Here is a 55,449-nt window from a genome sequence, read left to right as displayed (position 1 = left end):
AGTCGACCGACAGCACGTGGGCGACGCTGCCGCCGGTGGCCAGCGGCAGCACCGACTTTCCGGCCAGCGCGAACTGCGGCAGCACGTCCAGGAAGGCCTTGAGCAGGCCGGAGTAGGACGCCTTGAAGACCGGCGTGGCGACGATGACGGCGTCGGCCTGCTCGATGAGCGCGGCGGCCTCGCGCAGCGCCGCGTCGCCGAAGTCGCCGGCCAGCAGCGCCCGCGGATCGATGTCGCGCACGCGGATGTGGCGGGCCTGCCGGCCGCGCGGACCCAGTTGCGCCAGCACGTGGTCGACGAACAGCGCGGTCTTGGAAGTGGGCGAGGGGCTGGCCGAGATGGCCACGATTCTTGCGTCGATCATGATGGTCTTACCTTGCTTTGCGGTCCTGTCCGGCCGTGGTTTCGTGCCAGAACAGCAGGCGGCGTTGGGCCCAGTTCACCACCAGCGTCGCCATGGCGCCCATGAAGGCCAGGGTGAGGATGCACGCGAACATGATGGGCAGGTCGAAATTCAGCGAGGCGGCCTGGATCAGGCTGCCCAGCCCTTTCTGCGACGCCACGAACTCGCCCACCACCGCGCCCAGCAGCGACAGCACCAGGGCGATCTGCAAGCCCGCGAAGATGGAGGGCAGGGCCGAGGGCAGCTTGATGTCGCGGAAGATCTGGAAGCGGCTGGCGGAAAAGGCGGTGTACAGGTCGATGAGTTCCTGGCGGGCGCTGCGCAGCCCCGTGACCACGTTGACGAACATCGGGAAGAAGCAGATGAGCGCGACCAGCACCACCTTGGACATCAGGCCGAAGCCGAACCAGACGATGAGCAGGGGCGCCAGCGCGACCTTGGGCATGGATTGCAGCGCGACGACGTAGGGGTAGACCATGCGTTCGAGCAGGCGGAATTCCGCCACCAGCCCGCCCACGACCAGCGCCACGCTGCATCCGAGCACGAAGCCGCCGATGGTCTCCGCGGTGGTGGTCAGCAGGTGCGGCCACAGCAGTCCGGTGGAGTAGCCATGCCAGAGCGCGCGGAAGACGTCCAGCGGCGGCGGCAGGAGATAGGCCGGCATGCCCAGCCAGCGTACCGAAATGTCCCAGAAGCCCAGGATGAGCACGAGCGTGACCAGGGGCAGCAGGACGTTGGAGAATCGATTTCCCATGGGTGTGTGTTCCCGTCAATGATTCGCGACGGGGCTTTCCGTGCGATTGGCAGCCGTGGTGAAGTGGCTCTTGAGATGCGCGCACAGTTCGCCGAATCGCGGGTTGGAGGCGATGTTGGACTGGCGCGGGCGGGGCAGGTCGATGACGACATCGTCGATGACCTTGGCGGGGCGTTCGGACAGGACGATGACGCGGTCGGCCAGGAAGACGGCTTCGTGGATCGAGTGGGTGATGAACAGCACGGCCTTGTCCGTTTCCATCCAGATGCTTTGCAGCTCCTCGGACATCTGCTCGCGCGTCATGGCGTCGAGCGCGGCGAACGGCTCGTCCATCAGCAGCAGGCGGGGGTTGTGCACCAGGCCGCGCGCGATGCCCACGCGCTGCTGCATGCCCCCGGAAAGCTCGCGCGGATAGTGGTCGGCGAACTTCTCCAGCCCGACCAGCCTGAGCAGGTCCAGCGCGATGCCGCGGTGCTCGTTCTCGTTCAGGCGCAGCGCGCGGATCGGCACCAGCACGTTCTCGACGACGGTTTTCCACGGCAGCAGCACCGGCTGCTGGAACACGATGCCGACGTCGCGGCGCGGGCCTTCGATCCGGCTGCCGTCCAGCAGCGCCTGTCCGCCGCTGGGCCGCAGCAGGCCCGACACGATCTTGAGCAGGGTGGACTTGCCGCAGCCCGAGGGGCCGAGCACCGCGACGAATTCCTTGCGGCCCACGCTCATCGTCATGTTGTCGACGGCGAGCAGGCTGCCGCGGCGCGTTTCGTAAGTGACCGACAGCGCGTCGATCTGGAGTTGGGGGACCGACGGCCCCCCGGATTGTTCAGTCATGGGCTTGCTTCCTGGCGTACGGCGTTCTCAATGCTCCCGGGCCTGCCTGGCCACGGCGTCGGCGTCGAACTTGTTGTATTCGGCGACCAGCTTGTTCGAATAAAGCGTGTCCAGCGGGATGTCGGTCTTGGTGACTTCGTTGCCCAGCTTCAGCGCCTCGATGAGCATCGTCCAGTCTTCCTGCGAGAAGGCGCCGTACTGGCGCGGCTGGCCGTCGCGGAAGTAATTGAGGTTGGCCATGCGCACCTTCAGCACTTCCTTCTCGCGCTCGAGGGTGGCCTGTTCCTGGTCGGGGCGCGGCTTCATCGCGGGGTAGTCGTCCCAATAGGCGCGGATGCAGCTCTCCAGGTTGGCCTGGCAGGCCACGGTGCCCTTGGTCAGGGCGCGGCCGAAGCGCGCGATCAGGTCCGGGTTCTCGTCATACAGCTTGCGGGTGACGGAGATGCCGTGGCTGGACAGGCCCTGGTAGGCGGCGGGCAGCGGCACGCGGCGGATCGGAATGCCGTTCTGCTCGACGCGCACGTGGGCGGTGTCGAACAGGTTGAGCACCTGCACCTGGCGCGTCTTGAGGGCGTCGAACGCGGCCGCGCCGGTGCCCACGGCCAGGAACTTGACGTCGCCGGCCGGCACGCCCTGGCTGGCGAGGATGGCGCGCGACATGAAAATGTTGCCCGAGGTCAGCCCCAGCACGCCGATGGTCGCGTCCTTCATGTCGGCGAAGGACTGGATGGGCGAGTCCTTCAGCACCGCGAATTCCCAGATCGAGTTGCGCAGGTAGTTATAGGGAAACAGGATCGGATAATCGGGCTTGCCGGGCTGGCGCGCGACCACCAGGGTTTCGAGGCTGGAGTAGGCGCCCTGGATGTTGCCGGCCAGCAGCTGGGGCACGATGACCCCGGAGCCGGTCAGCACCTGCACCGTCAGGTCGATGCGCTCGTCCTGCCAGTAGCCCAGCTTCTTGGCGTAGGACAGCGGCGCCACGCCCGAGTTGATGGCCGACGGCCAGGCGAACACGAATTTGTCGGCCGCGCTGGCGGCTGTCGGCGCGGCGCCGGCCAGTGCCGCGGCCACGCCGGCGGCGATGAATAGTTTCGATGCTTTCATTTCTTCCCCTTGGCCGTATGCCGGCGTGAAATCAGCTCTGGTTCCAGGTCGAGCTGGGTGTCGAGTACGCGTGTTCGGGCCAGCTCTGCACGACCGGCAGCACTTCCTTGCCGATCAGCTCCAGGGCCTTCTTGTTGGTTTCGTGGCCCATGCCGTCGATGCGCCAGATCAGGTCGTCGATGCCCATTTCGTGCAGCCGGCGGCAGCGTTCGATCAGGTCGTCGGGCGTGCCGGCCATGATGTAGGGCGCGTTGTCGATGAGGTATTGCAGGTTGTCCATGTTGGCGCGGATGCGCTCGATCTGGGCGAAGTACTCATAGCCTTCGGAGCGCTTGGCCAGCTTGGTCATCCAGTCCATGATGACTTCCACGAAGCGCAGGGTGTTTTCCTCGGTCTGCCGCAGCGCCGTGGCGCGATCGGCGTGGCAGTTCACGCCGACCGAGAACAGGGCCTGGCGCTTGGTGATGGAGCCGGCCACGCATTGCGCGTTCTCGGCGCCCTTGCGATAGGCGTCGATGCAGGCCTGCGCGTATTCCCAGCCCAGGATGCTCAGGCCGCTCATGGCGCCCACGCCCATCCGGCCGGCTTCCTCGTGCGATTCGAGGCTGGTGGCCGACAGGTGCACCGGCACCGGGCGCCGGCCCACCGGCCACGGCGACATGCGGCGCGGCGGGATGTTGTAGTAGGGGCTCTGGTGTTCCAGCTTTTCCTGGGTGAAGCCCTTGCCGATGATGGCCAGGAACTCGTCGCGGTACTCGCGCGTCAGCTTGGCGTCCACGCCGAAGGCGTCGAGCGTGTACGGGTTGTTCGAGCGCGCACCGCCCAGTTCGGCCCGCCCGCCCGACAGCAGGTCCAGCGTGGCCATCTGTTCGACGATGCGGATAGGGTGGTTGTAGGGCAGCAGATTGACCGAGGCGATGCGCAGGCGCATCTTCGTGGTGCGCGCGGCCACGTAGGGCAGCACGATCTCCGGCGCCGAGGTGATGGCCTCGCCGCTGGCGAAGTGCTGTTCCGACATGGCGTAGCCGTCGAACCCGCAGGCTTCCGCATGGACGGCCTCGTCCACGACTTCCTTCATGCGCTGGGCCCACGTGGTGCCCGCCGGGCAGATGGCCTCATGGAAAAGAATGACCTTCATGGCAACTCCTGCTATAAATAATGCAGCTTGTGTTGAGTGTTCCTAATATAGGAACATCGTTCCGAATAAGATGAGCGCATCATCGCCGCTGCGCGTGCCAGCGTCAATATAGGGTTTCCCATTACTCCGCCCTGGGCGGCGGAAGGGGCTTGTATGCTGGTGATGCGCCTCGTAATTTGAAAGGCGGAACGATTGTTTCTATAATCGGAACGATTTTGCGGAACATAAGATGGAGGAAGCCACAGTGGCGGCAGACGGGAGCAAAACCCGCAAGGAGGAAGGCGGGGCCGAGTCGGGCGGAAGCCAGGTGATGACCAAGGGCCTGCGGGTGCTGAGCCACGTCGCGCACTGCGGCGGAGAGATCGGCGTGCGCGAACTGGCCCGCGACGTGGGGCTGCCCGTGGCGGTGGTGCACCGGCTGGTGAGTTCGCTCTCCGAGCTGAACTACCTGGAGAAGAACCCCGAGTCCGGCAAGTACCGGATCGGCTACGAAGCCTTCGAAGTGGGGCGCACCTATCTGCGCTCGGCGCGCATCGAGACCTGCGCCCCGCCGGTGCTGCGCAACGTGGTCGACGCCCACCGGCTCAATGCGTTCCTGGGCGTGATGCGCGACCTGAGCGTGATCTACCTGATCACGATCCAGGACTATGGCCACTACGACATCCGCATCGCGCCCGGCTCCGAGGTGCCGCTGGCGACCACCGCGATGGGCAAGGTGCTGCTGGCCGACCTGGCCGACGACGAGATCCTGGAGAAGCTGGGGCAATACGCCGAGAAGCGCTTTTCGGCCTTCGATATCTCCAGGCGCGACACGGTCATCGAGGAGATCGTGCAGATCCGCCAGCAGGGCTATGCCGTTTCCGAGGACGGCTCGTTTCGCGGCACGGTGTCGGTGGCGGCGCCGGTCTACAACTTCACCGGCCGGGTCATCGCCGCGGTCAGCGTCGGCCGGCCCACGCAGATCAGCAGCGGCCCGACCGTCGAGTCGATGATCGAATGCGCGGTCGAGGCCGCCGGCAGGATCTCCGCCTGCCTGGGCGCGCAGATCGCCAGCCAGCGGCGCGGCGGCTGAGGCGCGCGGCTTTTCGGGTAACCTGCGATGGCGCGCCGCCCGGCGCGCTTGCACGCAGGAAGGGCCGTGGCTATCGATGTCAATTATTCGTCCTGGGACACGTCGCGCAAATTCGGCGCGGGCTGGCTGCTGCGCACCGACCTGGGACGGGTACGCGCGTACGCCGAAGGCCAGGCGCTCTACCGGCAGGGCGACGTGCACGACAGTTTCTTCCTGGTGCGCTCGGGTTTCCTGCACACGGTCGTGCACGGCGCCAACGGCGGCGTCCTGCTGCTGGAGATCTTCGGGCCGGAGGCGATCTTCGGCGAGGCCTCGGCCTTCGTCGACGAGCCGCGCTATGTCACGGCCAGGGCGGTCACGCCCGCGGTCGTGACCGAGTACCGCGTCTCCGAGCTGCTGCCGGTGCTGGCCAGCGAGCCTGGTCTGGCGGTGTCGCTGATCCAGTTGCTGGGCATCAAGCATCGCATTCTCATCGGCAAATTGCTGCGCGCGACCTCGGCCAGTCCGCGCGAGCGGCTCGAGGGCCTGCTGGGCCGCATCGCGGCGGGCTCGGAGGAGACCCGCTCGCTGCGCCTGACGCACGAGCAGCTGGCCAGCATGACCGGCCTGAGCCGGGTGACGGTGACCCGCGCCCTGAAGGCCATGGCCGAGGAGGGGCTGGTCGCCACGCGCGGCAAGGGCGTGGAGATCCGCGACGCCGGGCGCCTGCGCGAGCGGCTGGGGCCGTTCTGAGCCCGGCGTGAAAATCCCCCCGGTTTTGTAGCGCGCGATACAACGCGCCGCCTGCTTTGTTCCTACAGTGATGGTTTTCACGGGGAAGCGGGCGGCATGCTGCTGGACAATGTAATCGCCTTGGTGACGGGCGCCGCGCAGGGCAATGGCGCGGCGATCGCGCGCGGGCTGGCGGCGCAGGGCGCGGCGGTGGCCGTGTGCGATATCGACCTGGCCGGCGCGCGCCGCACGGCCGAGGCCTTGCGCGCCGAGGGCGCGCGCGCCGCCGCCTACGAACTGGATGTCCGCGACCCGGCGCGCTGCGCCGCGGTGGCGCGCCAGGTCGGCGCAGACATGGGGGCGCTCGGCGTGCTGGTGAACAACGCGGGGGTACGCCCCAGGCATGCGTTCGACGGCGGCGAGCGCGACGCGCTGTGGCGCCAGGCCATGGACGTGAACGTCGATGGCGTGCGCAACATGACGCTGGCCTGCCTGGAGAGCCTGGCGGCCACCCGCGGCGCGGTGGTAAATATCACCTCGATCGCGGCCAGCCGGGCATCGGCGCAGTCCATCGCCTATTCGACGTCCAAGGCGGCCGCGCAGATGCTGACCAAGGTGCTGGCGCTGGAGCTGGCGCCATGCGGCATCCGCGTCAACGCGGTGGCGCCCGGCGTGATCGAAACCGCCATGACGCAACCCAGCCGGGACGACCCCGAGCGGCGCGGCGCGCTGATGGCGCGCATTCCGATGCGCCGCTTCGGCAGCCCGCAGGACCTGGTCGGGCCCGTCACATTCCTGGCTTCGCCGATGTCGGCCTATGTCACCGGCGCGGTGCTGGCGGTCGACGGCGGATTCCTGGCTGTATGAACACCGGCGTGCGCGCCGATATCGAAGCCCGTCCGGGAAGGCGGGCAAGCACTGGAGGAGACCTGTAATGAAATCGCTGTTCCGTTCCCTGTCCGCCGCGACGCTGGCGCTGGCCGTGGTGGCGCCGCAGGCGCTGGCGCAGGACGCCTACCCGACGCGGCCGATCCGCATCGTGGTGCCGTATCCGGCCGGCAGCGCGCTGGAATCGGTGGCGCGCACGGTGTCGCAGACCTATAACGACAACCTGGGCCAGCCGGCCGTCATCATGAACAAGCCCGGCGGCTCGGGCATCATCGGCACCCAGGAAGTGGCGCGCGCGCAGCCCGACGGCTATACGCTGCTGCTGGGCACCAACCAGACGCATGGCGCGAACTCGGCGCTCTATCCCAACCTGCCGTACGACGCGCTGGGCGATTTCACGCCCATCGCCGGGCTGGCGCGCATGCAGCACGTGCTGGTGGTGCGCAAGAACCTGGGCGTGGACAGCGTGCGCGGCCTGATCGAGCTGGCCAACAAGCCCGGCGCGAACCTGAACGTGGGCTCCAGCGGCAATGGCTCGGCCTCGCACCTGGTGGCCGAGATGTTCATGCGCAGCGCGGACGTGAAGATGGCCCACATTCCATACAAGGGCTCGGGCGAGGTCGCGCAGGGCCTGCTGGGCGGGTTCGTGGATGTGTCGTTCGCCACCTTGCCCAGCGTCCTGCCCTTCATCAAGGACGGCTCGATCGTGGCGCTGGCCGTGGCCTCGAAGGACCGCGCGCCGCAGCTCGACAGCCTGCCCACGCTGGCGCAGGAAGGCGTGCGCGATGTCGAGGCCGACGCCTGGACGGCGCTGTTCGCGCCGGCCGGCACGCCGCCGGCGGTGCTGGCCAAGGTTTCGGCGGTCACGATCGACGCGTTCAAGGACCCCGGCGTGGTCGAGAAGATCGGCGCCACCGGCTTCGTGCCGGAGGTCACCGACGGCGCGGCGTTCAAGGCCTTCCTGGCGCAGGACATGCAGCGCTGGGCGGACGTGATCAAGGCGGCCAACGTCAAGCTGGACTGAGGCGGCAGATGGCGGCGCGGCCAGACGCCCTATGTCGCGACCCAGATGCTTTTCAGGCGGGTGTATTCCTGCAGCGCTTCGCGGCCGCTGGAGCGGCCGTAGCCGCTGAGCCCGATCCCGCCGAACGGAGAGCGGATGTCGGTGGATTTGTATGTGTTGATCCACAGCGTGCCGGCGTTGACGGCGGCGGCGACGCGATGGGCCCGCTTCACGTCATGGGTCCATACGGCGCCGGCCAGGCCGAACTCGGTATCGTTCGCGAGGTCGATGGCCTCTTGCTCGGTGTCGAACGGCAGGCAGGCCATGACGGGCCCGAACACTTCCTGGCGGGCCAGCGCGCCATCGCGCGCCACGCCCGTGAAAATGGTGGGCGGCACATACAGGCCGCGCTGCGGCACGGCGTTGCCCGCCTGGCGGCACCGGGCGCCATCGCGCCTGCCCTGTTCGATCATGCGGTTGACGTGGTCGAATTGACGGCGATTGTGGATGGGCCCGATCGCGGTGCTGTCGAGTTCGGGCAAACCCATTACCAGGGTCGACGCGGCGTCCAGCAGGCGCTCGACGACCTGCTGCTCCAGTGAGCGGTGCACGATCAGCCGCGACGGCGCGACGCAGGTCTGCCCGGCGCCGATGAACATGCCTTTGACGGTCGCTTCGCAAAGCTGGTCGAGGTCGGCGTCGGGAAAGACAATGTTGGCCGACTTCCCGCCCAGTTCCAGCACACAGGGCTTGACGATGCGGGCGGCGGCGCCCGCGACCTTGGCGCCGGTTTCCGGCGAGCCGACGAAGCCTATCTTGCGTACCAGGGGATGCTCGATGGCGGCGTTGCCCATGGTGTGTCCCAACCCGGCAAGCACCGCCACCAGGCCGGTCGGCAGGCCGGCCGATTCCGCGATCCTCACCAGCGCTATCGCGCTCAGGGGCGTGAGTTCGGAGGGCTTGAGCAGGACGGCGTTGCCGGTCGCCAGACTGGGCGCCAGGTGCCAGGCGGCCATGAAAAGCGGCGAGTTCCACGGCACGATGTGCAGCAGCACGCCGATGGGTTCGCGCACGGTGTAGTTGAGGTACTGGTTGGGGACGGGAATCACATCGCCGTAGAACTTGTCGCACCAGCCCGCGTAGTACTGGAACATGTCGGCGACCCGGTCGACCTGGGCGCGGCAGTCCCTGATGGGGCGCGCGGCGGTCACGGCTTCCAGTTCGGCCAGGCGCGCCAGGTTTTCCCGGATCGCCGCCGACACGGCAAGCAGCACGGCGGCGCGTCCGTCCGCCGGCATGGCCGCCCAACGGACTTGCGCCGCCGCGGCGCTTTCGGCCGCGCGCCGGACCAACTCGTCCGAGCCGTCCAGGTAACGGAACAGCGGTTCGCCGGTCGATGCGTCCAGGACCTCGATCGCCGCGCCGTCGCCCGGCACGATGTCGCCGCCGATGAGCGAGCCGACCCGCCCATTGCAGTGGATCGACGGCCACGGACCGCCATCGATGACGTGTTGCAGGCGTGCGCCGATTGTCATCGCCGTTACTCCATCGTGATGTTGGCGTTGCGGATGACGGCGCCCCACATCGCGGCGTCGTGCGCCGTATGGGCCTTCATGTCCTCACTGCTGCCGCCGACGGTGGCCGCCCCGATTTTCTTGAAGCCGTCCTGTACCAGCGGGGCTTGAAGCGCGATGTTGATTTCCCGGTTGAGCCGTTCGATGACATCGTCGGGGGTGCCTTTCGGCACGATGATGCCGCCCCAGCCCGATACGTCGAAATCCGGCACGCCGCTTTCGATCATGGTCGGGGTGTCCGGAAACTCGGGCAGCCGTTGCGGCGAGGTGACGGCGATCGCCTTCAGCTTGCCCGCCTGCACCAGCGGGGCCGATGATGTCGTGTTGTCGAACATCACGTCGACGCGGCCGGCGATCAGTTCGCTGAGCCCACCCGCGCTGCCCGTGAAGGGGACATGGGTCATCTCGACTCCGGTGCGCTGCTTGAACATTTCGGCGGAAAGATGGCCGGTGGTCCCGTTGCCGGACGAGGCGAAGAAAGCGCCGTCGGGCTTGTTCTTCAGGTAGGCAACCAGCTCGCTGACCGAGTTCGCGGGGTTGCCGGCCGGGACGAGCAGGAAGTTATAGGTCTTGATGAACTCGGTCACGTAGTCGAAGTCCTGCTCCACGTCGTACGGCAGCTTCTTGTAGAGAAACTGGTTGATCGCCAGCATGGTCGTGGGGGCATAGCCTATGGTGTAGCCGTCGGGCTTGGCCCGCGCGATGGCCATCGCGCCTATGCTGCCCGATGCGCCCGGCTTGTTTTCGATGACGACGCTCTGTCCGAGCTGCACGCCCAGTTGCTGGCCGAGCAGGCGCGAGACGACGTCCGGAGAGCCGCCCGCGGCGGTGGGAACGATGAAGGTGATCGGACGTTCGGGCCAGGCGGCCTGGGCGGGCGCGGCCAGCGGGACAAGCAGGCAGGCGGCAAGCGCCATGGCGGTGCCGGAGAGGGCTTTCGTTGGGCGCAAGGTGCGCAAGACGGTATGGAACATGATTTCCCCAGGTTGGTGTCGTTATGCAAAGGGCGCCGCTTCGAGCGGGCGCCCCGTTCGTTGGTCCGGCTTGCCGGCCCGCCAAGGCGTCAGCTGTAGAGGATGTCGAACAGCCGCGAGTTATCCAGGTCTTTCTCCGCGGATTGGTCGAAGGCCGTCTGGATGATCCGGTGGGCCAGTGTGCCGACTTCGGCATCGACGCCCATCTGCCTGGCCAGCCCGACGGCGATGCCGACGTCCTTGGCCATCAGCGCCAGGGAGAACCCGGTGTGATAGGTGCCGGACAGCACGGCCTGTTCGACCTTGTTGGCGGTCGAGCTGTTGCGGCCGCTGGATTGGTTGAAGATCCGGTTCATGGTCGCGACGTCGAGCCCGAAGCGCTTGCCGGTATGGATCGCCTCGATCACCGCCAGCCAGCCGATTGCCGAAATGTAGTTGTTCAGGGCCTTGACGGTATGGCCCGCGCCGATCGGCCCTACGTGCGCGATGGAGGTGCCCATGGCCTGCAGGATGTCCATGGCCGCGGCGACGGTGTCCGCCTCGCCGCCCACCATGATGGCCAGCTCGCCGGTACGCGCCTTGACGAAGCCGCCCGAGACGGGCGCATCGATCATCCGTACGCCCGCTTCGCCCAGGCGCGCGGCGAGCGCGCGGGTCGTGGCGGGGTCGCCGGAGGTCATGTCGATGAGCGTCGCGCCGGGCTTGATGCGGGCGGCGACGCCGCCGCTGCCGTTGTCCCCGTCGAGCACGCGCGTCACCACCGTGGAATCCGGCAGGACCGTCACGACGAAGTCGGCGCCCGCGACGCAGGACGCGATCGGCGCGACGCCGGTGTTGAATTCCTCGGCGAACCGGGCGAGCACGGCGGGATTCGCGTCGTACGGACGGACGTCATGGCCGGCCCGGACCAGCTGGGCGGCCATCGGGTAGCCCATGGCGCCCAGGCCGATGACGGCGATCGATTTGCGCGCCGCGGGGCTGGCGGGCGCGCAAGCGGCGGCGGCGGCATCCGCTTCGTCGAAGACGGACTGCATCTGCCGGAACGCGTCGCCGGCGGCGGGGATGCCGCAATACACGGCGCTCTGGAGGACGACCTCGGCGATTTCCTTGCGCGGCACGCCGTTCGTCAGCGCGCCCTTGATGTGGATCCTCAGTTCGGGCGCCCGGTTCAGCGCAATCATCATGGCAATGTTGGCGATGCTGCGGGTGCGGCGATCCAGCTCGTCACGGCCCCAGACGCGGCCCCAGCAGTATTCGGTTGCCAGGGCCTGGAATGGCGCGGTGTATTCGGTGGCATCGCGCAGGGAGCGCTCCACGTTGTCCGCGCCCACGACTTCCTTGCGTATCGCCAAACCCTTGTCGTATATGTCGTTGGTCATTGCTGTTCCCGGTATGCAGCCTTGGCGAAGCGGCCAGGGCCATGGGCGCTAGTCTAGGAAGGGGGCACGCGCCGGGGAATTGCCGCGCGCGGTATTTTGCGTTGCCCTGTGGGCAACGCCTGCTCAGGCCGTGGCCTGGAAGGCCGTCATGGCGCCGGCCAGGTGAGCGGCCAGGCGTTGCGCGCTCAGCGGCAGGGAGCGGCCCATCCTGGTGACCAGATGGGCCTCGGCGCTGGAGAGCACCGGATGATCCACGGGCAGGGCCACGAGTTCTCCCGCGATCAGCTCCTGGGCGATCGAGAAGGCGGGCGCGAACGTGATGGCCTCCTGGCTGCGGAGGTAGTGGTACATCACCGAAGACGAGTTGGTCGTCAGGGACACGTTCAGGGCCACATGTTCGACGCGCGCCGCCATGTCCAGCAATTGCATGGTGCCGAAAGAAATCGGTTTCATCGCGATATTGAAATCCGCCACGTCGCCCAGTTTCAGCGGCCGGCCGAGCCGTTGCAACGGATGGCCCGCGCGCACGATGGCGCACAATGGCTGTACGGCATGCGCCCGAGACAGAACCCGGTTCTCCGGCGTGGGGTTGTAAACCAGGCCGATGTGGGCGTCGTCCTCGCAGACCCTGCGCATCACTTCGTTCGTTCCGGCCGTTTCGATGTTGAGCGTGATGTGCGGATAGCGGGCGCGGAACGCCTGGATCGGCGGCCCCATCAGGTCGCTGACGAAGCCGGCGCCAAGCGAGATGGATACGTGGCCGCGCAGCATGCCGCGGGTCTCGCGCAGCTTCTCCGCCAGGTCGTCGCTCATGGACCGATGCGAGCGGTAGAAGTCCATGAGCAGGGCGCCGATCTCGGTCGCCTGGACGCCCTTGCTGCTGCGCTCGATCAGCGTGGCCGCCACGTCCTTCTCCAGCAAGGCGATCTGCCGGCTGACCACCGATGGGTTGACGTTCAGCTTGTCGGCGGCCGCGCGTACCGAGCCGGTGGAAACCGCCTCATACAGGTAGAACAGGCGATGCAGGTTCAGCTCTTCGTTCATGATCCCGGCGCTGGTTGCGTGATGGCGGGGACGATTGTAAGAGCTGGCAGGCAGCCGGGCCAACGCGGCGCGCGCTGCCACGTCGGCCTGTCGCAGCTTGAGGCCGTGGCGCATTTGGGCGATGCGTTCTCCCAATTGCCGCGTTTCGGTCTGGCGCTTGCCAGGCAGGAGCGGGGTTTCGTCGCGCTTCATGACCGCAATCGCAGTCCTAAGACGCAGTAACGACTGATATTGCGGTCATTCTCCGTTTTTGTGGCGCTCGCGCGCCTTACCCCAGTTCTTCGGTCACCCGGTCGGCCTCGCGCTTGAGCGCGGCGGCGATGGTCTTGCGGCGGTCCGGGCCCATGCGGCCGTAGTGGGCGGCGATGCTGAGCGCGGCGACCGGCTGGCGGGCCAGGTAGATCGCCACGCCGATGCCGTACATGCCCTTGAGCAGGTAGCCCGGGTTGAGCGCGTAGCCGCGCTGGCGCGTGTCGGCCACCTGGGCGCGCAGCTTGTCCACGTCCAGGCTGGGATACGGCTGCAGGCGCGGCTGGATGCGGCGCAGCACGTTCTCGACCTCGCCGTCGCCGAACGCGGCCAGCAATGCCAGGCTGCCCGATCCCACGCCCAGCGGGCGGCGGGTGCCGATGTTCTGGGTCAGCACCTTGACCGGGAAGGAGCCTTCCTTGCGGTCTATGCAGACGGCGTCCAGCCCGCTGCGTATGGTGAGCATGACCGTGTCGCCGGTGCTTTGCGCCAGCCGTTCCAGCGCAGGCCGGGTGACGGCCTGGATGTCGAGGCGGTTGGAGGCGCGCTCGCCCATGGACAGGAATTCCAGGCCCAGGTAGTAGACGCGGCTGCCGGCGGCCTGCTCGACGAAGCCTTCGGCGCTGAGGGTCTTGAGGAAGCGGTGCAGCGTGCCCTTGCTCAGCCCGCTCTGGGCCTGCAGGTCGGAAAAGCGCATGCCGCTCGACGACGAGCTGTAGGAGAGGATGCGCAGAATCTCCAGGGCGCGCCTGACGCTTTGCACGGTGTCGCCGCCGCCGGCCCGCGCGGTGCCGTTGTCCTCCATTGCTGCCTCCTGCCTGTGTGTTGCGGCGCCGCGCCGCCCGGGCGCGCCGCCATTTTTCTGGCTGTTGGTACTAGTGTTCCGTATCGCGGAACTTTTTAGGCGTATCCGCGATTTTGCCGCGTTTCGTTTCTAGAGTCCAAACCCGGTCCCGGCGGCGTCGCCGCGTTCGGGGAGGAGGCAAGGACATGATCGATATCGCGAAGTCATACCAATGCAGTCCCGCGCTGTGGCGCGACAGGGTGGATCCGGCGTTCCTGGGCGAGCTGCGGCGCGTGGTGGCCGGAACCGTGCTGCCCGAGGCCGAGGCTATCGACCGGCAGGACGTGTACCCGGTGCGGATCATCAAGGCCATGGCGCGCCACGGCTATACCAGCCTGACGCTGCCGCGCCAGTGGGGCGGCCAGGCGGCCTCGTACGGGCACTGCGCGGCGGTGTTCGAGGAGGCTTCGTACGGCAGCGCGGCGGTGGGAATCAGCCTGATCACGATTCTGCAGGCGCAGACGCTGATCAACCAGTTCGGCGCCGAGTCGCTCAAGGCGGCGGTGCTGCCGGAGTTCGCGCAGGGCCTGATCACCGCCTACGCGCTGACCGAGGCGAACCACGGCAGCGATATCCGCAGCCTGGACACCAAGGCGCGGCGCGGCCCCGGCGGATGGACGCTGCACGGTCGCAAGTCGTTCATCACCTCGGGCTCGGCCGCCGAGGCCTATATCGTGCTGGCCGAGACGGACCATGGCGTGTCCACGTTCTTCGTGCGCCGCGACATGCCGGGCGTGTCGACGTTCGACGGCCCGACGTCCGGGACGTTCGGCCTGCGCAACGGCCCCCACGTGGACCTGATCCTGGACGGCGTGGTGGTGCCGGACGACCACCTGATCGGGGTCGAGGGCAAGGGCGTGCGCCAGGCGGTGACCACGCTGGATTTTTCGCGCACCATGGCCGGCGCCATCAGCCTGGGCATTGCCCGCGCCGCGTTCGACAACGCGCTGGCCTATGCGGCCGGGCGCGAGGCGTTCGACCAGAAGGTGCTGGGCTTCCAGGGCATCCAGTGGTATTTCGCCGACCTGGCGACCCATATCGACGCCGCCCGCCTGCTGGTGTACGAGGCCTGCGTGGCGCTGGACGAGCACCGCGAGATCGCGCGCTATGCCAGCGAAGCCAAGCTGGCCGCCAGCCAGGTGGCCACGCGCGCGGCCGAGCAGGCGATCCAGATCTGCGGCGCCTATGGCGTGACCGAGCACGCGCCGTTCGGCCGCTATCTGCGCGACGCCAAGGCCTACGAGATCGCCGGCGGTTCGTCCGAGATCCTCAAGAACACCATCGGCAAGCAATTGCTTGCCTTCGCCGCCAACCACCTGTCCGGAACCAAGACGTGATCACCGACCGCCTGTATGGCCTGGCCGACAGCCAGCCCGACGCCATTGCGCTCATTTTCGAAACCCGCCAGTACCGCTACCGCGAGCTGGCCGACATGGTCAGCGCCATGGCGGCGCGCCTGCACCAGGCCGGCGTGCGGCCGGGCGACCATATCGCGCTGATGTGCGGCAACCGCCCGGCCTTCCTGGCCTGCTGGTTCGCGCTGGGCGAGCTGGGCGCGGTATGCGTGCCGCTGAACACCGGGCTGGTGGGCGAGGGTTTCTGCTACTCGCTGGCCAAGAGCGAGTCGCGCCTGCTGATCATCGAGCCCGAGCTGCTGGCGCCGCGCCGCGACACGCTGGCGGCCATGGAGGGCGCGCCGCCGGTGCTGGAGATCGACGCCGCGATGGACCTGCCGCCGGCCGGGCGGCCGGCGCGCTGGGCCGGACCGTCGCGCGCCGCGGGCGACCTGAACAGCATCCTGTTCACGTCGGGCACGACCGGCCTGCCCAAGGGCGTGACGCTGCCGCACGGCGCCTATGTGGCGGCCAGCGACGACATGGTGCAGTCGCTGGCGCTGACCCGCGCCGACCGCATCCTGGTTTTCCTGCCGCTGTTTCACGCCAATCCGCAGATGTACGCGGTGGCCTCGGTGCTGGGCTGCGGCGCGACGCTGGTGCTGTTGCGCAATTTCTCGGCCAGCCGCTTTTTCGACGAGGCGGTGGCGCATGGCGCGACCGGCTTTACCTATGTGGGTACGGTGCTGTCGATCCTGGACAAGCACTATCCCGAGCCGCGCCGCGATCACGCCCTGCGCTGGTGCGTGGGCGGCGGCGCGCCGGCCCGCGTCTGGGAGGCGGTGGAGTCGCGCTTCGGCATATCGGTGCGCGAGCTGTACGGCATGACGGAAACCGGCGGCTGGGTGTCGATGAACACGCCGCCGCGCGCGCGCTTCGGCTCGGTGGGGCACGCGCGCACGGGCATCGAGCTGGCCGTGGTGGACGAGGCCGGCGCGCCGGTGCCCACCGGCGCCAAGGGCGAGATCGTGGCGCGCTCCGAACGCCCGCACGTGTTCTTCTCGGAGTACTGGCGCAATCCCGAGGCCACGGCCGGCACGCTCAAGCAGGGCTGGCTGCACACGGGCGACCGCGGCTACCTGGACGAGGACGGCTTCCTGTACTTCGACGGCCGCCAGAAGGAACTGATCCGGCGCGGCGGCGAGATGATCGCGCCCACCGAGGTCGAGCAGCAGCTGCTCAAGCATGAGCAGGTGCGCGATTGCGCGGTGGTCGGCGTGCCCGACGACATCATGGGCGAGGAAGTGCATGCGTACGTGGTGCTGCAGGGCGAACCGGACGCCGGCGCCCTGCAGGCCTTCCTCAAGGCGCGCCTGCCGGCCTATATGGCGCCGCGCTACTTCTCGTTCGTGCCCGCCATTCCCAAGACCGAAACCCAGAAAATCAAGCGCCATCTGCTGGCCGACCTGCCGGCGCAGGTCGTGGACCTGGCCGTGGCGCGCCGCTGACCCTTTGCACCGATAACCAGGAGAGACAACCCATGACCCGACGATGGAAACAACGGCCCCCCGGCTCGAACTGGGGCGATTTCGGCGATGACGACCAGCTGGGCCGGCTCAACCTGCTGACCCCCGAGAAGGTGCGCGAGGCCGTGGCCGAGGTGCGGGAGGGAATCGTGTTCAGCCTCAGCCTGCCGCTGGACCTGCCGGGCGGCAACGTGCTGAACCCGGCGCGCCATCCGCCGCGCCTGATGCCGACGCGGCGCGACGACAAGCCCATGTACCTGCACGCCTTCCAGCACGACCACAACACCACCGACGTGGCGTGCGACGACATGGTGGCCATGAGCCTGCAGTACTCGACGCAATGGGACGCGCTGTCGCACATCGGCTCGCATTTCGATGCCGACGGCGACGGCGTGGCCGAGGTGGTGTTCTACAACGGCTATACCGGCAAGGAGAATTTCTCGCACCAGCGCGAGGACCGCGACAGCCTGTCGCGCGCGCATCGCCTGGGGATCGAGCACATGGCGGCCAAGGGCGTGCAGGGGCGCGGCGTGCTGCTCGACCTGCGGCGCCATTTCGGCGACGAACGCAAGCGCGTCGGCTACGACGATCTGATGCGCGTGATCGAGCAGGACCGCGTGGAGGTGCGCAAGGGCGACATGCTGTGCCTGCACACCGGTTTTGCCGACGTGGTGCTGGGCATGGGCGGCAAGCCCGACGCCCAGCGGCTGGCGCGTTCGTGCGCCGTGCTCGATGGCTCGGACAGCCGCCTGCTGGACTGGATCGACGACAGCGGCATTGCCGCGCTGATCGCCGACAACTATGCGGTCGAGGACCGGCCCTACGACTTCAAGGGCGATGGCTGCCATGCGCTGCTGCCGTTGCATGAGCGCTGCCTGTTCAAGCTGGGCCTGCACCTGGGCGAACTGTGGCATCTCAGCCCGCTGGCCGAATGGCTGGAGCGGCACGAGCGCCATGCCTTCCTGCTGACCGCGCCGCCGCTGCACCTGCCCGGCGCGGTGGGCTCGCCGCTGAACCCGATCGCCACCGTATAGGAGCCCGCCATGCCACTGGAAATCCAGGACGCCGATGGCGTTCCGTACGTAGGCCTGGGCCTGCACTTCGACGAGTTCCCGCTGGGCCGCCAGTTCCGCACCGTGGGGCGCACCGTCACCGAGGCGGACCTGGTCAATTTCGTCAACGCCACCGGCTTTACCGAGGTGTTGTTCACCGATACCGAGTTCGTCCAGGCGCAGTCGGACATGCGCGGACGGGTGGTGCCGGGGGCGCTGGTGTTTTCCATGGTCGAGGGCCTGCTGATGCAGGCCTGCATGCAGCACACCGGCTTCGCCTTCCTGGAGATGGAACTGAAGGTCGAGGGGCCGACGTACGTGGGCGACACGCTGCACGTGCGCTGCGAGGTCATCGAGGCGCGGCCCAGCAAGAGCCGCGCCGATCGCGGCCTGGTGCGCACGCGCAACTTCGTGGTCAACCAGCGCGGCGAGGTGGTGATGGTGTACACCCCGATGCGTTTCGTCAGGCGGCAGTAGCATGGCCCGGCGCAAGCTGCCGGGCATCGTATAACAACGACGATTTCTACAAGGAGAGAGACATGAAAAAACCAATCGGAATCCTGCGCGCCACGCTGCTGTGCGGCGTTGCCGCGCTGGCCGCGGGCGGCAACGCGTTCGCCCAGGACAACTGGCCGTCCAAGCCGATCCGGCTGCTGGTGGGCTTTGCCCCGGGCGGGCCGACCGACAACGTGGCGCGCATCCTGGCCGAGAAAATGGGCGCGGAGCTGGGCCAGCCGGTGATCGTCGAGAACAAGGCCGGGGCGGCGGGCAACATCGCCGCCACCGCGCTGACGCAGGCCACCGCCGACGGCTACACGCTGCTCTACAACACCTCGTCCATCGTCATCGCGCCCTGGGTCTACCGGTCGCCCGGCTTCGACCCCTTGAAGGATTTCGCGCCGGCCGGCCTGACGGCGGCGGTGCCGCTGGTGCTGGCGGCCAACATGCAGGTGCCGGCCCAGTCGCCCAAGGCGCTGGTCGAGCTGGTCCAGGCCGGGCCCGACAAGTACAACTATGCGTCCTCGGGCGTGGGGGCCATCGAGCACCTGACCGCCGCGCAACTGTTGAGCACGCTGGGCCTGAAGGCGACCCACGTGGCCTACAAGGGCACGGCGCCGGCCCAGGTGGACCTGATCTCCGGGGCCACGCAGTTCACCACGACCACGCTGAACACGGTGATCTCGCCGGTGCAGGCCGGCAAGCTGCGCGCGCTGGCGATCACCAGCCGCGAACGCTGGTCGGGCATGCCCGACGTGCCGACCGTGGCGGAAACCCTGATCCCGGGTTTCGAGAGCCTGGCCTGGCAGGGCATCGTGGCGCCGGCCGGCACGCCCGAGCCGGTGCTGGCGAAGCTCAACAAGGCCATCAATGACGCCCTGGCCTCGCCCGACGTGCGCCAGAAGCTGGACCAGCAGGGCACCATCGTGCTGGGCGGCTCGGTCGACAAGTACCGCGCCTATATCAAGTCGGAATACGACCGCTGGGGCAAGGTCGTGGAGCAGGCCGGCGCGCGCATCGACTAGCCGGCGGCCGGGCTGCCCGCGCGGGCGGCCCGGCCTGCGCATGCTTTAACGCCGGCTTCGGCTGGCGACGGCGTCGGCGATCGCCCGGGCGGCGTCCTTGTGATCGTCGGCGGTCTGCACCATGCCCTGCATGGAGGCCGTCATCTCCAGCGTATCGTGCAGCGTCGCATGCGCGCCGAACTGCATCAGGCGCTTGGTCATGCGGGCGATGCGCGGGGGATGGCGCGCGATGCGGCGGGCCAGGGCGTAGGCTTCGTCGAGCAGGGTGGCGTGCGGCACCACCCGGGATACCAGCCCGATGCGTTCGGCCTCGCGCGCGTCGATGAAGTCGCAGGTCAGGGCCATTTCCATGGCGCGCGACAGACCCACCGCGCGCGGCAGGAACCAGGCGCCGCCGTCGCCAGGCAACAGCCCCACCCGCAGGAACGATTCGGCGAATACCGCCTGGTCCGACGCAATCCGGATGTCGCACATCAGGGCGACGTCGCAGCCGCCGCCGACCGCGTGGCCGTTGACCGCCGCGATGGTGGGCATGGGCAGCCCATGGATGGCCCGCGGAATGGCGTGCACGCGCTCCAGGTTCAGGTCGCGCGCGGCCAGCGGATCCTCGGGGGCGAAGACGCCGCGGCGCTCCAGCATGTCGTGCACGTTGCCGCCGGCCGAGAAGGCCTTGCCGGCGCCGGTGACGATCAGCACGCGCAGTTGCGGCGTGGCGCAGATAACCGGATGGATGGCGGCCAGGGCGTCCATCATCGCCAGGCTCATGGCGTTCTGGGTGGCGGGGTCGTCCAGGGTCAGCAGGCCTATGCCCGCCTCGTCGACCGAGAACCTGGCGTAGCAAGGGGAATCGGGGGCGGGCGTCGTCATTGGCGGGCTCATGCGGTGGCGTGGGTGGCGGCCTGGCGGCGCGCGGTCGCGGCCGCCAGGGCCTGGGCCTGGCCGGACTGTTCCAGCGCCCGCAGGTACAGGCGCCAGTTGTGCGGGTTGTGCGGCGCGCGGAACGAGCGGCGCGCCAGGTACGCGATGGTGTCCGGATGGGTGGGGGCGGCGCGGAACAGCGCTTCGGCCGTCAGGTATTCGTACACGTCGCGCTGATCGTGGCTGCCGCCGGCCGCGTGCGCCGTGTCGGCGCACGCAAGCAGCGCCTCGGCGCTTTCCCGGTAGCGGCCCTGGCGAAACGCCAGCAGGGCGCGGGCGATCGGCACCACTGCCTCGCGGTAGGCCTGGGCGTTGTCGGTGTCGTTTCGGCTGTAGCGCTCCAGCCGCTCGACCAGGACTTCGGCCTGTTGCCGGTGCTCGGGATTCCCGCTGCTGCACAGCGCCATCGCGTAGTGCACGTCGGCGAACCCCATGACCTGGTCGTCGATGCGCGCGGCGCTTTTCCCCGCCACCGCGTCCCAGCGCTGGCCGACATCGACGCCGCTGAGTTCCAGCCGCATCAGCAGCGAGGCTTCGTTGCAGATATCCAGGTATTCCACCGAATCGGCGGCGAACACGGTGCGGTCGTACCAGTCCAGCGCGGCCTGCGCGTCGCCCTGCTCCAGATGGATCAGCGCGCGGTGCCAGTGGATGTGGTGGCGGAAATTGTTGGCTTGGCTCCAGTGCCGCTCGTGGCGGGCGATCCACGCCAGCGCGTCGGCCTTGCGCTCGGTCGGCTCGATCGCGTGCGCGACGGCATGCACGGCCCACGGATCGTGCGGCGTCAGTTCGAGCGCGCGCCTGCCGCTGGCCTCGCCCTGGGCCAGGTCGCCGGCCTCGACCTCGCCGAAGGCCAGCATGCTGAGCATGTAGGGATACAGCGCATCGTCCTCCGACCAGAAATCGATGGCCTGCGCGATGCCGTCGCGGATGCGGGCGGAGCGGCCCAGGTAGAACCAGCCGAAATGCGCCATCTTGACCGCCAGGATGTCGCGCGGATGCGCGCGGGCGATCCGCTCCCAGTGCTCGGTCGCCGCGCGCAGCGAGTCGCGCGACCAGCACGCCAGGGCGTCGAGGTGCCGCTGTTCGCGTTCGGTGAGCGCGGCGCGCCCGGGCTGCAGGCCGGCCGCCAGCTGCGCGGCCTTGTCGGCCAGCGGGCGCAGCCCCATCAGCAGGTAGAAGTAGCCGCGCAGGACCAGCGCCATCGGCATTTGCGCGTCGTGCGCCAGGGTGGATTTGAGCGCGCCGCCGATATCGCCGTGGAATTGCAGGTAGCGCTTGACGGTTTCGTCGAAGGCCTCGACCGCCTGCGCGTTGGCGGCCGTGAATTCCAGCCCTTCGCGGTTTCGCTGCCGTGTCATTGCGTGCTCCCGGAGTCGTAGAACGCCTGGATTCCCGTGATGGCCCGCCCGACGATCAGGGCGTGGATGTCGTGCGTGCCCTCGTAGGTGTTGACGGCCTCGAGATTGATCATGTGCCGGATGATGTGATATTCGTCGGACACCCCGTTGGCGCCCAGCATGTCGCGCGCCACGCGGCTGATTTCCAGGGCCTTGCCGCAATTGTTGCGCTTGATGATGGAGATGGCCTCGGTCGAGACGCGGCCCTGGTCCATCAGGCGCGCGACCTGCAGGCTGGCCTGCAGGCCGATGGCGATTTCGGTCTCCATGTCGGCGAGTTTTTTCTGGACCAGCTGGTTCGAGGCCAGCGGCCGGCCGAACTGCGTGCGTGCCAGCACGTATTCGCGCGCCTGGTGCAGGCAGGCCTCGGCCGCGCCCAGCGCGCCCCACGAGATGCCCAGGCGCGCCTTGTTCAGGCACGAGAAGGGGCCGCGCAACCCCTTGACGTGCGGCAGCATGCGGTCGTGCGGCACGAAGACTTCGTCCATGGCGATGGTGCCGGTGATCGAGGCGCGCAGGGAAAACTTGCCGTCTATGCGCTCGGTCGACAGGCCCTGCATGCCGCGATCGAGGATGAAGCCGCGGATATCGCCGGCGTCGTCCTTGGCCCAGATCAGGAACACATCGGCGATCGGCGAGTTGGTGATCCAGCTCTTGGCGCCGGACAGGCGGTATCCGCCCTCGACGCTGCGCGCGCGGGTGGCCATGCTGCCGGGGTCGGAGCCATGGTCGGGCTCGGTCAGGCCGAAGCACCCCACCAGTTCGCCCGAGGCCAGGCCGGGCAGGTAGGTTTGCCGCTGGTCTTCCGAGCCGAACGTATGGATGGGGTACATGACCAGGCTCGATTGCACGCTGACCGACGAGCGGTAGGCGCTGTCGACGCGCTCCATTTCGCGCCCGATCAGGCCATAGCTGACGTGGTTGACGCCCGCGCAGCCGTACCCCTCGAGCGTGGCGCCCAGGAAGCCCAGCTGCCCGAGTTCGAGGAAAATATTGCGGTCGAAGGTCTCGGTGCGGTGCGCGTGCACGATGCGGGGCAGCAGTTGCTCCTGGCCGTAGGCGTGCGCGGTCGCCTGGATCATGCGCTCGTCTTCGGTCAGCTGCTCATGGAGCAGGAAGGGGTCTTCCCAGACGAAGGGCTGGTAGTGCTGCTTGGTGTCGGGCGATGAGGTCTGCGTGTCCATGGTGTCCGTCTCGGGCGTATCGGTGTCGTTGCGGCGCCAGCCGGCGTCAGGTTCCGGAGAACCTGGGCTTGCGCTTGTCCTGGAAGGCCTGCAGCCCTTCCTTGATGTCGTTGCTCAGGCCATAGCTTTCCCAGGCCACCACTTCGAGCCGCAGCGCCGTGTCCAGGGGCTGTTCGTAGCCATCGTTGACCAGCTGCTTGATCAGGCGCACGCCCAGCGGCGAATTCTTGGTGATCTGGGACAGCATGGCCTGTACGGCCTCGGTCAACTGCTCGTCCGGGACCACCTGGTTCACCAGGCCGTATTCGGCCAGTTCCCGGGCGGGCAGCAGATTGCCGGTGAACAGCAGGCGCTTGGCCAGGGCCATGGGGATCTTGCGCGGCAGGCGGATCGCCCCGCCGCCGCCCGGGATGATGCCGAAGTTGGCGTGCCCGTCGCCGATCTTGGCCGACTCGGCGGCAATGACCAGGTCGCAGGAAATGATCAGTTCCATGCCGCCGGCCACCGCCACGCCGTTGACGGCCGCAATCGTCGGGTGCGGGAAGTTCTCGACGCGGCGGTACATGTTCTGGCAGAGGTTCAGGTAGGCGCGGAACTTGTTCATGTCGCCGCTGCCCACGGTTTCCTTGAAGTACTTCAGGTCTCCGCCGGCGCAGAACGCGCGGCCCTGGCCGGTGAACACCAGCGCGTGGACATCGGCCCGCGCTTCGAGCAGCTGCAGCGCCTGGTCGATTTCGATGACGGTTTCGCGCGCCAGCGCGTTCATGGCGTCGGGGCGGTTGATGGTGATCCACGCGACATGGTCGCGGACTTCCACCAGGATGGTCTTGGGCGTGAATTCGGACATGGGTTTCTCCTTCCTGTCTTATCGGTACACTTCGAACAGCCCGGCGGCGCCCATGCCGCCGCCCACGCACATGCTGACCACCACCAGGCGCGCGCCGCGGCGGCGGCCCTCGATCAGCGCGTGGCCGACCATGCGCGCGCCGCTCATTCCGTACGGGTGCCCGACCGAGATCGCCCCGCCGTTGACGTTGAGCAGTTCGTTGGGAATGCCGAGCTGGTCGCGGCAGTACACGGTCTGGCTGGCGAAGGCTTCGTTGAGCTCCCAGAGGTCGATGTCCTCCATGCGCAGGCCGAAGCGCTTGAACAGCGTCTGGACCGCCAGGATGGGGCCGATGCCCATCTCGTCCGGTTCGCAGCCGGTGGCCACGAAGCCGCGGAACGCGCCCAGCGGTTCCAGATTGCGCCGTTCCGCCTCCTTGGCCTCCATGAGGATGCAGGCCGACGAGCCGTCCGAGAGCTGCGAGGCGTTGCCGGCGGTGATGGAAGTGTCCGGCTCCATCACCGGCTGCAGCGTGGCCAGGCCTTCGCGCGTGGTGTCGGGGCGATTGCCCTCGTCGCGCAGCAAGGTCACTTCTTCTTCGTAGGTCTCGCCGGTTGCCTTGTTCTTGCTCAGCTTGACGCTCGTCATCGGGACGATCTCGTCGTCGAACAGGCCGTTGCGCTGCGCCGCGGCCGTGCGCATCTGGCTCTGGAAGGCGTAGTCGTCCTGCGCGTCGCGGCTGACGCCGTAGCGCTGCGCCACCACTTCGGCCGTGCGCAGCATGGCGTCGTAGGTGTGCGGTTTGTGGGCCTCGATCCAGGGGCTTTTCTTGACGCCGTTATGGTGCTCGTCCTGGACGATGCTGATGCATTCCAGGCCGCCGGCGGCCATGATGGGCACGCGGTCCACGATGATGCGCTGGGCGGCGATGGCGATGGCCTGCAGGCCCGACGCGCACAGGCGGTTGACGGTGGTGCCGCCGGTTTCGATCGGCAGGCCGCCGCATATGGCGATCTGGCGGCCGATGTTGTAGCCGGTGGCGCCCTGGGGCATGCCGCAGCCGATGATGAGGTCCTCGATCTCGGCCGGGGCGACCTTGGACCGGGCGATGGCGTGCCGCAGCGAATGTCCGCCCAATTCGGCGCCGTGCGTCTGGTTGAAGGCGCCGCGGTAGGCCTTGCCTATCGGGGTGCGCGCGGTTGAAACGATTACGGCTTCTCTCATCGCTGTCTCCTTGTTTTGCCTGGGATGTGAGGATGGAGACGACTATATCGACGGCCGAAATCAGGCGGCAACCGACTATTTCGCAGGGGTGGCTCAGTTTTTCTCAGCCTGGATTCCCATGGCTGAGTTTTTGTAGGCCATCGGGAAAAAAAGTCGTTTGCCGGCCGGGCCGGCGCTCACCGAACATGTGTGCGCCGGCCAAGCTGCCATCGCGAGATCTTCCGACGGGAAGCCCGCAATCCATAAAACAGTGACAGGAGACAACCATGATCCGCTCGTTACTTGTCGGGCTGCTGCTTACGCTCGGACCCGCGGCCGCGCAGGCCGCCGAAAGCCCGGACCGCTATCCGTCCAAACCCATCACCATCATCGTGCCGTTCTCGGCCGGCGGCCCGGCCGACAATGTCACGCGCTATATCGCCAACCAGCTGGGCAAGACCTGGAACCAGCAGGTCGTGGTGGAGAACCGCACCGGCGCGGGCGGGATGATAGGCGCCGAGGCGGTGGCCCGCTCGGCGCCGGACGGCTACCACCTGGTGCTGCTGGTGACCGGCCACACCATCATGCCCGGCATGCAGGCGAGCATGCCCTACCGCATGCCGCAGGACTTCACCGGCATCACCGTGGTCAACCGCGCGCCCAAGCTGGTGGTCGTGCACCCGTCGGTTCCGGTGGCCTCGTTCGCCGAACTGATCGAGAAGGTCAAGCAGGATCCGGGCAAGTACGGCAGCTACGGGACGTCGGGCGTGGGCTCGATGGCGCACCTTTCCATGGAGCTGGTCAACAAGCTGGCCGGCACCAAGTTCGTGCACATTCCCTACAAGGGCGGCGGCGCCACGCAGGCGGACCTGGTGGCTGGGCGGCTGCCCATCGGGGTGCTGGACTTGGGATCGGTGCTGCCGCACGTACAGGCCGGCAGCCTGAAGGTGCTGGCGGTCACCAGCGATACCCGTTCGCCGCTGTTTCCCGATGTGCCCACCATCGCCGAGGTGATTCCGAACTTCCAGGCCACCGAGTGGTTCGGCATCGCCGGGCCGAAGGGCGTGCCGCCGGCGATCGCCGACAAGCTGCAGGCCGCCATCAAGGCCGCGCTCGGCACCCCTGAGGCCCGCACGCGCTACATAGAAGGGCTGGGCTGGGAGCTGCCGGCGTCCACCCCCAAGGAGATGGACGAAGTCCTGGCCTCCCAGACCGTGAAATGGGGCGCCCTGGTCAAGGAACTCGGATTGAAGGCGCAATGAGATGGACGTCGTGGCAATGAAATCCGTGACACAGCTTACGGTCAACGGCGATCACCTGCAGGGCGCCATCGGCGCGCTCTTCAAGGCCAGGGCCGTCGCCGTGGTCGGCATCTCCGCCGACCACGCGAAGCTGGGCAATGTCATCCTGCGCAACGTCGTCAAGAATGGCTTTGCCGGCAATATCTACGGCGTGTGCCGGGCTCCGGTGGAGCCCGGCGTCTTCGAATCCGGCTACGAGCGCGTGCGGTTCGTGCAGGCGTTCTCGGAGATCGACGAGCCGGTCGATGTGGCGCTGTTCGCCGTGCCGGCCGACATGGTCGTGACGGCGCTGGCCTCCGTGCCGCTGGGCAGGCTGCGCCTGGCCGTCATCCTGGCGTCGGGCTTTACCGAGACCGGCGAGCGCGGGGCGTCGCTGGAGACCGCGCTGCGCCAGTATTGCCTGGAAACCCAGTTGCCGGTCGTCGGCCCCAACTGCCAGGGCGTGGTGGTGCCGGGCGTCAAGCTGCAGATGACCTTCAGCCCGATGTACAACCAGATGCTGGAGGGCAAGGTCGCGATCGTGTCGCAGTCCGGCGCGATGGCGGGCTACATGGCCAACAACCTGATGCGCCGCGGCGTCGGCCTGTGCTGCGTGGTCAGCTCGGGCAACGAAGCCGTCCTGACGGCCGCGGACTATATCCACGCGCTGGCGGACAAGCCGGAGTGCCGGGTCGTGCTGTGCTATATCGAGCAGATCAAGAACGGCCGGCATTTCGCCCGCAGCGTGCAACGGCTGGGCGCCCAGCAGCGGATCGTGGTGGTCAAGAGCGGGCGCTCGACCGCCGGCGTGGCCGCGGCCAGCAGCCATACCGGCGCCATGGCGTCGGACGACCGCGTCATCGACGGGGTGTTCCGCCAGCTCGGGGTGGTGCGGGCGCGCGACAGCGCCACCGCCATCGACGTCGCCATGGCCCTGGCCAACGGCAGGCGGATGAAGGGCGGCGCGGTCGGCATCCTGTCGGTGGCCGGCGGCCTGGCCGTGGAACTGTCGGACCTGCTGGAGCTGGACGGCTTTACCGTGCCGCCGTTCGATCCGGACACGCTCGAGCGCCTCAAGGCGAAGGTGCCGGAATTCGGCGCCAGCCGCAATCCGATCGACCTGTCCGGCGCCATCCTGACGCAGGAATCGCTGTTCGAAGAGGTGCTGAACCTGTTCGCGCGCGCGAAGAACCTCGACGGCTTCGCGATCATCTCGACGTTCATCCGCAATCCGGCGTTCGCGCACGCCATTGTCCGCATGTACCGCAGCACCGACAAACCCGTGGTGGTCTGCTGGACCGGCACGCCGGAGCAGACGCCGGAGTCGCTGGAGATACTGGCCCGCAGCGGCATTCCGATCTATGGCGACACCGGCCGGGTGGCCCTGGCGTTCCGCGCCATACGTGGCGACACGGACATCTCCTGACGAACAGGCGTAGACATGAGCATAGCGATTTCCATGGCGGGGGCGGGGACGAAATTGGACGAGATCGATTTGCTGTTGCAGCAATGGATCGACGATGGCCGCCAGGTGGTGCACGAGGCGGACAGCAAGCGCATCCTGGCGATGGCGGGGTTTCCCGTGCCGGGCGATGCCCGTGGCGGGCCGGCCGTCGTCAAACTGTGCGCCGACGAGGTGCTGCACAAGTCGGAACTGGGGCTGGTGGCGCTCAACGTGGCGCCGGACGACCTGGACCGCGCGCGGCGCGAGCTGCGCGAGCGCTCGCGGCGGGCCGGCGTGGCCGGCGGGGAAGTGCTGGTCGAATCGATGGTGGGCGACGTCCTGATGGAATGGTTCGTCGGCTGCCGCACCGACCATACCTTCGGGCCCGTCGTCGTCGTGGGCGCGGGCGGCATCTACGCCGAACTGCTGGGCGCGCCCGAGATCCGCATGGCGCCGCTGTCAGCGCGCGATGCCGAGCGCGCGCTGCGCCATCACAAGGCGTTTCCGATCATCGACGGCGCCCGGGGCAGGGAACCGGCCGATATCGGCGCGTTCGCCAGGCTGATCGCGGACGTCTCGGAGTTCTACTACCGGCGCAGCCATCTGATCGCCGAGCTGGACCTGAACCCGGTCATGGTGCGCGGCCGCAGCCTGGACCCGGGCATGGTCGTCGCCGACGCATCGATCATTCTGCAAAAGCCGACTTTCTGAGCGCCTCGGCGGTGTCGGTGGCGCGCGTCTTGTTGCGCTCCTGGACCATCCAGCGGCGGATCTGTTCGATGCGCGGCACGCGCGCCGCCCGCTGGGCGTTGAAATAGATGTTGAACCCCATATGGCTTTTTCGCACATGGGGAAACGGCGCCACCAGCCTGCCCGACGCAATGTCGTCGGCGATGAAGGCGTGGATGCCGATGGCCACGCCCGCGCCCGACATCGCCGCGTTGTAGGCCAGGGTCAGGCTCTCGAACACCAGCCCGGGCGCCTGGCGCAAGGCCGGCTGCCCCACCGACTGGAGCCAGCGGTTCCAGTCCTGCGGACGCAGCTGCGCGTGGATGAGCGGATAGCGCTCGATATCGTCCAGCCCCAGTTCGCCGCCATGCCGCTGCAGGAAGGCCGACGAGCAGATCGGGAAGGTCTCGACATCCAGCACGCGCTCGGCGGCCACGCCGCCGCTGCAGGCCTGTTCTGCGGCGGGATCGGGGCCCAGCTTGACGACGAAGTCGTAGTCGTCCGTGCTTTCGAGTTCGGGCGCGAGGGTCGTCTTGACGTTGATCTGCGTGCTGGGCAGCGCAGCCTGGACCTGCGCCCAGCGCGGGGTCAGCCAGTGCGCGGCGAAGGTCGGGTGGCAGCAGATGCTCAGGCCGCGGTCGCCGAGATGCTGCTGGACGCGGTCCGTGGCGACGCCGATCTTGTTGAAGGCTTCGAGGATGTCCTCGGCGAACGCCTTGCCTTGCGGCGTGATGGCCACGCCGCGGTGCGAACGCATGAAGAGTTCGACGCCCAGATAGCTTTCCAGCGACTTGACCAGGCGGCTGACGGCTCCTGGCGTGACGTGCAGCTCCGCGGCGGCCTTCAGGAAACTCTCGTGCCGCGCCGCGCTTTCAAAACTTCGCAATGCGTTCAGCGGCGGCATGCGCTGCATACGGGTCGTATTCATGTACGTCAATTGCCTAACGAGCACTGGCTGGGCGACCACTGAGGGTGATTCGCAGGAACGATACGTACGGCAACGGAAAGCCGCGATGCTGCTCGAAACATGGTAGCAACATCGCGCTTTTGCGTCGATGCGCGCTGAATAGTGGAAACCCTTACCGGGTTGCGATGCGCTCGCGCGGCGGCCCGCGCGCGAGCGCGGCGATCAGTCGCCAGCCGGCCCGCGCGGCTTCAGGAAACGGCAGACCTGGCGCGCGAACACCGCGGGCTGGTCGTCATGGATGTAGTGGCCCGCGTCGGCGATCTCGACCGCTTCGATGCGCGGGTTGAGGGCGCGCATGCGTTCGACCATGGACGGTTGCAGGTAGTCGGAGCGGCCGCCGCGCAGCAGCAGGGCGGGACAGCCGATCCGCGCCACGTAGGCGGCCAGGTCCACCACGCGTGCGGGGTCGGGATGCAGGCGCGTGCGGGCGATGCCGGCATGGTCGTAGCGCCAGGTGTACCCGCCCTCGGGCGCGGGCTTGAGCATGCTTTCGAGGCGCTGCTGGCGGGCCTGCTCGGATACGCTGGGGCGCAGCGACCGCATGAAGGCGCAGGCGGCGTCCCAGGATGCGAAGCCGGCCGGGGTCTCGGCCAGTTCGCGGCGGATGCGCCGCGCGCCGTCGCTGTCCTCGAAGGCGCCGGGGCCGGCGTCCTCGATCACCAGCCGGCCGACGCGTTCCGGATGGCGCGCGGCGTAGACGATGGCGTTGATGCCGCCCATGGAGTGGCCCAGCAGATCGAAGCGCGCCAGCGCCAGCTGGTCGGCCACCGCGGCCAGGTCGTCGACGTAGGTATCGGTGTAGTAATTGCAGTCCGGGTCCCAGCTGGTCTGTCCGCGTCCGCGCTGGTCGAAGGCGATGACGCGGTATTCCGGCTGCAGCGCGGCCGCGATGCCGGCGAAGGTTTCCGCGTACCCGCGGATGCCATGCAGCATCACGATCGGCAGGCCTTGCGGGCTGCCCCATTCCGTGACGTGGAAATCCAGCCCGGCGTGGGCGAGGCGGTAATCGCGGCGTTGCATGGCGGGCGTGTTCCGGCAAGCGGGTTCAGTTGAGCCCGTCATGGCCCTGGACGTCGCATGCGGCGAGTCCACCCAGGCGGGCGTTCAGGCGGCCGCGCGTGGCGAAGGCCCAGATCAGGACGACCTCGTCGCGATTGGGCCCGTCGTTGAACTGGGCGCTGACCGTATCGTAGTGGGACCGCACGTAGAGCGCATCCTTGTGCGCCAGCGGCACGTCGATGATGGTGCCCGGGCCGCCGCGCTTGCCGGTGGAGGGCACCCAGGATTTCGCGCCGCCCAGCGCGTCGCGCACGGGGTTCGCCGCGGGGTTGGTGAGCAGGGCGTTGCCGTGCTCGTATTCGCCGTCGGCGCCGACCAGGCAGGCCTTGCCGTAGCTGGCGATGGCCTGGCCTTGCGCGGCCTCGCGCACGCGCCGGCCGAACTCGGCCCCAAGCCCGGGCGAGGCGTCGATCCACAGCGAAAGGTCTTCCACGTATTTGCCGGCGTACGGATTGTGGATGCACGCGGCCAGGACGATCTTGCGCAGCGGCTCGCCGTCGGCGGGCGCGCCGGTTTCGCCGGCCAGGGTGTCCTCGACCTGCAGATACCATTTGCGGATGTGGTAGACGCTGAAGTTGGGCGTTTTCATTGATGCTCTGATGAAAGTGGAAGAGGGCGTGGCGCCCGGTCAGATCGATTGGGGATGGGCATGCACCGGGGCGACGTGGGGCGTCCACGCGACCGAGGTGATCTCGCTGAAATCGCGCCATTCCTTGTACCAGCTGCGTCCGCCGTCGGTGGAGCGCAGCAGGTGGCCATACTTGGTGCCGGCGAACACCAGCGCGGGGTCGCCGGGATGGGCGCCGAACGCCCACACCGTCGAGTTGGGCGCGGTGTGCAGCAGCGCGGGCGTCCAGCTCCGGCCGCGATCCTCCGAGCGGTAGATGCGGGTGCGCGTGCCGGGGGTGCCGTCGCCCACCGCCAGCAGCAAGGTCCGGCCGGCGGCATCGAGCGGATACACCGCACGGGTGTAGTACAGGCCGTCGAAACGCTCCCGGGATGCCTGGCAATCGAAGCTGCGCGCCTCGTCGACGCTTTGGCAGACCGAATTCACGGTCACCACGATCTGCGTGGCCGGCTGGCCCGGCGCGGCGGGCAGCAGGGTGATGCTGTGGATGTCCGAGTTGTTGATGCCGCGCGCGGGCTCATCGATGCGCTCCCAGTTGTCGCCGGCATCGGTGCTGCGCCAGGCGCCGCCTTCCTCCACGCCGAACCAGACTTCCTCGGCCCGTTCGGGGTGGGCGCAGACGGTCAGGATGCGCGGGCGGTGCACGCCGCCGCAGAACTCCGGCAGTTCGGGGCCGAGCTGCTCCCAGCTCTGGCCGCCGTCGCGCGAGCGGTACATGCGGGCGCGGGAGGGCGCGCCGGAGCCCGCGAACACCAGGCGCGGATCGCGCGGGCTGAAGGCGATCGACCAGATGGTCTGGCCGTTGGCGGGCGAGTCGACGAGGCTGAAATGCGCGCCGCCGTCGGTGCTCAGGCAGATGCCCGCGTCGGCTCCGGCCAGCACGCGCGCGGGATCGGCGGGGTCGACCGCCAGGCTGCGCACGGTGCCGTCGAATTCGATGGCTTCCTTCAGGCCCAGGCGGTGCCAGCTGGCGCCGTTGTCGTTGCTGCGCAGTATGCCCTGGCCGGCCGTGCCTACCAGAATGGTTCCCTGCATGTCGGTCTCCTGTCGATGCGGTCGTGTTCATGAGGGCGCCGTGCGCGCCTCGGGCGTGACGTGATCGATGCGCCCGGGCGCGGCGGCCGGCCGCGCGCCCAGGTTTCCCCTAGTAGGACAAATCGTGCATCGCTGACAGAATTGTAGTACTGAATCTGTTTAAAGTGAATATATCGTACTACTGGATTGTGTTTTTCATCGTTCCGGTGGGCGCAGGGCTTTTCCAACACTCTTGAGGATGCATGGGCATGAAGTTCTATCACGAGGTGCGCGGCTGCTCGCTGGCCGTCGATATCGTCGCGCGCGAGTTGGGGCTGGCGCTGGACCTGCAGTGGGTCGATATGGCCAACAAGCGGCTGGCCGACGGGTCCGATTACCTGAAGGTCAATTCGAAGGGCACGGTGCCGACGCTGGAATTGCCCGATGGACAGTTCCTCAGCGAAGGCGCGGTGATCATGCAGTACCTGGCGGACCAGCGGCCGCGGCAGGGCATGCTGCCGGCCGCCGGCACGCTGGCGCGCTACCGGGTGCTGGAGTGGATGAGCTTCATCGCCGCCGACCTGCACAAGGGCGGCTTCATGCCGCTGTTCAAGGCGATCACGCCGCCCGAGTACCGGCGCATCGCCCGCCAGTACCTGGACGGCCGCCTGCAGTGGCTGAACGATCAACTGGCGGGCCGCGAATTCCTCATGGGCGAGACGTTCACGATCGCCGACGCGCATTGCTACACGATCGCCATGTGGACCCGCGCGCATGACATCGACACGAGTGCATGGCCGCACCTCGAAGCCTACCTGGCGCGCGTGGGCGCCCGGCCCAGCGTGCGCGCCGCCGAGCAGGCCGCGCGCGAGGAAGGCGAGCGCCAGCGCGCGGCCGCCGCGCAATGAGTTCACTTTTCAAACCCTGGATGACATGAGGTAGCGCATGAACTGGTCCAAACGCATTGCCATTGTGCTGGCCGGCCTGGCGGTCGCGCCGCTGGCGCTGGCGGCCGATCCCGCCGCGCCGTTGAAGCTGGTCGTCGGCTTTCCGCCGGGCGGCGGCACCGACGGGGCGGCCCGTATCGTGGCCGAGCATTTGCCGCAGCAGCTCGGACGCCCGGTGGTGGTCGAGAACCGCGCCGGCGCGGCCGGCACGCTGGGCGCGCAGGTGGTGCGGCGCGCGCCGCCGGACGGCAATACGCTGTTCTTCGGCACCAGCGCCGAACTGCTGATCAACCCCATCACGCGCAAGACCGCGCCCTATGATGTGCAGAAGGACTTCATGCCGGTCACCGAAGTCGGCAGCGTGGCGTTCGTGCTGGTGGCGCCGGCCTCCTCGGCCGTGCGCAGCGTGCCGGACCTGATCGCCGCGGCCAAGGCGCGGCCGGGCAAGCTGAATTTCTCGTCGTTCGGCATGGGCTCGACCAATCACCTGATCGGCGAACTGTTCCTGTCGACCACGGGCATCTCGGCCTCGCATATTCCCTACCAGGGCAGCGCCCAGGCCATGACCGCGCTGCTGGCCGGGGACGTGAATTTCACCTTCGACACGGTGGCCGTGGCGCAGCCGCACATCCAGTCGGGCAAGCTGATCGCGCTGGCAACGCCGTCGCCGGCGCGGCTGGCCGAGCTGCCCGAGGTCCCGACGCTGCGTGAACTGGGCTACCCGGACCTGACCGCCGAAGGCTGGATGGGGATCTTCGCGCCGGTGGGCACGCCGCCGCAGGACATCGCCAGCCTGAACGCCGCGTTCGCCAAGGTATTGGCGTTGCCCGATGTGCGGGCCAAGCTGGCGGCGCGCGGCGTGGGCATCGTGGGCGGTTCGCCCGACCAGTACCGCGACAAGCTGGCGGCCGAGAGCCGCAAGTGGCGCCAGGTGGCGCAGGATTCCGGCATCTCGCTGGAATAGCGGCATGCGCCGTGGGCCGCGCGTGCGCGGCCCGTGGCCGTGCGCTCAGCCGCCCAGGCCGTCGGGCCGGCTGGCGAGCACTTTGCGGTAGATGGCCAGGGTGTCGAGCAGCGCGTCCTGCAGCGCCTGCGGCGACGAGCCGACCCAGTCGTAGCCTTGTCCGGCCATGCGCCGGCTGGCGGCGGCGTCCTTGCCCAGGTCGGCGGCAAGCGCCGCGATGGCCTCGCGTTGCGGGGCCGGCGTGCCGGCGGGCGCGAACAGGCCGAACCAGCCGCTGAAATCCAGCTGCGCCACGTGCTGTTCCTCGAAGGTCCGGGCGTCCGGGAACACGCGCGTGCGTGACTTGCCGGTGACGCCCAGCACCCGGACCTTGCCTTCGCGCGCCAGGCCTTCCAGCGCGCTGCTGGTGAGAAACACCGCGTCGATATGGCCGCCCAGCAGATCGGTGGCGGCCTGGCTGGAGCCCTTGTAGGGCACGTGCGACAGCCTGGCGCCGGTCGATTGCGCCAGCAGCAAGCCATACAGATGCGCCGATGAGCCGGTGCCGAAGGTGCCGTAGGTCAGGGCCTGCCCGCGCGCGTCGGCGACGAAGTCATCGAGCGTTTTCCAGCGCGAGGCGCTGGCCACCGCCAGCACGTTGGCCGTGGTGGCGAGCAGCGTGACAGGGCTGAATTCCTGGACGATGGCAGCCGGGTCGGCCTTGGCGATGAGCGGGCCGAGCGCGTGAGTGCTGGAGGTGCCCAGCAGCAGGGTCGCGCCGTCGGGCTGCTGGCGCGCGACGTGGCGCGCGGCGATGGCGCCGTTGGCGCCGGGCTTGTTCTCGACCACGAAGGTCGTGCCGGGCGCGCGCGACTGGGCGAAGTGCGCGAATTCGCGGGCCAGCTGGTCGGCGCCGCCGCCCGGGGCGAACGGGGCCACCAGGGTGACCAGGGAAGGCAGCGCGGCGCCCTGCGCCATGGCGGGCCGGGTGCGCGCCAGGGCGCCGCTTGCCATCAGGCTCAGCAGCCCGATGTTGAATGTTCTTCGGTTCATGACCGCAATGCTCCTTGGGCAGGTTGGCGGCCAAGCGGGGTGCGTCCGCGCGCTGGCCGCCAAGAATGTTGCTTGGCGGCCAAATCGTACTACGAAATCAAATAAAAAATCTATTCAGTACTACAATTATCGCGGTCTGGTTCAGGATTGGCGGCTGCGCAGCACTTGCAGGGCGGTGCGCGAAGCCTGGCGTACGTGGTGCAGGGCGGCCTTGCCGGCGGCGATTTCGTCGCGGGCCTTGAGCGCCTCGAAGATCTGGGTCAGTTCGTAGAGCGTCTCGGGCAGGCGGCTGGGTTCGGACAGCGATGTGCGCCGCAACAGCACGATGCGGTTGTGCAGCTGGCGCAGCATGTTGCCCAGCAGCCGGTTGCCGCAGCCGGCGGCGATGGTGTCGTAGAACGTATCGCTGAGCGCCAGCGTGCGCGGGATGTCGCCCTGGCGCGCCGCCTCGCTGAGCGCGTCGAAGGCGCGGGCCAGCGTTTCCATGTGGCCGCTGCCGGCGCGCAGCGCGAAGCCGGTGCAGGTCTGCGCCTCCAGGATGCCGCGCACCTCGTAGATTTCCTCGGCCTCTTCGTAGCTCAGCACCGCCACCACCGGCCCGCGGTTGGGCACGATCTCGATCAGGCCTTCGGCCTCGACCTGGCGCAGCGCTTCGCGCACCAGGGTGCGGCTGGCGTTGAGCAATTCCATGAGCTCGCGTTCCTTCAGTCGTTCGCCCGGCATGAAGCGCCCGGAAAGTATCGTCTTGCGCAACGCGTCCTCGGCCTGGCGCCGCAGGGGCATCGAGGCCTTGTCGTCGGTCGTGCTGTCGTGGGGCTGGTCGGGTTCCATCATCGTCATCTACTCGCATCAAGAGGCAGCCCGGCAGATAGTAGTGCAACGGGTTCGCGCCCGTCTCGCGCGCCGGTGTTGTGCCGGAACGGTTTTTTCATTTATCATATTTTTGGAATTGAATTCCATAAAATAGAAAACTGGCGGCCCGGCGACATTCTGTCGGGGCGCGGCCCGCGCCGCCCGCCGCTCGCGACCATCACCTGAAAGGATCCAGATCATGACGACAGTGCATTGCGCGACTCCCGAGGAAACCAGGCGCCTGTTGCAGCAGCTGGGCGTGGACCCGGCGCGGTACGACGGCGGCACGCTGGAAGTGCGCTCGCCGATCGACGGGCAGGCCATCGCGCGCCTGCCCGAACTGACGGCCGAGCAGGCGCGCGCCCGCGTGGACGACGCGCGCCAGGCCTTCCTGGCCTGGCGCAAGGTGCCGGCGCCGCGGCGCGGCGAGCTGGTGCGCCTGCTGGGCGAGGAACTGCGCGCCGCCAAGGCCGAGCTGGGCCGGCTGGTCAGCATCGAGACCGGCAAGATCCTCTCCGAAGGCGAAGGCGAGGTGCAGGAAATGATCGATATCTGCGACTTCGCCACCGGCCTGTCGCGCCAGCTGTACGGCCTGACCATCGCCACCGAGCGCGCCGAGCACCGCATGATGGAAACCTGGCATCCGGCCGGTCCGGTGGCCATTATTTCGGCGTTCAACTTCCCGGTGGCCGTCTGGGCCTGGAACGCGGCCATCGCGCTGGTGTGCGGCGACTCGCTGCTGTGGAAGCCTTCGGAGAAGGCGCCGCTGACGGCGCTGGCGACCCAGGCGCTGCTGGAGCGGGCGCTGGCCAGGTTCGGCGATGCGCCGGCCCATCTGTCGCAGGTGCTGATCGGCGGGCGCGAGGTCGGCGAGGTGCTGGTCGACGACCACCGCATCCCCATCGTGTCGGCGACCGGCTCGACGGCCATGGGCCGCAAGGTGGGGCCGAAGGTGGCCGAACGCTTCGGGCGCTCCATCCTGGAGCTGGGCGGCAACAATGCCGCCATCATCTGCCCCTCGGCCAACCTGGACCTGGCGCTGCGCGGCATCGCCTTCTCGGCCATGGGCACGGCGGGCCAGCGCTGCACCTCGCTGCGCCGCATTTTCGTGCACGAGCAGATCGCCGACGACCTGGTGGCGCGGCTGAAGCAGGTCTACGAGTCGGTCGCCATCGGCGACCCGCGCGACAGCGGCACCCTGATCGGTCCGCTGCGCGACCAGGCCGCCTTCGATGCCATGCAGCGCTCGCTGGCCGACGCGCGCGCGGCGGGAGGCCGGGTGACCGGCGGCGCGCGCGAGCAGGTCGGCGGCCACGCCGAGGCCTACTACGCGCGGCCGGCGCTGGTCGAGATGCCGGCCCAGAGCGAGGTGGTCGAGCGCGAGACCTTCGCGCCCATCCTGTACGTGATGCGCTACCGCGACCTGGACGAGGCCATCGCACAGCAGAACGATGTGCCGCAGGGGCTGTCGTCGTCGATCTTCACCAACGACCTGCGCGAGGCCGAGCGCTTCGTGTCGGCCGAGGGGTCCGATTGCGGCATCGCCAACGTCAATATCGGACCCTCGGGCGCCGAGATCGGCGGCGCGTTCGGCGGCGAGAAGGAAACCGGCGGCGGGCGCGAGGCCGGCTCCGACAGCTGGAAGGCCTACATGCGCCGCACCACCAATACGGTGAACTATGGCAATGCGCTGCCGCTGGCGCAGGGCGTGAAGTTCGACGTGGCCTGACCGGGAAGCCCGCGCCATGAAACCCGATACCCGGCTGGTGCACCTGGGCCGCGATCCCGAGCGGTTCGAGGGGCTGGTGAACATTCCGCCGTGCAGGACTTCGACCTTCCTGCACGCGTCGGTGGCGGATTACCAGGCGGCGGCGTCGCGCAAGCAGGACAGCCTGTACTACGGCCGCTTCGGCAGCCAGACCAGCCGGGCGCTGGAGGCCGCCTGCACCGAGCTCGACGGCGGCCATGGCGCGATGCTGTTTCCATGCGGGCTGGCGGCCATCACGCGCGTGCTGGGCAGCCTGCTCGAACCGGGCCAGCACCTGCTGATGGCCGACACGGTGTATGGGCCGGCGCGGGCCTTCTGCGAGCAGGAGCTGGCCCGCCTGGGCGTCGAGACCACCTGGTACGCGCCGGACGCCGACCTGGACGCGCTGGTGCGGCCCGCCACGCGCGTGATCTATGGCGAGGCGCCCGGCTCGCTGACCTTCGAAATGCAGGACCTGCGCGCGCTGGCCGAGGTGGCGCGCCGTCGCGGCCTGGTCTCGGTGGTGGACAACACCTGGGCCACGTCGTGGTTCTGCCAGCCGCTGGCCCTGGGCATAGACATCAGCATCCAGTCGGCCTCGAAGTACATCGTGGGCCATTCGGACGCCATGCTGGGCGTGGCGGTGGCCAACGAGGCGCAGTTTCCGGCGATACGGCGCGCGGCCGCGCAGTACGGCAACGCCGTCAGCCCGGACGATTGCTATCTGGCGTTGCGCGGCCTGCGCACGCTGGGGGTGCGGCTGGCGCGTCACCAGGCCAGCGCGCTGCGCGTGGCGCAGTGGCTGAGCACCCGCGCCGAGGTCGAGCAGGTGCTGCATCCGGCGCTGCCCGACAGTCCCGGCCACGCCTTGTGGCGGCGCGATTTTTCCGGGGCCAGCGGGCTGTTCGGCGTGGCGTTTCGCGCCGGCGACGACGCCGCGCTGGCGCGTTTCGTCGACGACCTGCGGCTGTTTGGCATCGGCGTGAGCTGGGGCGGCTTCGAAAGCCTGGCCTTGCCCAGCCATCCGGTGCGCAACACGTCGGCGGCGGCCCTGGGCAGCCGGCCGCTGGTGCGGCTGCACATAGGCCTGGAGGACCCGGACGACCTGATCGCCGACCTGGCCCGGGCGCTGGACCGCCACATGGCGGCGGCGCGCGGCTGACTATCAATAACGCATGAGGGGAGTACAGCAGATGAGCGATATCCAGTATGTCGAGACCAGCCCACGCTACAGCAAGGCGGTCATCCACGGCGGCACGGTGTACCTGGCCGGCCAGGTGGCCGACGACCCGGGCGGTACGGTGCAGGACCAGATGAGGCAGATCCTGGCGCAGATCGATGCGCTGCTGGCGCGTTGCGGCACGGACAAGTCGCGGCTGCTGTCGGCCATGGTGCTGCTCAAGGATATGCGCGATCTCGAGGCGATCAATCCGCTGTGGGACGCCTGGGTGACGCCGGGCCGGGCCCCGACCCGCACGCCCAGCGAGGCGCGACTGGCCTTGCCGGGCTACCTGGTGGAAGTCCAGGTGACCGCCGCGCGCTGAGCGCCGTCCCTTCCGGCCTGTTTTTCCAGCCGCCCAGCGCGGCTTTCGGCGCTGCGCGACCGGCGCGCGCCGCCGCGCGGAAGTCGTGGAAATCGCGTCTTGACAGCGGCAAAAACCGGCTCGTATGATCTCGCATCGACGGCTTAATTTAGAATTTGATTCCATAAAATAGAATTAACGAGGCGGCCGAAAACCGCCGCGCAGCAGCACCCGCAGCAACCACTCCCGTGCACGCAAGGCCAGTTCCAACGTCGAGCGCGCCGGCACGCAAAGATCATTGAAAGACCAGGAGGTGGTGGTATGAAGAAGCTGATTGTGGCGGCGCTGTTCGCCGTTCTACCCGGCATGGTGGGCGCGCAGCAGGCGCCCAGGGGAACCATGACCATCGTCAACCCGTTCACGGTAAGCGGCCTGACCGACCTGGTAGCCCGCATGGTGGCCGAGAAAGCGCATGCCAAGTTTCCCGACGGCGTGGCGGTGGTGAGCAGGCCCGGCGGGGGCGGGTCGATCGGCATCGCGTCGGTGGTCAATGCGCGGCCCGACGGCAGCAGCATCGGCTTCACGCCCACCGGCGCCGTGGTCGACGCGCCGCAGATGATGAAGGGCCTGGCGTACAAGACGCCCGACGATATCGACCCCATCATCAATGTGTTCTCGTCGTACCAGATGCTGGCGGTGCGCGGCGACGCGGACTGGAAGACGGCGCAGGATTTCATCAAGGCCGTGCGCCAGTCGCCCGGCAAGTACAGCCTGGGCCACACCGGCAACGGCACCGCCTCGCACCTGAACATGGCGCAGCTGGTGCAGGCCGCCAAGCTGAACGTGCTGGAGGTGCCGTACAAGGGCTGGGCGCAAAGCAGCGTGGCGCTGCTGGGCGGGCACGTCGACGCCATCGTCATCAACGCCGGCGAGGGCCGCGCCCTGGTCGACGAAGGCCGCCTGCGCATCCTGGGCGTGTTCCAGGCCCAGCGCGTGCCCTACCACCCCGACGTGCCCACCTTCAAGGAGATCGGCTACGACGTGGGCGTGGGCCTGAAGTTCTTCTTCTTCGGCCCCAGGAACATGGACGCCGGCGTGAAGCAATACATCCACGACGCCTTCAAGCAGGCCATGCAGAACGACGATTTCAAGAAGTTCATCGCCTCGCGCGAAGTGGAAGTGGATTACATGGACGGCGCCCAGACCAAGGCCATGCTGTGGTCGGAGTACAAGCAGCACACCCAGCTGCTGGACTCGCTGGGTCTGCTGGCAAAGCAGTGATGCGCGGTTACCTGGAGGATATTCATGGCTAGCATCAAGGGGTTGCGGGAAGTGGCGTATTTCGATTGCGCCGGCGGGGGGCAGGTCTACGTGCAGGGCAACTATGCCTACATCGCGCACATGGACGCCCCGGCGGGCACGACGATCGTGGACATCAGCGATCCGCGGCATCCGCGGCAGGTGGCGCACATTCCCATTCCGGACGGCGTGCACACGCACAAGGTGCGGGTCGAGAACGACCTGATGCTGGTCAACTGGGAGTGCCCGCCGCCGTACATCCTGGGCGAGAATTTCCAGGGCGGCCTGGCCATCTATGACGTGTCGGATCCCACCAATCCGCGCCAGATCTGCTTCTGGAAGACCGCCGGCACCGGCGTGCACCGCTTCGACTTCGACGGCCGCCACGCCTACATCACGCCCGAGGTCGAGGGCTACCACCTGAACATCGCGATGATCCTGGACCTGGAGAATCCGGCCAAGCCGCGCGAAGTGGGGCGCTGGTGGATGCCGGGCCAGTGGGTCGCGGGCGGCGAGACGCCCGACGAAGGCTATCGCATGACGTGGTGCCACCAGGTGCTGCGGCGCGGCAACCGCCTGTACGTGGCGTACTGGCACGGCGGGATGGTCATCCTCGACATCGAGGACATGAGCAAGCCCAAGCTGGTGTCGAAGTTCGCGTACAGCCCGACCTTCGCACACCCCACGCATACCGTGCTGCCGCTGCCGTTCGAGCTGGCCGGCCGCAAGATCGCCATCGTGGCCGACGAGGACGTGCGCAAGGTGCGCCCGTCGCCGCCGCCGTTCATGTGGCTGTTCGACATTACCGACGAAACCCAGCCGGTGCCGATCTCCACCTACCAGATCGAAGAGCTGATGGACAAGAACATGCCCGAGTTCACGGGCTGCCACCAGCCGGCCGAACAGGTCTACGGCACCGAGATCCCGGTGGCGTGGTTCGCCAAGGGCCTGCGCGTGGTCGATGTGAAGAACCCGCACGCGCCGCGCGAAGTGGCGCACTTCGAGCCGGACATCCCGGGCTTTGACCGGGCGCAGACCAACGACGTGTTCCTGACCAAGGAGGGACTGATGTACATCATCGACCGCAACCGCGGCATGCACATTCTCGAGCGCATCTGAGGAGGGGGGCAGTCATGTCGGAAGCCACGCGCAAGGTGCCGGTGACGGTGTTGACGGGCCACCTGGGGGCCGGCAAGACGACCCTGCTCAACCGCATCCTGACCGGCCAGCACGAGCGCAAGTACGCCGTGATCGTCAACGAGTTCGGCGAAATCGGCATCGACAACGATCTGATCGTGGAGTCCGACGAGGAAATCTACGAGATGAACAACGGGTGCATCTGCTGCACCGTGCGCGGCGACCTGATCGGCATCCTGCACAAGCTGCTGCGCCGGCCCGGCCGCTTCGACGCCATCGTGGTGGAAACCACCGGCGTGGCCGATCCGGCGCCGGTGGTGCAGACCTTCATGATGGACGAGGAGGTGCGCGAGAAGACCGAGCTGGACGCGGTCATCACCATGGTCGACGCCAAGCATTTTCCGCTGCGGCTGGCCGACAGCCAGGAGGCCGAGGACCAGATCGTCTATGCCGACGTGGTGCTCATCAACAAGGTGGACCTGGTGTCGGCCGCCGAGGCCGAGCAGGTCCAGCGCCGGGTGGCGGCGATCAATCCGTACGCGGCCTGCCACCGCGTGCGGCGCGCCGAGATCGATCTCTCGCGCATCCTGGCCATCGGCGCATTCGACCTGCAGCGCTGCGTCGACCTGGAGGCGCGCGCGGCGCCGGCCGCCTGCGGCCATCAACACGAGCACGAGCACGACGAGCATTGCCATGGCGGGGCCGGTCACCACCATCATCACGAGATTTCCGTGATGTCGGTGTCGCTGCAGGCCGGCGCGCTGGATGGCCGGCGCTTTTTCCCCTGGATACATGGCCTGGTGGAAAAGCAGGGGCCGGACATCCTGCGCATGAAGGGCATCCTGGCGCTCGATGACGATGCGCGCCGCTACATCATCCAGGGCGTGCACATGATCGTCGAAGGCGAGCACCAGCGCGCCTGGCGCGACGACGAGCCGCGCGCCAGCAAGCTGGTCTTCATCGGGCGGGGCCTGGACGCCCAGGCGCTGCGCGCCGGATTCGAGGCGTGCCGGTCGCAATGAAGATGCTCAACCGCCTGGACCTGGGCGTGCCCTGCCTGCGGGCCGGGTTCGCCGGCGAACAGGCGTTCTTCCTGGCGATGGATGGCCGCCTGCACGTGCAGCACGGCGACCGGCGCCGCGTCGTCGCGCTGCACGACGGCGACGTGCTGTCGGCCTGCGCGGCGCCAGGCGAGCCCGGCGCGGCCGGCTGGCTGCTCAGCGCGGGCGAGGACGGGCGCGTGATGCGCGCCGGCGCGGGCGAGCCGGACTGCGTGGCCAGCGTGCCGAACAAATGGGTGACGGCGCTGGCCGTGGCCGCCGATGGCGCCCTGGCCTACGCCAGCGGGCGCACTGTCTGGCTGGCCGGGCGCGACGGCGAGCCGCCGGCCCTGCCGCAGGAGCGGCCGGTGCAGGCGCTGCGGTTCAGCCATGGGGGGCGCTGGCTGGCGGTCGCCGGCTACGACGGCCTGGCGCTGTACGACCGCCAGGCCGGCGGCGAGCCGCAGCAGCTGAGCTGGAAAGGCATGCCCACGCGGGTGGCGTTCTCGCCCGACGACCGCTTCGTGCTGGTCGCCACGCGCGATGCGGTGCTGCATGGCTGGCGGCTGGATACCTTGCGGCATTTCCGCATGGTCGGCTATCCGCGCGCGGTGGGGAGCTGGTCGTGGCTGGCGGGCGGGCAATGGCTGGTCACGGACGGATCGGCCGGCGCGGTCCTGTGGCCCTTCGAGGGGGAGGAAGGGCCCATCGGCAGCACGCCGCTGGCGCTGGGCGAGCGGCCCGACGGCGAGGTGAGCGCGGTGGCCTGCCATCCGGCGCGGCCCTGGGTCGCGGTCGGCTACGCCGACGGCTTGATGGTGCTGGAAAGCACCGACGGCGCGCTGCGGCGCATACTCGGGCAGGCCGGGCGCGACCGTGTCGCCTGCCTGGCCTGGGACCGGGCCGGCGCGCGGCTGGCCTATGGCACGCCCTCGGGGGCGTGCGGCGTGATCGGGGCCGACATGGGCGAGGAGGGCTGAACATGTGCGCGGAAGTGGATTATGAAGACCGCGGCACCTACCGCAAGGTGCCGCCGCCATCGGAGGCGCTGATCGAGCGCACCCGCCAGGTGGAGGCGGGCATGCCCGGCGAGCGGGTGCCCGAGCAGGCCTGGGGCACGTTCTTCGCGGTGTCGTGCGGCGTGATGGACATGGGCAGCTTCCAGCGCATGTTCGAGGCGCGCCGCATCGCCCTGTCGTACCTGGCGATGCAGCGCGCCCGCTATGCGCGCCGGCATGGCGGCGGCACCGGACTGCGCTGCATCGGCGATTGAGCGGCGCCGCCTGGCGCCGGCCGGAAGTGGGAGACGATTCCATCTTGTAGAATCCGCTATCCGGACACTGAGCATCGGCGCGCGGCATGGCGCGCCGCGGGATCTTATGGGAAAGACACTGGTCAAGGGTTTGCATTTGCTCGAGCGGCTGGCCGCCAGCCCCGAGCCCATGGGTATTACGGAACTGGCCGCCGATCTCGACCTGGTGCAGAGCAACGTGCATCGCCTGCTGCAGACGCTGATGGAAAGCGGCTATGTGCAGCAGGACGCGCTGACGCGCCGCTATCGGTGCACCATGCGCTTGTGGGAGATGGGTACGCAGATCGCCGACCGCATGGACCTGTCGCGCATCGCCCGCCCGCATATGCAGGGGCTGGTCAAGCAGAGCCAGGAAACCGTGCACCTGGCCATCCTGGACGGCGCCGACGTGCTGTACATCGACAAGATCGACAGCCCTCAGCCGGTGCGTTCATATACCCGCGTGGGCGGGCGCGCGCCCGCCTATTGCACCGGCACCGGCAAGATGCTGCTGGCCTATTGCGACGATCTGGCGGCGGCGCTGCCGGCCAAGCTGGTCAAGCACACCGCCCGCAGCATCGGCAGCCTCGCGGCCCTGAAGGCGGAGCTGCGGCGCGTGCGCGAGGAGGGGTTCTCCGAGAACGCGGGCGAGTGGCGCGAGGACGTCTATGGCATGGGCGCGCCGCTGTTCGACGCTACCGGCAAGGTGTCGGCCGCCATCGGTATTTCCGGCCCGCTGGCGCGCATGGACGCCGCCGTGGTGGCGCGCGTGCGGCCCATGCTGCAGGAGACCGCCCGCATCATCTCGCGCGAGCTGGGTTACCGGGGATAGGGCATGCCATCCGGCGCCTGTCCCCGCGGGACAGGCACCAGCAGGCGCGGGCGTTGGCGTGGCATCCGGTGCCTGTCCCAGCGGGACAGGCACCCGCACGGGCAGGCGCCAGTCCCCATGCGGGGACGGGCGCCAGAAGCGAATCCTTGCGTGAAGGCGGGCGCGCCCGATGCGCCCTCCGCCCGTCGTCCGTACGGCGCGCGCGCAATCTCCTCATGAACAAGTACCCGACGCGGGAATGCGCCATGGCGCGCCCGCGCGTCGGCCTGCGTCCGCGAGAAGGGAAAACCCGCATTGAGGCGCTCTGTTTCAATCATCTATCATTATATTGTGATTCATATAAATTGCAATGCAATTCATTGATAGGTGGAAGATGTTGATCAGTGCCAGGACTTTGCGCGGCATCATCACGGCCACGCCCACCCCGTTCATGCGGGAAGGCGGCGTGAATCGCGATGTGCTGCGCTCGCATATCGAGTTTCTCATCGGCCGGGGCGCGGCCGGGCTTGCGCCATTGGGCGGCACCGGCGAATATCCCGCGCTTTCCGCGCAGGAACGCGCCGACGTGGTGCGCTGGACGGTTGAGGCTGCCCGGGGCCGCGTGCCGGTCATCGCCGGGGTGCTTGCCACCGGCTACGAGGATGCCGTGCAGGCGGGCCTGGCGGCCAAGGAGGCTGGCGCCGATGCGTTGATGGTGGTCACGCCGTATTACGCACTGGCTGGCGATGCAGGCGTGCACGCCTATTTCGCGCGCTACCGGGCGGCGGTGGACTTGCCTGTCGTGCTGTACGAGATTCCGCGCCGCACGAACGTGGAACTGCGTGCCGAGACCATCGCGGCGATGGCTGGCGACGGCAGCATCGTCGGCATCAAGTACAGCGGCTCGGATTTCGCCAAGCTGACTCGCCTGATCCACCTGGCGGGCGACACGCTGGCCGTGCTGTCGGGCGAAGAGCCGCTGTTTCCCGCCGCGCTGGCGCTGGGCGCGGTGGGCGGCGTGCTGGCGATGTCCAACCTGGATCCGGCTCCCTGGGCGCGCATCCAGTCGCTGGTGGAGTCCGGCGACATGGCGCAGGCCTTGCGCTTGCATCAACTGCAGGGCGCGCTGGCCGATGCGGTCTATTCCGAAATGAACCCCGTGGGCCTGAAGGCTGCCCTGCAGCTCAAGGGCTTTGCGTTCGGGGATGCGCGGCTGCCGCTGCAGCCGGCCGGTCCACAAACCCTGCTGCGACTGCGGCAGGCATTCGAAGCACTGGAGTCCTGAATGAATACGATCTCCGAACCGGCGGCCGTTGCCGCCGGGCGGCGCGTCGCGGCGCGCATGGCGCGCGTGACCACCTCCAAGATTTATCTCGCCATCGCCAAGGTTGCCGATATGCAGGCCCAGGGGATACGGGTCGCGTCGCTGACGGCCGGCGAGCCCGATTTCGACACGCCGGCGCATGTCATCGAGGCCGCCGTGCAGGCCATGCGCGGCGGCGACACGCATTACACCCCGGTGCGCGGTTCGCTGGCCATGCGCGATGCCGTGCGCCAGAAGTTCCAGCGCGAAAACGGCCTGGCGTTCAGCGACGAAGAGGTGATGGTCGGAACCGGCTCCAAGCAGGTGATCGCCAATGCCCTGGCCGTGACGCTGGAGGCCGGCGATGAAGTGCTGCTGCCGGTGCCGTACTGGGCGGCCTATACCGGCATGGTCCATGCCGCCGGCGGCGTGCCGGCGTTCGTGGCCACGCGCGCCGAGGACGGCTACAAGCTGACCCCGCAAGCCCTGCGCGCGGCGCTCGGCCCGCGCACGCGCTGGGTGATCCTGAACACGCCGAGCAATCCGTCGGGGCTGGTGTACGGCGGCGCGGAGTTGCGCGCGCTGGGCGAGGTGCTGCGCGAGCGGCCGGACGTGCTGATCCTGACCGACGAAATCTACGAGCACCTGAACTACACGGCCGAGCCGCCGGTATCGCTGCGCAAGCTGTGCCCGGACCTGGCCGGGCGGATCGTCGTGGTCAACGGGGTGTCCAAGGCCTACGCGATGACGGGCTGGCGCCTCGGATTCGCGGGCGGCCCGGCCGACATCATCGAGGCAATGGCCAATCTGCAGGCGCAGACGACGCTGGCGCCTTGTTCGATCAGCCAGGCCGCCGCGGTGGCGGCGCTCAACGGTCCGCGCGAGTCGATCGATGCCATGGCGGCGGCCTATCGCCGCCGCCGCGACCTGGTCATGCAGATCGCCGACGGGCAGCCGGGCGTGCGGCTGCAGCGGCCGGACGGCGCGTTCTACGCGATGCTGGACTTGTCCGAGGCGCTGGCCGGCGGCGAGCGCTTCCGTGGCGATTCCGAGCCCGACCAGGCTTTCTGCGAATGGCTGCTGGAGACGCGCCACGTGGCGGCGGTTCCGGGATCGGTGTTCGGCGCGCCGGGATCGGTGCGGATTTCCTTCGCGACCGACGAACAGACCATAGAGCGGGGCCTGACCGGCCTGCTGGAAGCGGCGGCGCATTGCTAGCCGTGCATTTCAACGTGCAGCAACCCTGATTGACAACGCTGATCGAAGACACGGGCGGCCGCATACCAGGCCGTCCATCCAATGGGGAGTTACAGACATGAATGCAGTGATCCGCAAAATGCCCGCCATGCTCAAGTGGATGATGGCCGTTCCGCTCGCGCTGGGCCTGGCCAACGCCCATGCCGAGACCGTGCTGGAGAAGGCCCGCGCCAAGAACGAGATCCGGATCGCCACGTCCGACTCGCTCAAGCCCTGGGGCTACATGGACGATACCAACAAGCCCATCGGCTTCAATCTGGACGTCTCGCGCGAGATGGGCAAGCGCATGGGGTTCGAGAAGGTGACATTCGTGACCGACTCGTACAAGAACTTCATCTCCGGGCTCAACGCCGACCGCTACGACATGGTGGTGGCCATCCTCACGCCCACCGAGGAACGCCGCAAGTCCGCCGATTTCTCCAACCCGTACATGGTCGTGTCGAAGAACATTTTCGTGCGCGACGACAATACGTCCATCCGTTCGCTGGAAGACCTGGCCGGCAAGCGCCTGGGCGTGGCCGCCGGCACCACCGACGAAGCGTGGGCGCGCCAGCATGTCAAGGACGCGCAGATCCGCGTGTACGACAACTTCTACCTGGCCCTGCAAGACCTGGCGATCGGCCGCGTGGATGCGCGCATTACCGACCGCGTGACCGGCATGACGGCGGCCAAGGAAGGGCGTTTCCCGGTCAAGATCGCCGGCCCGGACCTGTCTCAGGACATCGGGGCGATTGCTTTCAAGAAGGGGCAGGACGACCTGGCCGCGATGGTCAACAAGGTGATCCAGGAGATGGTCGATGACGGCTCGCTGAACGAGATCTCGCGCAAGTGGCTGGCCGGCATCGAGATGGGCGAGGAGCTCAGGAAGCTGCCCAAGGACGCGCGATGATCGAATTGCTGCACAAGGCGGCGCCCATCATCCAGGGCGCCTTGCTGATGACGCTGCTGCTCGGCCTCAGTTCCGCGGTGCTGGGCACCGCGCTGGGGCTGGTCCTGGCGTTGTTCCGGTTGTCGCCGATCGCGCCCCTGCGCTGGCTGGCGTTCTGGTATGTGTCGATCTTCCGCGGTACGCCGCTGTTGCTGCAATTGCTGCTGATCTACTTCGGCCTGCCGCACTACGGCATCGAACTCGAACCCGTGCCGACGGCAATCCTGGCCTTGTCGCTGTGCTCGGCCGCCTACCTGAGCGAGAATTTCCGCTCCGGCATCCTGGGGGTGGACCGCGGCCAGATCGAGGCGGCGCAGTCGCTGGGCATGGGAGCGGCGCGCAGCCTGTTCCGCATCATCCTGCCGCAGGCGATCCGGATCGCGGCGCCCACCATGGGCACGCGCTACATCGCCCTGATGAAGGATACGTCGCTGGCCTCGACCATCACCGTGGTCGAACTGACCAAGATGGCCGAGCAGATCGGCTCCAATACGTTCCGCTACATGGAGATGTTCATCATTGCCGGCGCGCTGTACTGGGTGATCAACCAGATGCTGACGTTCATCCAGGTCTGGGTGGAGAGCAAGCTGGGCAAGGGGATGTCATGAAACAACACGACCAAGCGGCCGGGCAGCCGGTGGTCCAGGTCGAAGGACTGCGCAAGTCCTTTGGCGCCAACACGGTCCTCAAGGGCGTGGATCTGACGATCCGGCGCGGCGAGGTGGTGGTGGTGATGGGGCCGTCGGGGTCCGGCAAGACGACCTTCATCCGCAGCCTCAACTTCCTCGAAGTGCCGGACGAAGGGGCGATCACGATCTGTGGCACGCGGGTGGCGGTGCAGGCCGGCGCCGGCCTCAAGCGCGAGCAGCGCCGCCGGGTGCGCGAGATCCGCCAGAAGACGGCGATGGTGTTCCAGTCGTTCAACCTGTTCTCGCACATGACGGTGATCAAGAACATCATCGAGGGCCCGGTGCAGGTCAAGGGCGTCGGCAAGGACGAGGCCATCCAGCAGGCGCGCGCGCTGCTGCGCCAGGTGGGGCTGGCGGAGAAGGAGAACGAATACCCCAGCCGCCTGTCCGGTGGCCAGAAGCAGCGGGTGGCCATTGCGCGCGCGCTGGCCATGAAGCCCGAAGTGATTTTCTTCGACGAGCCGACCTCGGCGCTGGACCCGGAGCTGCGCGACGAAGTGCTCAGCGTCATGCGCAAGCTGGCCGACGAGGGGATGACCATGGTCGTGGTGACGCACGAAGTGCGGTTCGCGCGCGACGTGGCCGACCGGGTGGTGTTCATGGAAGGCGGCGTGGTGCTCGAGGACGCGCCGTCGGCCAGCTTCTTCGATGCGCCGGCCAGCGAGCGCATCCGGCAGTTCCTGCGGAGGGTGGCATGACGGCCGGCGCGCGGCCCGAATGGGCCGCCGATGCGCTGGTCGAGGCGGTCGGGCGCGAGACGGGAGAGCTCATGCGCGGCATCCGCCATGACCTGCACGCCCATCCCGAGCTCAGCTTCGAGGAGCACCGCACGGCCGGGCGGGTGCGCGCCTGCCTGCGGGAGTGGGGCATACCGGTGCTCGATGGGCTGGGCGAGACGGCCGTGGTCGGGGTGCTGCGCGCCGGCGATGGCAGCCAGGCGATCGGCCTGCGCGCCGACATGGACGCCTTGCCGATTCAGGAGACCAACACGTTCGGGCACGCGTCGCGCCATGCGGGCCGCATGCATGCCTGCGGGCATGACGGCCACACGGCCATGCTGCTGGGCGCGGCGCGGTACCTGCAGCGCCATCCCGACTTCGACGGCACGATCTACCTGATCTTCCAGCCGGCCGAGGAGAATGGCCGCGGAGCGCGCGCCATGATCGAGGCCGGGCTGTTCCGCGACCATCCCATGCAGGCGGTATTCGGGCTGCACAACTGGCCCGGCCTGGCCGCGGGCAAGTTCGCGCTGACGGCCGGGCCCATCATGGCGTCGTCCTCGCGCGTGAAGGTGACGTATACCGGCAAGGGCGGCCACGCCGCCCTGCCCGAGCAGGCCATCGACCCCGTGGCCGCGGTGGCGGCGTTGCATCAGGCGCTGCAGACGGTGGTGACGCGCAATACCGCCGCGCACGACAGCGTGGTGCTGTCGATCACCCAGCTGGGCGGCAGCGACAACCATTGCGTCATTCCCGGCCAGGCGTGGCTGGCGGGCTCGCTGCGCACCCTGTCGCCGCCGGTGCTGGAACGGACCTGCGCGCGCATACGGGACATCGCCCAGGGCGTGGCGGCGGCGTTTTCCTGCACGGCGCAGGTCGAGATCGAGCATGCGGTGCCGGCCACCATCAACGATGCCGGCGCCACGGCGCTGTGCCGCGATGCAATCGCGCAATGGCTGGGGCCGAAATGGTTAAATGACGGGTTCATCCCGACCATGGGGGCGGAGGATTTCGCCTTCATGCTGCAGGCATTGCCCGGCTGCTACCTGATGCTGGGCAATGGCGGGGGGCGCGAGGGCGAGACGGCGACGGTATGCGGGTTGCACAACCCCGGCTATGACTTCAATGACGAGATTGCCGCCGTCGGCGCCGCCTATTGGGTCAGGCTGGCCGGCCACTGCCTGCCTCGCGGCGGGGCGGGCCCGCTGGCGTAGCGCCGGCAGTCCGGTATTCGGGACAAACTGCCGCTCCTGGACAGGGCGGCATTCGGAATTTTGGAGGGATCTATGGCGTCCAAGAAGGCCGCTGGCGAGGCGGACAAGGATCATCTGTTCGTCAACAGCGTGGCCAAAGCCTTTCGGTTGCTCGAGGCGTTCGACAAATCCAGGCCCACGAGCGGCTTTTCGCAGGCGGCGCGCGAGATCGGCATGGAAAAGAGCGCCGCCCAGCGTGCCGCGCACACGCTGTGGCGGCTGGGCTACCTGGACAAAGTGGGCCGCGACGGCGAGTACCGCCTGTCGCGCCGCTGCCTGGATATCGGCCAGCGCTACCTGGAGACCAATCGTCTCGTCGTGTGCACCAACCCGTACCTGAAGTTCCTGCGCCGCAAGACCAATGCCTCGGTCAACCTGGCCATGCTCGACGGCACGGACACGGTCTTCCCGGTACGCTATACCAGCCAGGAAATGCTCAATAACGACCTGGGCGAACGGGCGCGCATCCCCGCCTACTGCACGGCCACCGGGATCGCCATCTTCTCGGCCATGCCCGACGAGGCGGTGCGCGAGGTGCTGCAGCGTTCGGACCTCAAGCCGCTGATGCCCAACTCCATCTGGCAGATGGACCGCATCATGGAGCGCGTCGAACTGGCGCGCCGCGATGGCTACGTGCTGGGCGTGGAAGAGGACTTCGCCAGCGACATCACCATTGCCTGCCCGATCAGCGACCCTGCCACGGGCGACGTGGCCGCCATCGGCGTCTCGTATTCCAGCGAAGTGACGGCGGTCGAACAGGTGGTGCAGGACTGGTGTCCGCTGGTCATGTCGACCGCGCGCGAGGTCACCGCCCGGCTGGCCGAACGCTGATGGGCGCCGTTGTCCCGACTTTTTCCGGAGATTCGCCATGACTGCCGTTTCCGCATCCCTGGGCCAGGTCATCGTCGACCAGGCCGCCCGGCTCGCCTGCCACTCCGACATGGAAGGCGGCCTGACCTGCGCCTACCTGACGCCGGCGCACCGCGCGACGCAGGCGCAGCTGGCGCGATGGATGGAGGCCGCCGGCATGGCGGTGCGCATCGACGCCATCGGCAACGTGATCGGCCGCTACGCCGCCGACCCCGCCGTGGCCGCGCCGCGCGTGCTGATGACCGGCTCGCATTTCGACACGGTGCGCGATGGCGGCCGCTATGACGGCCGGCTGGGCATCCTGCTGCCGGTGGCGGTGGCCGGCGCGCTGCGCGACGCCGGCGTGCGGCTGCCCTACCACCTGGACGTGGTGGCCTTCGCCGAGGAGGAGGGCCTGCGCTTCAAGACGAGTTTCCTGGCCAGCGGCGTGCTGGCCGGCAGCTTCGATCCCGCGCTGCTGGCGCGCCAGGACGCCGATGGCGTGACGCTGGCGCAGGCGCTGGCCGAAAGCGGCCTGCCCGGCGCCGGCGACCCCGCGGCCCTGCGGGCCGCCGCGCTGGATCCGGCCACCTTGCTGGGTTTCGTCGAGGTGCACATCGAGCAGGGCCCGGTCTTGCTGCACCATGGGCTGCCGCTGGGCGTGGTGACCCAGATCGCCGGCAGCAGCCGTTTCATGGCCCGCGTCGAGGGCATGGCCGGCCATGCCGGCACCACGCCCATGAACCTGCGCCAGGACGCGGGCGCGGCCGCCGCCGAGATGGTGCTGCTGGTCGAGTCGCGCTGCAGCCAGGCGCCCTCGCTGGTGGGCACCGTGGGCCAGTTGCAGGTGCCCAATGGCTCGGGCAATGTGATTCCGGGCGTGTGCCAGTTCTCCATCGATATCCGCGCCGCCGAAGACCCGGTGCGCGAGGCGGCGGTGGCCGACGTGCGCGCGGGCATCGAGCGGATCGCCCGCCGCCGCGGCGTGCGGGCGAGCCTGGACCCGGTGCCGCCGGTGGACAGCGTGCCGTGCGCGCGCTGGCTGATGGACCAGTTCGGCGCCGCGCTGTCCGAGGCGGGCCTGGCGGTCCATGAGCTGCCGTCCGGCGCCGGGCACGACGCCATGGTGATGCAGCGGATCACCGACGTGGCCATGCTGTTCGTGCGCTGCGGCAACGGCGGCGTCAGCCACAATCCGCTGGAGACGCTGAGCCCCGAGGACGCGCAGCAGGCCGCCGAGGTGTTCGCCGCTTTCCTGCGCCGCTTCGCGCCGCGCGGCTGAGGTGGCGCCCGGCCGCCGCTACGCGACGGCTTCGATCCAGCGCGCCCAGCCCAGCAGGGCGGCGTCGGCGCCATGGCCGCCCGCCAGCTGCATGGCCAGGGGCAGGCCGCGCGGATCGGCGCCGTTGGGCAGGCTCAGGGTGGGCACGCCCAGCAGCGACCAGTTGCGGTTCAACAGCGAGTCGCCCGAGGACGCGATGCCCGCGGGCGCGGCGCCCAGCGCGGCCGGCGTGACGATCAGGTCGTAGTCGGCCAGCAGGTCGGCGTAGGCGCGGCGCGCCCGGCGGGTGCGCTGCCAGGCGTCCCGCACGGCGTCCGGCGAGCAGGCCTGGCCGGCCTCCAGGGCGGCGCGCAGCGCCGGGCTCAGTTGCTCGCGATGGTGCCGGTACTCGTGCAGCAGGGCGCGCGCGGCCTGGTGGTTCATGAGGTCGCGGTGGTCCTGGTACAGCGGATGCAGCGCCGGCAGGTCGGGCACCTCGGCCACGCGCGCGCCGCGCTGTTCCAGGCGCCGCAGGCGCGCCAGCAGGGCGTCGCGGCTGCGCGGCTCGATGCGCTCCCAGTGCGGGGTGCGGTACAGGCCGATGCGCGGCGCGGCCGAAGCGGGCGGCATGGCCGGCACGCCGGCCAGCACGCCGGCCAGCAGCTGGATGTCGGCCACGGCGCGGGCCATCAGGCCGACGGTATCGAGCGATTCGGCCATGGGCCTGACGCCCGTGCGGTCGATCAGGCCGAGGCTGGGCTTGTAGCCGACGACGCCGCAGAACGCCGCCGGCCGGATGGTGGAGCCGCCGGTCTGGGTGGCCAGCGCCGCCGGCGCCATGAAGTCGGCCACGCAGGCGGCCGAGCCGCCGGACGAGCCGCCCGGCGTATGGCCGGGCGCGTGCGGGTTGCGGGTGGCCGGCGGGGCCGAGTGGGCGAATTCCGAGGTGGCCGTCTTGCCCAGGATGATGCCGCCGGCCGCTTCGATGGCGGCCACGCAATAGGCGCTCCAGGCCGGACGGTGTCCCGCGTAGATGGGCGAGCCATAGGCGGTGGGCATGCCGGCGGTGTCGATGATGTCCTTGACCGCGATGGGAAGGCCGGCCAGCGGCCGCCGCGGGTCGGGCCTGGCGCCGGCCATGGCGCGTGCCTTGCGCAGGGCGCCCTCGGCGTCGACCCAGGCCCAGGCGCGGATCTGCTCTTCGCGCGCGGCGATGCGGTCCAGGCAGGCCCGGACCAGGTCGACGCTGTCGCAGGCGCCCGCCATCAGGCGTTCGCGCGCTTCGTCCAGGCCGAGCAGGTGCAGGGGCTGCATGGCGCGGCTCAGCGCGCCGCGGGCGGGTGCGAAGCGTGCCAGTGCCGGGCGATATCCAGGCGGCGGCACACCCAGACCCGCTCGTGCGCCGCGACGTGGTCGAGAAAGCGCGCCAGGCCGGCGGCCCGTCCGGGATGCCCGACCAGCCTCATGTGCAGGCCGACCGACATCATTTTCGGCTGGGTGGCGCCTTCGGCGTAGAGCATGTCGAACGAGTCGCGCAGGAAGGCGTAGAAGTCGTCGGCGGTGGCGATGCCGCTGCGCACGAACTTGGCGTCGTTGTGCGCCTGGGTGTAGGGGATGACCAGGTGGTGGCGGTCGCCGGCGTCCACCCAGTAGGGCAGCTCGTCGTTGTAGCTGTCGGAGTCGTACAGGAAGCTGCCCTGTTCGAGCACCAGCTTGCGCGTGTTCACGGTCGGCGCGTAGCGGCAGTACCAGCCGGCCGGCGCCTGGCCGGTGGTGCGTTCGATCGACGCGATGGCGCGCTGCATCTCCTCGCGCTCCTGCGCTTCGGACAGGGCCTGCAGCGGCGTCCAGCGCCAGCCGTGGCAGCAGACGTCGTAGCCGCCTTCGCGGATGGCCTGGGCCACCGCGGGATTGCGCTCCAGCGCCTGGGCGCAGGCGAAGAAGGTGGCGGTCATGCCGCGCTCGCGCAGCAGGCGCAGCACGCGCCAGATGCCGACCCGGCTGCCGTACTCGAACATGGATTCGGCCGCCAGGTCGCGGCCCTGGAAACTGCCGCCGGTGACTTCGGTGAGGCCGAGTTCGCTGCGGCCGTCGCCGTCCTCGAACGAGGCTTCGGAGCCTTCCTCGTAATTGACGACGATGTTGAGGGCCAGGCGGGCCTGGCCCGGCCATTGCGGGTCGGGCGGCGTGCTGCCGTAGCCGACGAAGTCGCGGCGGGTCAGTAGCGAGCGGTCTGTCTGCATCGTCATTCCTCGTTGAAGACGACCAGGGCGTCCTGGTCGAGCTCGGTGTATTCGGTGTCGTCGTCCCGGCCGGTCTTGCCCAGGATCACGGCGACCTGGGAGTCCGTGTCGATGGCGGTGAAGGCATAGTGCCAGACGCCGGTGCGGTACGACACGCCCTGGCGGCCGTTGGTGACGAAGGCCCGCAGCGTCGGCAGGGCCAGCGCGCCGTCCGGCCCGGACAGGCCCACCACGACCACGTGGCGCGAC

55 protein-coding genes (2 of these 55 cut by a window edge) are annotated in these 55,449 nt (G+C 68.6%); 31 read left to right on the top strand and 24 right to left on the bottom strand.

The annotated features are described in order from the left end of the window. The 5 genes in view from ssuE to CAL11_RS21125 are tightly spaced (at most 31 nt apart) and all read right to left on the bottom strand, a layout consistent with a single transcriptional unit that may run on beyond the window. A protein-coding gene (ssuE, locus tag CAL11_RS21145; protein ID WP_033462817.1) for an NADPH-dependent FMN reductase crosses the window boundary here: on the bottom strand, window positions 1–364 show its 5' portion. 245 nt of this gene lie to the left of the window's left edge; only the first 364 of its 609 coding nucleotides appear in the window; it begins with the start codon at window positions 362–364; the stop codon falls past the left edge of the window. 7 nt (window positions 365–371) lie between these two features. Continuing rightward, a complete protein-coding gene (locus tag CAL11_RS21140) occupies window positions 372–1,157 on the bottom strand; it encodes an ABC transporter permease (RefSeq protein WP_086094149.1) in 786 nt (261 codons plus the stop codon). A gap of 15 nt (window positions 1,158–1,172) precedes the next feature. Next, window positions 1,173–1,988 (bottom strand): ABC transporter ATP-binding protein, encoded by an 816-nt coding sequence (locus CAL11_RS21135; RefSeq protein ID WP_015064578.1) that lies wholly within the window; start codon window positions 1,986–1,988, stop codon window positions 1,173–1,175. Between the two features lie 27 nt (window positions 1,989–2,015). After that, window positions 2,016–3,092, bottom strand: coding sequence for an ABC transporter substrate-binding protein (locus CAL11_RS21130; protein WP_033462815.1), 1,077 nt, complete (start codon window positions 3,090–3,092; stop codon window positions 2,016–2,018). 31 nt (window positions 3,093–3,123) lie between these two features. After that, the gene (locus CAL11_RS21125; RefSeq protein WP_086094148.1) at window positions 3,124–4,230 is read right to left on the bottom strand and encodes an LLM class flavin-dependent oxidoreductase; all 1,107 of its coding nucleotides are present in this window, start codon (window positions 4,228–4,230) and stop codon (window positions 3,124–3,126) included. 229 nt (window positions 4,231–4,459) lie between these two features. Between CAL11_RS21125 and CAL11_RS21120 the strand changes: the two genes are divergently transcribed. The 4 genes from CAL11_RS21120 (at window position 4,460) to CAL11_RS21105 (ending at window position 7,925) form a co-directional block, all read left to right on the top strand. After that, on the top strand, window positions 4,460–5,302 hold the full coding sequence (locus tag CAL11_RS21120; protein ID WP_230590281.1) for an IclR family transcriptional regulator: 843 nt from the start codon (window positions 4,460–4,462) through the stop codon (window positions 5,300–5,302). A 66-nt stretch (window positions 5,303–5,368) separates the two neighbouring features. Then, window positions 5,369–6,034 (top strand): Crp/Fnr family transcriptional regulator, encoded by a 666-nt coding sequence (locus CAL11_RS21115; protein ID WP_244172860.1) that lies wholly within the window; start codon window positions 5,369–5,371, stop codon window positions 6,032–6,034. A gap of 96 nt (window positions 6,035–6,130) precedes the next feature. Continuing rightward, window positions 6,131–6,880, top strand: a complete 750-nt coding sequence (locus CAL11_RS21110; RefSeq protein WP_086094146.1) for an SDR family NAD(P)-dependent oxidoreductase — start codon at window positions 6,131–6,133, stop codon at window positions 6,878–6,880. Window positions 6,881–6,947: 67 nt separating this feature from the next. Further along, window positions 6,948–7,925, top strand: coding sequence for a Bug family tripartite tricarboxylate transporter substrate binding protein (locus CAL11_RS21105; RefSeq protein ID WP_086094145.1), 978 nt, complete (start codon window positions 6,948–6,950; stop codon window positions 7,923–7,925). Between the two features lie 29 nt (window positions 7,926–7,954). On the opposite strand, the gene CAL11_RS21100 is transcribed toward CAL11_RS21105, so the two are convergent. The 5 genes from CAL11_RS21100 to CAL11_RS21075 form a co-directional block, all read right to left on the bottom strand. Continuing rightward, complete coding sequence (locus tag CAL11_RS21100) at window positions 7,955–9,439, bottom strand: aldehyde dehydrogenase family protein (RefSeq protein WP_086094144.1); 1,485 nt, start codon at window positions 9,437–9,439, stop codon at window positions 7,955–7,957. Between the two features lie 5 nt (window positions 9,440–9,444). Continuing rightward, window positions 9,445–10,452, bottom strand: coding sequence for a Bug family tripartite tricarboxylate transporter substrate binding protein (locus CAL11_RS21095; protein WP_086094143.1), 1,008 nt, complete (start codon window positions 10,450–10,452; stop codon window positions 9,445–9,447). Between the two features lie 89 nt (window positions 10,453–10,541). Further along, window positions 10,542–11,831, bottom strand: coding sequence for an NAD(P)-binding domain-containing protein (locus CAL11_RS21090; protein ID WP_086094142.1), 1,290 nt, complete (start codon window positions 11,829–11,831; stop codon window positions 10,542–10,544). 123 nt (window positions 11,832–11,954) lie between these two features. Then, complete coding sequence (locus CAL11_RS21085) at window positions 11,955–12,875, bottom strand: LysR family transcriptional regulator (protein ID WP_086094649.1); 921 nt, start codon at window positions 12,873–12,875, stop codon at window positions 11,955–11,957. Window positions 12,876–13,143: 268 nt separating this feature from the next. Further along, window positions 13,144–13,929, bottom strand: coding sequence for an IclR family transcriptional regulator (locus CAL11_RS21075; protein WP_068924874.1), 786 nt, complete (start codon window positions 13,927–13,929; stop codon window positions 13,144–13,146). Between the two features lie 185 nt (window positions 13,930–14,114). Here CAL11_RS21075 and CAL11_RS21070 point away from each other — a divergent pair, with 185 nt between their 5' ends. The 5 genes from CAL11_RS21070 to CAL11_RS21050 all read left to right on the top strand — a co-directional run bounded on the left by CAL11_RS21070 (window position 14,115) and on the right by CAL11_RS21050 (window position 19,403). Further along, window positions 14,115–15,305 (top strand): acyl-CoA dehydrogenase family protein, encoded by a 1,191-nt coding sequence (locus tag CAL11_RS21070; protein WP_086094141.1) that lies wholly within the window; start codon window positions 14,115–14,117, stop codon window positions 15,303–15,305. Then, window positions 15,302–16,810 (top strand): class I adenylate-forming enzyme family protein, encoded by a 1,509-nt coding sequence (locus CAL11_RS21065; RefSeq protein WP_086094140.1) that lies wholly within the window; start codon window positions 15,302–15,304, stop codon window positions 16,808–16,810. Before CAL11_RS21070 ends, CAL11_RS21065 begins: the two co-directional genes overlap by 4 nt. 32 nt (window positions 16,811–16,842) lie before the next feature. Beyond that, entirely contained in the window at window positions 16,843–17,862 is a 1,020-nt protein-coding gene (locus tag CAL11_RS21060; protein ID WP_086094139.1) for a cyclase family protein, read from the top strand. A gap of 9 nt (window positions 17,863–17,871) precedes the next feature. Further along, window positions 17,872–18,357 carry a MaoC family dehydratase gene (locus CAL11_RS21055; protein ID WP_068924882.1) on the top strand — a complete coding sequence of 162 codons (486 nt, stop codon included), beginning with the start codon at window positions 17,872–17,874 and terminating at the stop codon, window positions 18,355–18,357. Window positions 18,358–18,419: 62 nt separating this feature from the next. Beyond that, complete coding sequence (locus CAL11_RS21050; protein WP_086094138.1) at window positions 18,420–19,403, top strand: Bug family tripartite tricarboxylate transporter substrate binding protein; 984 nt, start codon at window positions 18,420–18,422, stop codon at window positions 19,401–19,403. Between the two features lie 45 nt (window positions 19,404–19,448). Here the strand turns inward: CAL11_RS21050 and CAL11_RS21045 are convergent, their stop codons facing one another. From CAL11_RS21045 to CAL11_RS21025, 5 genes are read right to left on the bottom strand one after another with little or no spacing between them, the layout of a single operon-like run. After that, window positions 19,449–20,270, bottom strand: coding sequence for an enoyl-CoA hydratase-related protein (locus tag CAL11_RS21045; RefSeq protein ID WP_167382549.1), 822 nt, complete (start codon window positions 20,268–20,270; stop codon window positions 19,449–19,451). 8 nt (window positions 20,271–20,278) lie between these two features. Next, window positions 20,279–21,682: a tetratricopeptide repeat protein gene (locus CAL11_RS21040; protein WP_086094137.1), complete on the bottom strand. Its 1,404-nt coding sequence runs from the start codon at window positions 21,680–21,682 to the stop codon at window positions 20,279–20,281. Next, a complete protein-coding gene (locus CAL11_RS21035; RefSeq protein WP_068924890.1) occupies window positions 21,679–22,905 on the bottom strand; it encodes an acyl-CoA dehydrogenase in 1,227 nt (408 codons plus the stop codon). Before CAL11_RS21035 ends, CAL11_RS21040 begins: the two co-directional genes overlap by 4 nt. Window positions 22,906–22,951: 46 nt before the next feature. Further along, the gene (locus tag CAL11_RS21030; protein ID WP_068924891.1) at window positions 22,952–23,752 is read right to left on the bottom strand and encodes an enoyl-CoA hydratase/isomerase family protein; all 801 of its coding nucleotides are present in this window, start codon (window positions 23,750–23,752) and stop codon (window positions 22,952–22,954) included. Window positions 23,753–23,770: 18 nt separating this feature from the next. After that, window positions 23,771–24,955, bottom strand: a complete 1,185-nt coding sequence (locus CAL11_RS21025) for an acetyl-CoA C-acyltransferase (protein ID WP_086094136.1) — start codon at window positions 24,953–24,955, stop codon at window positions 23,771–23,773. 266 nt (window positions 24,956–25,221) lie between these two features. Between CAL11_RS21025 and CAL11_RS21020 the strand changes: the two genes are divergently transcribed. From CAL11_RS21020 to CAL11_RS21010, 3 genes are read left to right on the top strand one after another with little or no spacing between them, the layout of a single operon-like run. Further along, a complete protein-coding gene (locus CAL11_RS21020) occupies window positions 25,222–26,196 on the top strand; it encodes a tripartite tricarboxylate transporter substrate binding protein (RefSeq protein ID WP_033462801.1) in 975 nt (324 codons plus the stop codon). Window positions 26,197–26,212: 16 nt separating this feature from the next. After that, on the top strand, window positions 26,213–27,640 hold the full coding sequence (locus CAL11_RS21015) for a CoA-binding protein (RefSeq protein WP_230590275.1): 1,428 nt from the start codon (window positions 26,213–26,215) through the stop codon (window positions 27,638–27,640). Between the two features lie 15 nt (window positions 27,641–27,655). After that, window positions 27,656–28,369 (top strand): acetate--CoA ligase family protein, encoded by a 714-nt coding sequence (locus tag CAL11_RS21010; protein WP_086094135.1) that lies wholly within the window; start codon window positions 27,656–27,658, stop codon window positions 28,367–28,369. Here CAL11_RS21010 and CAL11_RS21005 read toward each other — a convergent pair. The 4 genes from CAL11_RS21005 to CAL11_RS20990 form a co-directional block, all read right to left on the bottom strand. Then, window positions 28,344–29,315, bottom strand: coding sequence for a LysR substrate-binding domain-containing protein (locus CAL11_RS21005; protein WP_230590273.1), 972 nt, complete (start codon window positions 29,313–29,315; stop codon window positions 28,344–28,346). The genes CAL11_RS21010 and CAL11_RS21005 overlap by 26 nt on opposite strands. A 201-nt stretch (window positions 29,316–29,516) precedes the next feature. Beyond that, window positions 29,517–30,374 carry an alpha/beta fold hydrolase gene (locus tag CAL11_RS21000; protein ID WP_086094134.1) on the bottom strand — a complete coding sequence of 286 codons (858 nt, stop codon included), beginning with the start codon at window positions 30,372–30,374 and terminating at the stop codon, window positions 29,517–29,519. 25 nt (window positions 30,375–30,399) lie between these two features. Beyond that, complete coding sequence (locus CAL11_RS20995) at window positions 30,400–31,002, bottom strand: amino acid synthesis family protein (RefSeq protein WP_068924902.1); 603 nt, start codon at window positions 31,000–31,002, stop codon at window positions 30,400–30,402. A gap of 39 nt (window positions 31,003–31,041) precedes the next feature. Then, complete coding sequence (locus CAL11_RS20990) at window positions 31,042–32,076, bottom strand: WD40/YVTN/BNR-like repeat-containing protein (RefSeq protein WP_068924904.1); 1,035 nt, start codon at window positions 32,074–32,076, stop codon at window positions 31,042–31,044. A gap of 248 nt (window positions 32,077–32,324) precedes the next feature. Between CAL11_RS20990 and gstA the strand changes: the two genes are divergently transcribed. Together gstA and CAL11_RS20980 are read left to right on the top strand one after the other, a co-directional pair. Next, complete coding sequence (gene gstA / locus CAL11_RS20985) at window positions 32,325–32,963, top strand: glutathione transferase GstA (RefSeq protein WP_068927656.1); 639 nt, start codon at window positions 32,325–32,327, stop codon at window positions 32,961–32,963. Between the two features lie 37 nt (window positions 32,964–33,000). Beyond that, window positions 33,001–33,966 carry a Bug family tripartite tricarboxylate transporter substrate binding protein gene (locus CAL11_RS20980; RefSeq protein WP_086094133.1) on the top strand — a complete coding sequence of 322 codons (966 nt, stop codon included), beginning with the start codon at window positions 33,001–33,003 and terminating at the stop codon, window positions 33,964–33,966. Between the two features lie 45 nt (window positions 33,967–34,011). Here the strand turns inward: CAL11_RS20980 and CAL11_RS20975 are convergent, their stop codons facing one another. Further along, a complete protein-coding gene (locus CAL11_RS20975) occupies window positions 34,012–34,998 on the bottom strand; it encodes a tripartite tricarboxylate transporter substrate binding protein (RefSeq protein WP_086094132.1) in 987 nt (328 codons plus the stop codon). A gap of 141 nt (window positions 34,999–35,139) precedes the next feature. Continuing rightward, entirely contained in the window at window positions 35,140–35,832 is a 693-nt protein-coding gene (locus tag CAL11_RS20970; protein WP_233500504.1) for a GntR family transcriptional regulator, read from the bottom strand. Window positions 35,833–36,049: 217 nt separating this feature from the next. Between CAL11_RS20970 and amaB the strand changes: the two genes are divergently transcribed. From amaB to CAL11_RS20885, 17 genes are all read left to right on the top strand, one after another. Next, window positions 36,050–37,579, top strand: a complete 1,530-nt coding sequence (gene amaB / locus CAL11_RS20965; RefSeq protein ID WP_033462796.1) for an L-piperidine-6-carboxylate dehydrogenase — start codon at window positions 36,050–36,052, stop codon at window positions 37,577–37,579. Window positions 37,580–37,595: 16 nt separating this feature from the next. Beyond that, the gene (metC, locus tag CAL11_RS20960) at window positions 37,596–38,759 is read left to right on the top strand and encodes a cystathionine beta-lyase (RefSeq protein ID WP_086094131.1); all 1,164 of its coding nucleotides are present in this window, start codon (window positions 37,596–37,598) and stop codon (window positions 38,757–38,759) included. Between the two features lie 31 nt (window positions 38,760–38,790). Beyond that, the gene (locus tag CAL11_RS20955) at window positions 38,791–39,141 is read left to right on the top strand and encodes a RidA family protein (protein WP_086094130.1); all 351 of its coding nucleotides are present in this window, start codon (window positions 38,791–38,793) and stop codon (window positions 39,139–39,141) included. 300 nt (window positions 39,142–39,441) lie between these two features. Continuing rightward, a complete protein-coding gene (locus CAL11_RS20950; RefSeq protein WP_033462793.1) occupies window positions 39,442–40,401 on the top strand; it encodes a tripartite tricarboxylate transporter substrate binding protein in 960 nt (319 codons plus the stop codon). A gap of 24 nt (window positions 40,402–40,425) precedes the next feature. After that, complete coding sequence (locus tag CAL11_RS20945; protein WP_003808086.1) at window positions 40,426–41,538, top strand: LVIVD repeat-containing protein; 1,113 nt, start codon at window positions 40,426–40,428, stop codon at window positions 41,536–41,538. A gap of 14 nt (window positions 41,539–41,552) precedes the next feature. Continuing rightward, window positions 41,553–42,578 carry a CobW family GTP-binding protein gene (locus CAL11_RS20940; RefSeq protein WP_086094129.1) on the top strand — a complete coding sequence of 342 codons (1,026 nt, stop codon included), beginning with the start codon at window positions 41,553–41,555 and terminating at the stop codon, window positions 42,576–42,578. Then, window positions 42,575–43,576 carry a WD40 repeat domain-containing protein gene (locus tag CAL11_RS20935; protein ID WP_086094128.1) on the top strand — a complete coding sequence of 334 codons (1,002 nt, stop codon included), beginning with the start codon at window positions 42,575–42,577 and terminating at the stop codon, window positions 43,574–43,576. Before CAL11_RS20940 ends, CAL11_RS20935 begins: the two co-directional genes overlap by 4 nt. Window positions 43,577–43,578: 2 nt before the next feature. Further along, the gene (locus tag CAL11_RS20930) at window positions 43,579–43,869 is read left to right on the top strand and encodes a hypothetical protein (RefSeq protein WP_003819369.1); all 291 of its coding nucleotides are present in this window, start codon (window positions 43,579–43,581) and stop codon (window positions 43,867–43,869) included. 106 nt (window positions 43,870–43,975) lie between these two features. Next, a complete protein-coding gene (locus tag CAL11_RS20925; protein WP_086094127.1) occupies window positions 43,976–44,719 on the top strand; it encodes an IclR family transcriptional regulator in 744 nt (247 codons plus the stop codon). Between the two features lie 373 nt (window positions 44,720–45,092). Beyond that, a complete protein-coding gene (gene dapA, locus CAL11_RS20920) occupies window positions 45,093–45,983 on the top strand; it encodes a 4-hydroxy-tetrahydrodipicolinate synthase (protein WP_086094126.1) in 891 nt (296 codons plus the stop codon). Further along, on the top strand, window positions 45,984–47,219 hold the full coding sequence (locus CAL11_RS20915) for a pyridoxal phosphate-dependent aminotransferase (protein ID WP_086094125.1): 1,236 nt from the start codon (window positions 45,984–45,986) through the stop codon (window positions 47,217–47,219). Window positions 47,220–47,316: 97 nt separating this feature from the next. Next, a complete protein-coding gene (locus CAL11_RS20910; RefSeq protein ID WP_086094124.1) occupies window positions 47,317–48,147 on the top strand; it encodes an ABC transporter substrate-binding protein in 831 nt (276 codons plus the stop codon). Next, window positions 48,144–48,794, top strand: a complete 651-nt coding sequence (locus CAL11_RS20905; protein ID WP_033462787.1) for an amino acid ABC transporter permease — start codon at window positions 48,144–48,146, stop codon at window positions 48,792–48,794. The genes CAL11_RS20910 and CAL11_RS20905 overlap by 4 nt, the downstream gene beginning before the upstream one ends. Then, window positions 48,791–49,573 (top strand): amino acid ABC transporter ATP-binding protein, encoded by a 783-nt coding sequence (locus CAL11_RS20900; RefSeq protein ID WP_086094123.1) that lies wholly within the window; start codon window positions 48,791–48,793, stop codon window positions 49,571–49,573. Before CAL11_RS20905 ends, CAL11_RS20900 begins: the two co-directional genes overlap by 4 nt. Beyond that, window positions 49,570–50,808, top strand: a complete 1,239-nt coding sequence (locus CAL11_RS20895) for a M20 aminoacylase family protein (protein WP_086094122.1) — start codon at window positions 49,570–49,572, stop codon at window positions 50,806–50,808. Before CAL11_RS20900 ends, CAL11_RS20895 begins: the two co-directional genes overlap by 4 nt. 72 nt (window positions 50,809–50,880) lie before the next feature. Further along, on the top strand, window positions 50,881–51,678 hold the full coding sequence (locus CAL11_RS20890; RefSeq protein ID WP_086094121.1) for an IclR family transcriptional regulator: 798 nt from the start codon (window positions 50,881–50,883) through the stop codon (window positions 51,676–51,678). A gap of 37 nt (window positions 51,679–51,715) precedes the next feature. Next, window positions 51,716–52,978, top strand: coding sequence for a Zn-dependent hydrolase (locus CAL11_RS20885; RefSeq protein WP_086094120.1), 1,263 nt, complete (start codon window positions 51,716–51,718; stop codon window positions 52,976–52,978). Window positions 52,979–52,996: 18 nt separating this feature from the next. On the opposite strand, the gene CAL11_RS20880 is transcribed toward CAL11_RS20885, so the two are convergent. The 3 genes in view from CAL11_RS20880 to CAL11_RS20870 are tightly spaced (at most 8 nt apart) and all read right to left on the bottom strand, a layout consistent with a single transcriptional unit that may run on beyond the window. Continuing rightward, window positions 52,997–54,271, bottom strand: a complete 1,275-nt coding sequence (locus CAL11_RS20880; RefSeq protein WP_086094119.1) for an amidase — start codon at window positions 54,269–54,271, stop codon at window positions 52,997–52,999. Between the two features lie 8 nt (window positions 54,272–54,279). After that, window positions 54,280–55,206 carry an allantoinase PuuE gene (locus CAL11_RS20875; RefSeq protein ID WP_050458089.1) on the bottom strand — a complete coding sequence of 309 codons (927 nt, stop codon included), beginning with the start codon at window positions 55,204–55,206 and terminating at the stop codon, window positions 54,280–54,282. After that, window positions 55,203–55,449 carry the 3' portion of an ureidoglycolate lyase gene (locus tag CAL11_RS20870; protein ID WP_244172859.1) on the bottom strand. 236 nt of this gene lie beyond the right edge of the window, so the window shows 247 of its 483 coding nt (coding positions 237–483); the start codon falls outside the window, past its right edge; its stop codon occupies window positions 55,203–55,205. Before CAL11_RS20870 ends, CAL11_RS20875 begins: the two co-directional genes overlap by 4 nt.

The sequence above is a fragment of the Bordetella genomosp. 6 genome (genome assembly GCF_002119705.1).
Taxonomy (GTDB): Bacteria; Pseudomonadota; Gammaproteobacteria; order Burkholderiales; family Burkholderiaceae_B; genus Bordetella; species Bordetella bronchiseptica_F.
This window is presented reverse-complemented; position numbering and strand designations above follow the sequence as displayed.

Coding starts and splice junctions, on each gene's coding strand:
- CAL11_RS20995 (WP_068924902.1), bottom strand. CDS start 31,002: ATGAAAACGCCCAACTTCAGCGTCTACCACATCCGCAAATGGTATCTG.
- CAL11_RS21125 (WP_086094148.1), bottom strand. CDS start 4,230: ATGAAGGTCATTCTTTTCCATGAGGCCATCTGCCCGGCGGGCACCACG.
- CAL11_RS21105 (WP_086094145.1), top strand. CDS start 6,948: ATGAAATCGCTGTTCCGTTCCCTGTCCGCCGCGACGCTGGCGCTGGCC.
- CAL11_RS21045 (WP_167382549.1), bottom strand. CDS start 20,270: ATGACGACGCCCGCCCCCGATTCCCCTTGCTACGCCAGGTTCTCGGTC.
- CAL11_RS21070 (WP_086094141.1), top strand. CDS start 14,115: ATGATCGATATCGCGAAGTCATACCAATGCAGTCCCGCGCTGTGGCGC.
- CAL11_RS20915 (WP_086094125.1), top strand. CDS start 45,984: ATGAATACGATCTCCGAACCGGCGGCCGTTGCCGCCGGGCGGCGCGTC.
- CAL11_RS21025 (WP_086094136.1), bottom strand. CDS start 24,955: ATGAGAGAAGCCGTAATCGTTTCAACCGCGCGCACCCCGATAGGCAAG.
- CAL11_RS21095 (WP_086094143.1), bottom strand. CDS start 10,452: ATGTTCCATACCGTCTTGCGCACCTTGCGCCCAACGAAAGCCCTCTCC.
- CAL11_RS21050 (WP_086094138.1), top strand. CDS start 18,420: ATGAAAAAACCAATCGGAATCCTGCGCGCCACGCTGCTGTGCGGCGTT.
- CAL11_RS20925 (WP_086094127.1), top strand. CDS start 43,976: ATGGGAAAGACACTGGTCAAGGGTTTGCATTTGCTCGAGCGGCTGGCC.
- CAL11_RS21060 (WP_086094139.1), top strand. CDS start 16,843: ATGACCCGACGATGGAAACAACGGCCCCCCGGCTCGAACTGGGGCGAT.
- CAL11_RS21135 (WP_015064578.1), bottom strand. CDS start 1,988: ATGACTGAACAATCCGGGGGGCCGTCGGTCCCCCAACTCCAGATCGAC.
- CAL11_RS21140 (WP_086094149.1), bottom strand. CDS start 1,157: ATGGGAAATCGATTCTCCAACGTCCTGCTGCCCCTGGTCACGCTCGTG.
- metC (WP_086094131.1), top strand. CDS start 37,596: ATGAAACCCGATACCCGGCTGGTGCACCTGGGCCGCGATCCCGAGCGG.
- CAL11_RS21090 (WP_086094142.1), bottom strand. CDS start 11,831: ATGACCAACGACATATACGACAAGGGTTTGGCGATACGCAAGGAAGTC.
- dapA (WP_086094126.1), top strand. CDS start 45,093: ATGTTGATCAGTGCCAGGACTTTGCGCGGCATCATCACGGCCACGCCC.
- CAL11_RS20910 (WP_086094124.1), top strand. CDS start 47,317: ATGAATGCAGTGATCCGCAAAATGCCCGCCATGCTCAAGTGGATGATG.
- CAL11_RS21085 (WP_086094649.1), bottom strand. CDS start 12,875: ATGAACGAAGAGCTGAACCTGCATCGCCTGTTCTACCTGTATGAGGCG.
- CAL11_RS21035 (WP_068924890.1), bottom strand. CDS start 22,905: ATGGACACGCAGACCTCATCGCCCGACACCAAGCAGCACTACCAGCCC.
- CAL11_RS21015 (WP_230590275.1), top strand. CDS start 26,213: ATGAAATCCGTGACACAGCTTACGGTCAACGGCGATCACCTGCAGGGC.
- CAL11_RS21000 (WP_086094134.1), bottom strand. CDS start 30,374: ATGCAACGCCGCGATTACCGCCTCGCCCACGCCGGGCTGGATTTCCAC.
- CAL11_RS21055 (WP_068924882.1), top strand. CDS start 17,872: ATGCCACTGGAAATCCAGGACGCCGATGGCGTTCCGTACGTAGGCCTG.
- CAL11_RS20930 (WP_003819369.1), top strand. CDS start 43,579: ATGTGCGCGGAAGTGGATTATGAAGACCGCGGCACCTACCGCAAGGTG.
- amaB (WP_033462796.1), top strand. CDS start 36,050: ATGACGACAGTGCATTGCGCGACTCCCGAGGAAACCAGGCGCCTGTTG.
- CAL11_RS20905 (WP_033462787.1), top strand. CDS start 48,144: ATGATCGAATTGCTGCACAAGGCGGCGCCCATCATCCAGGGCGCCTTG.
- CAL11_RS20935 (WP_086094128.1), top strand. CDS start 42,575: ATGAAGATGCTCAACCGCCTGGACCTGGGCGTGCCCTGCCTGCGGGCC.
- CAL11_RS20900 (WP_086094123.1), top strand. CDS start 48,791: ATGAAACAACACGACCAAGCGGCCGGGCAGCCGGTGGTCCAGGTCGAA.
- CAL11_RS20895 (WP_086094122.1), top strand. CDS start 49,570: ATGACGGCCGGCGCGCGGCCCGAATGGGCCGCCGATGCGCTGGTCGAG.
- CAL11_RS20885 (WP_086094120.1), top strand. CDS start 51,716: ATGACTGCCGTTTCCGCATCCCTGGGCCAGGTCATCGTCGACCAGGCC.
- CAL11_RS20975 (WP_086094132.1), bottom strand. CDS start 34,998: ATGAACCGAAGAACATTCAACATCGGGCTGCTGAGCCTGATGGCAAGC.
- CAL11_RS21075 (WP_068924874.1), bottom strand. CDS start 13,929: ATGGAGGACAACGGCACCGCGCGGGCCGGCGGCGGCGACACCGTGCAA.
- CAL11_RS21040 (WP_086094137.1), bottom strand. CDS start 21,682: ATGACACGGCAGCGAAACCGCGAAGGGCTGGAATTCACGGCCGCCAAC.
- CAL11_RS20875 (WP_050458089.1), bottom strand. CDS start 55,206: ATGACGATGCAGACAGACCGCTCGCTACTGACCCGCCGCGACTTCGTC.
- CAL11_RS20970 (WP_233500504.1), bottom strand. CDS start 35,832: ATGATGGAACCCGACCAGCCCCACGACAGCACGACCGACGACAAGGCC.
- CAL11_RS20880 (WP_086094119.1), bottom strand. CDS start 54,271: ATGCAGCCCCTGCACCTGCTCGGCCTGGACGAAGCGCGCGAACGCCTG.
- CAL11_RS21120 (WP_230590281.1), top strand. CDS start 4,460: ATGGAGGAAGCCACAGTGGCGGCAGACGGGAGCAAAACCCGCAAGGAG.
- CAL11_RS20945 (WP_003808086.1), top strand. CDS start 40,426: ATGGCTAGCATCAAGGGGTTGCGGGAAGTGGCGTATTTCGATTGCGCC.
- CAL11_RS21010 (WP_086094135.1), top strand. CDS start 27,656: ATGAGCATAGCGATTTCCATGGCGGGGGCGGGGACGAAATTGGACGAG.
- CAL11_RS20890 (WP_086094121.1), top strand. CDS start 50,881: ATGGCGTCCAAGAAGGCCGCTGGCGAGGCGGACAAGGATCATCTGTTC.
- CAL11_RS21110 (WP_086094146.1), top strand. CDS start 6,131: ATGCTGCTGGACAATGTAATCGCCTTGGTGACGGGCGCCGCGCAGGGC.
- CAL11_RS21100 (WP_086094144.1), bottom strand. CDS start 9,439: ATGACAATCGGCGCACGCCTGCAACACGTCATCGATGGCGGTCCGTGG.
- CAL11_RS20955 (WP_086094130.1), top strand. CDS start 38,791: ATGAGCGATATCCAGTATGTCGAGACCAGCCCACGCTACAGCAAGGCG.
- CAL11_RS20940 (WP_086094129.1), top strand. CDS start 41,553: ATGTCGGAAGCCACGCGCAAGGTGCCGGTGACGGTGTTGACGGGCCAC.
- gstA (WP_068927656.1), top strand. CDS start 32,325: ATGAAGTTCTATCACGAGGTGCGCGGCTGCTCGCTGGCCGTCGATATC.
- CAL11_RS21030 (WP_068924891.1), bottom strand. CDS start 23,752: ATGTCCGAATTCACGCCCAAGACCATCCTGGTGGAAGTCCGCGACCAT.
- CAL11_RS20980 (WP_086094133.1), top strand. CDS start 33,001: ATGAACTGGTCCAAACGCATTGCCATTGTGCTGGCCGGCCTGGCGGTC.
- CAL11_RS20950 (WP_033462793.1), top strand. CDS start 39,442: ATGAAGAAGCTGATTGTGGCGGCGCTGTTCGCCGTTCTACCCGGCATG.
- CAL11_RS21130 (WP_033462815.1), bottom strand. CDS start 3,092: ATGAAAGCATCGAAACTATTCATCGCCGCCGGCGTGGCCGCGGCACTG.
- CAL11_RS21005 (WP_230590273.1), bottom strand. CDS start 29,315: ATGAATACGACCCGTATGCAGCGCATGCCGCCGCTGAACGCATTGCGA.
- CAL11_RS21020 (WP_033462801.1), top strand. CDS start 25,222: ATGATCCGCTCGTTACTTGTCGGGCTGCTGCTTACGCTCGGACCCGCG.
- CAL11_RS20990 (WP_068924904.1), bottom strand. CDS start 32,076: ATGCAGGGAACCATTCTGGTAGGCACGGCCGGCCAGGGCATACTGCGC.